Raw genomic sequence first — 57671 nt, forward strand, 5'->3', positions numbered from 1 at the left:
GAGCAAAAGCAAAAAACACCATGGAATAATCTAACCAATTTAACTCACGTATTTTATTATATCTAGAAGACAATCTAAAAATTGCAATAAAAAATAAAAAAGCTCCAATAAAACCTAGTTCTGCAATTAATTGTACAACATGAGAGTCAATGAGAAAAGATCGCCCTAGTTCCTTTGCATTTGGTTCCAACCCATAAACATGATTAACTTTATATGAAAAATAATAGGGACTATAAGCGTTCTCAGCTCCTGGACTACCCCAAGAAGAAATGCCAGTCCCTAATGGAAAGGAATCTCGAGCAATTTTAAATGCACCTAAAGCCAACGCTCCTCTTCCTACAGAGTCCAAATTGCTGCTAGAATAATCAACAGCAATAGCTTGGAAACGAGTAACAAGTTGACTATTACTTACACTGATAGAAAACCCTAGAGTTACCAACAAAATAATTGCTATAGATTTATTTTTCTTGTGAATATAAATAAACCACACAAATATCGAAAGTAGAATAGCCAGCCTTGCATAAGATGTAAGCAATCCCAAAAACAATATTATCGCATAGAGTTTATATACAAATCTTCCACTTACTGTCATCTTATAGATTGAAAGAATAAAACAGAAAAGTGTAAAAGATATTTGAGGAACGATACTACCAATAATGCCAGTTTGAACTCTCAAAAAAGCGATATCTGAATTAACGTCAGGCGCTACTGCCCCAAACAGCAATCCAAAAACAAAGCTAAACATGACATTTAAAACGCCAATAATAATTACTAAATTAATATAAGACTCATAGAAAATGATGCCTTTCAATTTAGACAATTTAAGCCCAACCATATAAAAAAGGAAGGGACAGATATATAAATAATAGTTAAAGAAATAGTTTAAAATAGAAGCGTTTGTAACAGAGGTTATAGTATTTACCGTTAAAACCAACGATAGAAATACAACTACTAAGAAAGTTTCTTTATTAACAACTAAACCATTTTTTATTAAAAATACTAAAAGTACACAAACCACAATCACATGGTCTATTGAAGATGGTAAAAAACTTATCCCGGAGATAATAACCGATACAATTAATAGTAGGTTAATTTTATAAACTGTCATAAATACTAGATAGCTTCAATGCAACTTCATCTATACTCAAGTTGCCATTAGAAATTAACTGCCGACCATCACGATTCAACTTCTTGTCTAATGTTAAAACACTATATACAACATCACATATATCATCCACATTAGATGAATCAACTACTCTATAATAACCGCTCTTTAAACTGGAAAACATATGGGACACATTCCCTACGTTTCTTGAAACTACAGGTACATTTAATGCCATCGCCTCTTTGACCGAATTGGGCGAACCTTCATAATCAGAGCAAAGAAGATGAACATCTGATAATTTTAAATTTTCTAAGTATTCCCTTCTGCTTAACCCGCTTGCTACAAACCTTTCAACTTTAATAGAATACTTATCTTCTAACCTATTGCAAACTTGTAAAAATAAATCATATCTTTTCTGACTTCTTAGAATATTTTTTGATGATACAAAAAATATTCTATATTCAGAACTTTCTCTAACATCATTTTCAGAAATGTTATAAAACAAATCTGTGTTAACCCCATTAGGTAAATATACCTCCTTTGGATCTTTTCCTATTGGATTTGATTTAAATATATATCTATTAGAAAAAGCAACGCCGATTTTACAAAGTAAAAGTCTAACCCAAGGATAAGCATTAAACTTTACTTCATTTTCAAACTCATTTAGAAAAGACAATATAACCTTTTTCCTAAATAAAACGAGCCAAGGTATGGAAACAAGTAGGCTAAACAAATGATGGCAGTGAACGATATCCGCCTTTTTTATAGAATCAACACTAGGGTACTTAAAATATTCCAGCCGTCCTTTCTCTCTCGCATTAATAAAATGAACCTTGTTTACACAATAAGGATGCAAGCTATCGATTTGTTCTTTTACAAAAATTCCGTAGTCTGGTTGTTTGTCGGTAGGATAACAATTAGTTACGTGTAAAATATTTTTCATATACTTCTTTCAATAAGTTATTATGGTAGCTAGGGGTCTGTTTAAGAAAATACATGCTGGAACAGGATAGTTTTTCGCTAATAGGCAAAATTTCAACTTGCAGCCCTAAAATGTGAGCTATAATAGCAACATGCATACGAGTACAGTATGCTTTGTCTGCAGTTTTTATTTGATGAACAACTTTTTGCAATGTAACTTGCTCTCGGCTTTTCACTCCGTCATCGTACGTAGAAAAAACTAATTTATAATTAGGATTAGTTTCTTTAATCAAATTTAGTGCTTCTTGGTACTGTTCGAGTGAAAGGTAGCTACTTTCACCCTTTTTTATGTAGTATTCAACCACGTTCTTATCAATTGGGTTAATTACTGCACCTTCAACAATTACATTTTTCGGCACCTCATCACTAGAATGCACTCTTAACAAATTTGATTTTTTAAATGCAAATGCCATGTCAGTACCAAGATCAACTGTATGAGAACTAAAATTAGCATCGAAATTTTTCTTACTAATTGGGTCCCTTAGCACCACCAAACTAGATTTTAACATTAAAGAGTATACTACCCTCTCTAATAGACTATAACTACCACTACAACCAACAGAAAAAAAAGAAACATTAACTTTATAATATTTTGCGACAATCCACCATAAAAAAATGTTTTTATAAAAATAATTATTCCCATGAATAAGCTGTCCGCCGCAAAACACTAAATCAGTGCTCTTCTTCAAACATTGACTTGCATAGTAAATTCTTCGATATAATTTTACAAAAAAATTACTACTAGTTTCTTTTAAATCCCTAAACGATAAGTCACATAAACTATGCCGGTGATTTGAAAATAAAAATTTTGCGCCTTCACCTATTAATTGATCTCCAATATTATCAGAGCTACTTTCGCATACTAAAGTTACGTTCATATAAATACTCATTAAATATTTTGTGATTATTACTATCTCGATTGTATCTAAGGAAATCATCCTTCAATAAACTGGGGGATACAAACTCAATATAACGAACCCCACATTCTTTGAAAAACTCACATATGGCTGAACTAGGGTATGTGATTGGGATTAAACCAACAAAAGCCGCTTCCGCATACACAATTCCAAAAGACTCAACTTCATCAGGAAGTAAAATAAAAAAATCCTTCCCGCACATTATATCTATGACTTCATCATTGGGAAGACGTCCGTAAAAAACAACATCTAGAAAATTAGATTTATGCCGATGTACATACTCGGATAACTCATGAAGAAATTCACCATCTCCAATAACATGCCATCTTATGGAGCAACTGGATGAGCATTCATTCAATACCTCAAAGACATTCAAGAGCCCCTTTGTCTTCTCAATTCTTGCAACAGTAACAATATCAATGGTCCCATCTTCCCCAGACTCAATTGAATTATAGGCATTTAACTTTACATTTAAAAGTTGCGACACAGGATATTCGACAATATAATTTTTTATCGTTTTACTTACTGCTTTCTCAACCCTATTTAAAAAATGTCTAGAAGGTACAGATACAATTTTCGTTTCAAAAAGCAACTTCACAAATAAAGTTTTAAAACCAATCACTCTTCTTAACAAGGACTGATTATTCAAAACATATTCAATTTCGGAACCATGTAAATTCAACCTATCGAGAGTAACTTCCCGCAAAGATAACTTAGCTGAAACAGATAAGAGATACGCCATAACCTCATCGTTAACTTCGATATAATTAGCAAATTTTAAAACCTTAATTATCTTAATTATAACAAACAGATACTCAAGATAGCTAATTACACGATGTTTTCCTCTATAACTAAAAGTAATCACCTTATCAAACTTACATTGAGATTGACGGTTAGAAGCAACGATACCAGCTCCTCCACATTTATCCCCAAACTCCGAACTCAACAATACCTTCACGAAAATCTCACTTTCTAAAAACCAAAACCAGTAATCTATAGTAGCAATTTAACAATAATCGTTTGACGATATATCCAATAGATATTGAATAAAGAGTTAACTTTCTCAACGAACTCGTCTCAACAAGCTTTATATCTTTATTCATTTGAGAAAATATGGGGTAGAGTTTAATCTTGGAGATATTACCAATTGCGCTCAAAGCACTTGGATGTCTTCGATAGAATAATACCCTGCTACTAGAAATATAGACTTCACCGGAGTTTAGCATTCGCCAAAGAGTAGTGGTATCTTCCGTACCAAGTCCCGAAGATAACTCTCCAAACTGTCTATATTTGCGCAAGTCGAAAACTCGTGAAGCAGCACTAGGACGAACATTTCCAACAATGAAATCCTTTAATCCCCATTTAAAGTAAATTGGACTTTCTGTTTCATCATAGGTTTTTCCGTCAAATTTTTCACCACATACGTCATTATAACCAAGACATGATGGTTGCCCGAGTTTTTGTATATCTCGCTTTACTGTCTCGACTCTCTCAGGAAGACTTATATCATCACCAGCTTGAACAATAACATAATCAGTATTTAAACTAGAAAGCACTAAGTTCCAGTGCCCGACTAAACCCAAATTCACTTTATTCTTACGGATATCAACTTTCTTAAATACAGACTTCAACCTAGACTCATACTTGAGTAATTCTTGGAAAGTTCCATCAGTCGAGCAATCGTCGGACAAAACTAATTCACAATCACTATCAGTTTGTGAAAGCAATCCTAACACCAACTCTTCCACAAATTTTTTTTGATTGTACAAAAACACACAAATCGAAAACCTCACTCCAAAACCCTCAAAGAAATTATTATAATAGCGACAACGATATATATATAGTCAGGCTTACTCAAACTTATATCTCTAGAGGTAACAAACCTCAAGAACATTGCATTCAATAACGCAGAAACTATAAAAGCAACCTCTATTGACATGCCACCTTGAAACATAAAAACAAAAAACAACAAAGGAAGAGTAAATGACAATTCTGAAACTATGTAAACAGAACCTTTTCCTTGAGCGGTAACTCTCAAACCAAATGCAAAAGAGTAACCTTTAATTGCTGCATAAACCCCAGCAAAAAGCAGCGACGAACCATATTTGATGAAGGAGTCATCATAAAGAGTTTTTAATATTAAATCCGAAAAGAAAAAAAGGGTTAATAGGTAAAAAAGTATAAATACCGAGCACAAGTTAACTATTGATAGAACAGGTTTAGCATCGCCGACCTTTCTTATTATTTCACCCAAATATTGCTGACTTAACCCCAGGAAAATAACTGAAGTATAAGTTGCACCAAATGTCCAAAAGATATTAAAACTAGCTAACTGAGCAGGGATATTATCATCAAAACTAGCTCTCACAAAATACAGTGCTGATGACACCATAAACCCCATCAAAGATACTACAAGTCCAAACTTTAAAACTTCAGCATAGCTAGTTTCAGTAGTGCATTTATAGTTCACATCGCCTCGACCGCTAATGACAGTTGTATAAGACAGAAAAATAAGCGCGATAAGATTTAATGTAAGTATTGAATACAAAAAACCATTAATACCATAATATGGAATTGTATTGTAAGCAACGATCAAACTAACCACACCAGAAACAATGTTGGATAATGAAATAAATTCCACTTTGTTTCTGGCCTGTAAAACTGCCTTCAAATAATAAGAAGTGGCATTCATACCCAAAATAATCATGAGCAGCACAATTATTTCTTCATTTAGATATCTTGTATCCTGTAACAAAGAAAAAATTAAACAAGCCGCCATCCCCAAGGAGACCTGAATTAAGAAAGGTCTCCAGAAATATATTTCTTTAGTATTCTTATGTGCTCGAACAAGGCCACTATTAGCACCTAATGTAGCAAAGACCAAATATAAATCAAGAAGCCCGTTGATATACCCTTGAGAGGCAATGCCGAAATCACCAACATTTATGGCTAAAAGCTTAATCCTTACAATGGATGCAAAAAATAAAAATAGATTACTACCTATTGATAAAATAGCATGTTTCATCTGACAACTGAACCAGCAGGAACAACGGTTCCGGGCAAAATATTAGAACCTTTCAAGATAATAACATTATTGCCAATAAAACTACCCTCCCCAATAATTACAGCTCCCGAGTTTATTTTAGCATTACTTTTCCCACGCCTTTCAACATTTAAGTCGTGAAAATTTGAGTCAACTATTTGCACATTCAAACCAATTAAAACATTGTCCTCTATCAATACATCAACAACTGATATACAAGAAAAGTTATTATTTATCTTAACGTTATTACCTATTTTTATTTTAGAGTCAATCTCGCGAGCCTCTAAATAGCAGTAAGAACTATAAAAATAAGGAGAGTCAATACATCCAATTTCAACACCTCGCCCAATAGATATCTGTCCTTTACCTCTTGTTAGCAACCCTTGAACTAAATAAAATTTACCAGCCTTGCTGTACTTTAAATTACTAAGAAATTTACAAAGAACAACATTAATTTTTTTCAACATCTTATTAAAAATGTAGTTAATCATCATGAAAAACATTCCATTAGACTATAACATTACAGTTTTACAATCATCATTAGAACCTGATTATCTTACTATAGCACTAAATCATTGATACGCTCCCGGAAATGATTCCACAAAGCAAACAGGCTCTTAATAACAATGTAATTATTTGGGAAGCAATAGCTATAACGCATATAAATTCAAAATATCATATACACTCTAGCTCGTCGCCTGAAAAGTTAGTTTACTCTCCCGTTTATAATGAAAACCCATTAATTGCAGCTATAATATAGTCAACATCTGAGCCGGACATTATTGGTGAAATAGGTAAAGACAATACTTCATCATGAATCCTTTCCGTTAAAGGAAGTGATTTCATATTAAAATCTTGATACGCTCTTTGCTTATGAGGCGCGGTTGGATAATGAACTAATGTCTGAATGTTATTCTTTGAAAAATGCTCTGTTAATTCCTTTCTATACTTAGTTCGTACTACATACAGATGCCATACATGACCTTCATCATAATCACATCGTGGCAATTCGACTAAGCTGGAATTTATTTCAGAGGTAAATCTTTGAGCAACAATTCTTCTTTTTTTAATCTCATCGTTAAGATATTTAAGCTTAACCTTTAAGCAAGCAGCTTGCATTTCATCTAAGCGACTATTAACGCCTTTATACTTATTTTTATATTTTTCATGCGATCCATAATTACGTAAAGCCCTTAAAACTTCATAGAGTTGTTGATCATCTGTCGTTACAGCACCAGCATCCCCTAAAGCTCCTAAGTTCTTGCCAGGATAGAAGCTAAATGCACCTGCACTTCCCCATGAACCAGCCATTTTCCCTTCTAAACTTGCACCATGTGCTTGGGCACAGTCTTCTAATACCAGTAAATTATACTCTTCGGCTAGCCCCATTATCTCCTTCATTGGTGAAATTTGACCATAAAGATGAACAGGCAATATTACTTTAGTCTTTGGAGTAATATTGCTTCTAATACTTTCTACACTTAAATTGAAAGTTTGAGGGTCAGGCTCAACAAGAACTGGTTTCAAATTGTTTTCAGTAATGGCAAGAATTGAAGCAATATATGTATTAGCTTGAACTATCACCTCATCACCATCTTTTAATTTCCCTATCTCTTTCCATGCCCTTAATGTAAGGGTTAAGGCATCTAATCCATTAGCAACTCCAATGGCCCATTTGCTGCCACAATAATTTGCGAAATCTTTTTCGAAACTACTTAACTCATGGCCCAATATGTACCAACCTGAGTCTATTACACGAGCACATGCTTCTTTGAGCTCATTTTGATATTGTTTATTAATCGCTTTTAAATCTAAAAATGGGATCATAAAAATTTTCTCATAAAACTAATTGACGCTGCATCTGATGTTTTTTCTACATAGTCAAATACGTTTAAACCACTAAGGTCCGTTAATTCTGGATTAGCGCCCATCCCAACCAATTTCTCAAGAAAATTGGAATCATTATTTTTCAGCGCAAAATCTTTAGCATACATAAAAACAGTAGTTCCTTTATAATTAGAATCATTAATATCAGCCCCCATGGAAACCAAGTACTCAACAATATCTAATTGACCATTGTAAGCGGCAACAATAATTGGACTCCAACCATTCTCATCTTTTTCATTAACATTAAACTGATTAACCAAACTCTTTGTTCGTATTAAGTCACCTTCCCGGCAAGACAACAACAAATCATCAAACACATCTTTATAGACTTTTAAATCATAATCCACTGTCGAAATAATAAAATAAAGCTCTCCATCTACGACAGTGCCAGCTGAATTCAAACTTTTACTACCTAATATTTCACATCCAAACACTTTGCAGCCACCAATTTCCGGCAATTGATAATCTCTAAATGTAAATGCATTTATTTTATTTGATATTTCAAAAGCTGTTTGCTTTAAGTCTATGTCAATGTCACTATAGTCTATAGATTTCCTTGAATAGTAACTAGAATCATACGCATCTTGTTTCTTGCCTGTTAACTTACCAGCTACGATTTCATCTATATGCTCAACAATTAACTTAGTACCACTAACAATATATTTCTCATACAAACTTTTAGCTGTTTCACCTTTTTGTATGGCAATACATTCTTGGTATATAATATCGCCAGTATCGATTCCTTTATCGATATAGTGGAATGTAACTCCAGATTGAGATTCACCATTAATAATCGGCCATGCCGAAGTGTACATCCCTTTATAAGATGGTAGTTTTGAAAAGTGAATATTATAAACACGATTATGGCTAAAGCTTTTAGGGTTGACGATTTTATCATATTCCAAAGAAATAAAAATAGCATTACTCAAGCAGTATGCTTCAGTTAATGTTAATTCTTTAATGGAACTTTCTGAACAATATTTTTTAAAAGAACGTTGAAACCCATCTACTCCATAATCATTCGCATTAAAAACCGCATAGTATTGAAAACTAGGATACTTAAACTTCATAGCTTCCAATACGTCAATAGCTATGTTATTTTTTCCTGCAATGACAATATTCACTTACTTACCTTTTACTAATTCAACAAAATCTTCATATCTACGAACATAGTCGCTTTCGTCATAAAAATCATCTGCTAAAACCATCAAAACACAATCAGTAGAGAAGTCGTACATTTCATGCCATTGCATTGGATTTATAAGTAAACCTCGACTCGGTGAAGATAAAGTAACATGTTTAACACTTACTCCATCATCCATTTTAATGGTACAACTTCCTTTAACACATATGGCCATCTGTCTTAATTTTTTATGCGCGTGAAAACCACGCACAACACCTACCTTGGTATCAAATATGTAATAAACTCTCTTTATAATGAACGGTATATTTTTTTCTTGTTCTAGGGATATTAGCCCACCTCTCAAATCGCCCAACACATCAAACTCTATCGTTTCAACTAGTGACATCACTTATCCTCTATAATTTCTTCATGGCATCATGAAACGAACTTGCTTCTTTATCTTTACTCGAAAGTATCGGGGGCATTGAAATTGGCCATACAATACCTAAATCACTATCATTCCATATAATATTTAGTTCAGCTTCAGCATTGTAATAATCAGTACATTTATATACGAAATCTGCTTCATCACTTATGACATAAAAACCATGAGCGAAGCCTTCTGGCATCCATAGTTGACGCCTATTAGTACTAGACAAATACACTCCTACCCAATGGCCAAATGACGGTGAATTTTTTCTAATATCAACCGCAACATCAAATACTTCACCTTGTGCTACACGTACCAATTTACCTTGAGTATTACCGGTTTGATAATGCAAACCTCGCAAAATACCCTTTTTAGATTTAGAGTGGTTATCTTGTACAAATCGTGTCGGCTTACCTGTAACTTTTTCTTCAAACTCCTTCTGATTCCATGTTTCCATAAAGAAACCGCGTTCATCACCAAATACTGTAGGTTCAATAATTTTAACATCAGGGATACTTGTATCGATAACATTCATATTTGATACTCTTTAATTTTTGTTAACGCATATTGCCAATCACTTGGTTTAATACCAAAAACTTTTTCAATCTTATGACAATCTAATTGCGAATTAGTTGGTCTTTTAGCTGGTGTAGGATATTGATGTGTGTCAATTGACTTTAACTTGGGTACTTTTTCCAACACCTTTTGCTTAAAAGCCTGAGTAAAAATCGTATCAGCAAATTGATACCAATTAACATGAGGCATACCTGAAAAATGATAAATGCCCCATGCTTCTTTCCCTACATGGCATTGTAAAGCAATATTGGTCAAAGCTGCAGCAATATCACCTGCATACGTGGGGCCACCAAACTGATCGCCAACTATACTTAATGCATCACTTTCTTGACCGAGACGAAGCATTGTTTTGACGAAGTTATTACCATGTTCGCAAAATACCCATGCAGTTCGAAGAATGATATGCTTGGCACAAGCTTTTATAACGGCTTGCTCACCAGCTAATTTACTTGCGCCATATACACCTTGAGGGTTTGTAATATCATCTTCATTGTACAAGCCATCTTTATTGCCTTCAAATACATAATCTGTCGATATATGTATAATTGATGCACCAATAGACTGAGCTGCATGAGCCAAATACCTTGGTCCATCACAATTTACTTTATATGATAAATCTTGCTCCAATTCGGCTCGGTCCACAGACGTATATGCTGCAGCATTGATAATAACATCCGGCTTAAAGGTATTAACCGTATCAAATACATCCTGCTCTTTAGTAATATCTAATTCTTGGGCACCTAAAGCTAAAACTTCAGCATTACCTTGTAACTGTTCAACTAAACAATGACCTACCTGTCCATTGCTTCCTGTGACTAATACTTTCATGATAACTCGTTATTTACCAGACCTTGTAGCTAGCATATGTAAATACTGACCATAGTCGTTTTTCATCATGGGCTCAGCAATGCGCAATAAATCTTCTTCGTTTAACCAGTCCTGTTGATATGCAATTTCTTCTAAACAAGCAACCTTTAAACCTTGCACATGCTCCAAAGTTTGAACAAATGAGGCTGCTTCATGTAAGCTTTCATGAGTGCCAGTGTCTAACCATGCAAAACCACGACCTAATAGTTCTACATTTAAAGAGCCATCATTAAGATACATTTCATTGAGCGTGGTAATTTCTAACTCTCCACGTTCAGAAGGTTTAACCTGTTTTGCCAATTCGACAACACGGTTATCGTAGAAATACAAACCTGTTACTGCATAGTTGGACTTAGGATTTTGTGGTTTTTCCTCTATAGAGACAGCGCGCATATCGTCATCAAACTCTACCACACCAAAACGCTCTGGGTCTTTCACCTGATATCCAAATATCGTCGCCCCCTGCTCACGATTAGCCGCTTTTAATAGCATTCTAGTGAAAGATTGACCATAAAAAATATTGTCTCCTAACACTAAACAGCAACTATTATCACCTATAAAATCTTCGCCAATAATAAAGGCTTGTGCTAAACCATCAGGACTTTCTTGAATGGCATAATCAAGATTAATCCCGTAATCACTACCATCACCTAATAGCCGTTTAAAGCTTTCGTTATCTTCAGGAGTAGTAATGATTAAAATGTCACGAATACCGGCCAGCATCAGCGTTGACAAAGGATAATAAATCATTGGTTTATCGTAAATGGGTAATAATTGTTTTGAAACACCACGTGTTAATGGGTATAAACGTGTTCCGGAGCCTCCAGCCAATACAATCCCTTTCATTACTTACTACCTACCTGTGAGCTACTAATTACGCCTAAACGTTCTCTTTGATAAGAGCCATCTTGCACTCGTTGACTCCAAATCTGATTATCAAGATACCATCGCACGGTCTTACGCAGACCAGTTTCAAAGGTCTCTTCAGGTTCCCAATTTAACTCTTTGCTCATTTTAGTGGCGTCAATCGCATAGCGACGGTCATGACCTGGACGATCTGTTACATAGGTAATTTGTTCTGCGTAGGGAGCATCTTTAGGCATTAGCTCATCTAAAATGGCACAGATCGTTTGTACTACTTCTAGGTTTTGTTTTTCATTGTGACCGCCAATGTTATACGTTTCGCCAATCACACCTTCAGTAACCACCTTATATAGCGCACGAGCATGATCTTCTACATAAAGCCAATCACGGATCTGATCACCTTTGCCATAAATAGGCAAAGGCTTGCCTTCCAATGCGTTTAGAATCACTAGAGGAATAAGTTTTTCAGGGAAGTGGTAAGGCCCATAATTATTTGAGCAATTGGTCACGATTGTTGGCAAACCGTACGTGCGTAACCAAGCGCGAACAAGGTGATCGCTCGATGCTTTAGATGCTGAATAAGGACTGCTTGGCGCATAAGAAGTAGTTTCTGTAAATAGCGTCAACTCGTCTGAACTTTGCACTTCATCTGGATGAGGTAAGTCACCATAAACCTCATCAGTAGAAATATGATGAAAGCGAAAAGCGAACTTTTTATCTGCAGGTAATTCATTCCAATATGCACGAGTCGCTTCAAGAAGGGTGTATGTTCCAACAATGTTGGTTTGAATAAAATCAGTAGGACCTGTTATTGAACGGTCCACATGCGACTCTGCCGCCAGGTGCATTACAGCATCAGGCTTGTGCTCATTAAAGACTCGATCTAGTTCAGCTCGGTCACAGATATCAACTTGTTCAAAAGCATATCTATCATTTTTCTCTACGCTTATAAGTGACTCAAGATTACCAGCATAAGTTAACTTGTCGACATTAATTATACTATCTTGAGTGTTGTTGATTATATGACGAACAACCGCAGAGCCAATAAATCCGGCCCCACCTGTGACTAGAATTTTCATTTTTTACTACCAAATTTGATGAGTTTAGCCATACTCAATGGCTATTTAGGAATGATAAATTTTGAGAAATTTCGCTATCACATCTCAGCCTTTTAAACCCAGCTAAGACTTAACCCCAGCTAAGACACTTTTTATCCATTTTGGACAATCGAATCTCCGTTATCCCTTGAAGAGCCTAGGTTTTACGGGATTTTAAAATTTTTTCCCAGTAGGCCCTACAAAAAATTTTTGTTCTAACTTTCTTTTCTTACAAAATACCTTATCAAAACCAGCACTACAGCTAACATACCGCCTAGCATTGTGCCTAATATACATATTAGCGCTCTTTTTGGCTTAGCCTTTTCTTCGGGTACTAGTGCGGGATCGATAGTTTTAAATACGTACTCATCACGCACTTCTGCAAACATGATGGTTTTAGCTTGCTCTTCAATCAATTTGTATAAAATAGTGCGAATATCAGCAACATTAGTTTGTGCAATTTGCTTGTTTAAAAAGTCACTACTTCGATTAGCCTCTGCGACATCACGCTCTTTCATGACTTTGTTGATATCTTCAACTAGCCAATTAACCCATTGTTGAGCTATCGCTGGCGACAAATGCTCAACAGATATGGTTACCATACCTGTATCCTTTGCAGAATTGATGCTAACTATCTTACTAAACTCTTTGTAGGCTTCCTGCATCGATGGCTCAGGCTTAAAAGGCGCTTCAACTTCTCTCACCCATTTTTGTGATGCTGCATCATATAGCTTAGCGTCATATACAATGCTGTTATCGCCCATGTTCCAATTTTCAGCGGCCATCAAATCAGGTAAAAGATTGTGTTTTTTAATGAAATCACTCGCAAACTGGCGTGATTTCATCACCTCAATGGCCATCTGAGTCTTATCAACGCCACCGCCGCTACCTAAGTTAATACCAGCCATACTCGCTAAGCCGCCAAACTGAGAAGCTAAAGCACTCAAACCGCCGCCTTGCTCCTCACTTGCAGGAGCTAAAAGCGCTTCAGATTTATAGATATTGGGCTGCACAATGGCAAAAATAACCGAGCCAATAGCAAATACGGCTGTAATAGCAATAATTAGCCACTTGCCTTGCCAGATGACTGAAAACAATTCTCTAAGGTCTATTTCATCATTAGCTTGTTGTACTTGAGCGCGCATATCGGAAAATTGGGCATCGCCGTAGTTTTTTATCTCGGTGGACATAGAATTTGTGTCTCTGAGTCTCATTATCCTAAGAAGAAACAAAGCACTTCGATAACTAAGCTCATCAAAGTGCTCATATTAAAGTCTATAACTTGGCTATAGTGGCCAATGCAACGGCGCTGTTATAAATAATGCCGGTAACCTGGGTCCAGAGTGTGAGGTTATCTTTATACTCTGTATCCAGCGGTACAATAATAGTGTCACCAGGATTGAGCTCAGTATTACTGCTAAACCACATTGAACGATTTGGCAGGAGCACTGAACCATTTGCCTTAATAATGTAGGTTCTATCTTCATCGGCGCGCTCTCTGGCGCCACCAGACATCTCAAGATACTGATCTAACGTTAAGCCTTCTTTAAACCTATGAGTTGCGGCATGCTGCACCTCACCCATTACCGCAATCGTCTGCTTAACTGATGGCACATAGAGAATATCTTGATCTTCAAGCTGAATATCAGCTTGTTCGATACCAATTGATATAGCAGACAAATCAACAACCAAACGGCCTACCGCCTTGATGTTTTCAAGGTCAGTGAGCATCATTTTAGCATCGCTATAATTCACCACATTGCCATCTTTGGAAACGCCGCGAGTAGCAATATCACGGCGCAATTGATCGGCAAGCTTCTTAATTTCAAGCTGCTCTTGTTGACGTACTGACTCACGAACAAACACCGAGGATGGTAAATAGGCATACTGAGTAAAACCACCCGCACGGTCGATCACATCGGCAAGTGTTTCGCCACGGCGAATGTTATACATGCCTGGGAATTTTACCTCACCGCGAATCTCGACTGCCTTATTTTCCTGCCAATCTGGCGTTGTCATTACCGTCAAGATGTCTCTGGAACTTAACGCCACATTGGCACTATCAATACCTGCCAATGCGTCATCTAAATTAACACTTGAATGGTTAACGCTAGACTCTTCGCTTCCAATTACCGTGGTGGTCAATTCTGCTCGAGCTGTATACGCGCCTTCAACTAATCCACCAGCTGCAATAACTAAGTCTTTAACCTTAGCCCCTTGAGAAAGAGGATACACACCAGGATGACGTACCTTACCGCTTATGGCGACGACTTGCGTGCCTTTATCTGAGTTACCTTGAGCAGCTAGCTGTGCAACGACTGGATAGAGCAGCTCGCTGCGATTCATAGCACCACTGAGCTTAATCAGTTCCTTATCCTCAAATAAGTTAGCCAACATCTTGTTGACTTCACCCTTAACGAGCTGCTCTTTATCATCAGGCGCTTCTTTAGCTACAACGACACCACCGATTTGAGTACGCTCAGAAAGTTGCATCTTATCTAGCTGAGAGAAGCCAGCCTTAAACAGATCATTACCCACAAGGCTATCACCGGTAAGTGAGGTCACCTTTTTAACTCTCTGTTTAACCAACTTATTTAATTCATAACGATTTTGAGTATCATCGCTATAGTTAAATAGCATGACCTTATCGCGTGGTGCTAATAACAAATCTTGCGTGACATCTTTCTCGGCGATAGCGCGGCTAGGAGAGAATTGCAGTACCTTAACCTTTCCGTAGCGATTCACCTCTCTCACAATGATCGCATAATTGAGATCGGCTGAAATTGAAAGGTCGCCCCAAAGTGATGGCAGAAGATCACTAACTTTTTGGCCATCAAACCATTGATATTTTCCTGGTCTAACAACCGCGCCAACTACGGTAATGGCATCTTCAAACTGACCAGAGGCATTTTTAACACGTATGAAATCACCCGCTTGCGCCTTTGTTAATTTACCTTTCGCAGACGTTAAATCTACATTCACGATACTGCGAAGGCCATTACTGTTATATCGCTCTATACTGCTACTCTTAGGATAAGCGCCAGGCTTTACCCCTGCGGCCATAGCTACAATATCGGCAACTGTCTCATTACGTTTCAACTCATAGATTGCAGGGCGACGCACTTCGCCAGTAATACTTACGAGTCCACCTACTGGGGGAATAAACACTACATCGCCAGAGCGCAAACGAATGTCACCTGACGCATCACCTCGCATCAAGAGATCGTACAGATCCATGCTACCGACTAGCTTGCCATTACGCTTAACTTGAATGTTACGAAGTGAACCAATCTCATTCACCCCGCCGGCGACAAACAACGCCTGGGTGATAGTAGACAGACTCGAGACGGTATAAGAACCTGGCTTATAGGCATCACCGGCGATAAAGATACGAATAGAGCGTAGCTCACCCATGGTGATGTTCGACTCAATCCCTATCATCTGCTGAGAAATACGGTGACTCAGAGACTCTCTAAGCTCGGCAAAACTTAAACCCGCTACCGAGATAGGACCGAGTTCGGGGAATTGAATGCTCCCCTCTCGATTAATCACCAGGTCATATTCTTTATTCTCTTTGCCAAAGAGCTGTACCTTAATTCTGTCGCCAGGGCCAACCAAATACTCACTTGGAACAGGAACATCGGAGACAGGGGCAAAAGTGGTAGGTTCACCTTGAAAAAGCTCGTAGCCAAAACGTGCTAGCTGCTTCTTCTGTTCATCCTGTGAGAAATTAAGCTCATTAGCCGCATCGCGGGAATGATCGACCACTTCATTAGTTGCACGAGGCTGGACAACCTGCGGACTATTGAGGTTTTGCTGTGAGGCACTCGCACCGCCAAGCATCGCAGGATCGATTCCATACTGGCGGGCAAGTCTTTGCTGCTCGGAAGCTGGCAGATTTTTAAACTGCTCTATCATTTGCGGCGAAGGCGTGATCGCCTGCACCTGGGTCCCCACCAAAAACAGTGCGGCAACCGCTGTTATAATGACTTTTTTGGTTCGTTGTAACACCGATAATCTCCATTGATAAAGGCAAGGTCTAAATAAAACTTTCCGGCTTAAGCAGATAAAATCTAAGCCAATTACTGACATTCGGACACGGTACCGCCCAACGTGGCGGCGATCTGACTCAGTACATCCTGTACTTCGCTCTTCGAGCCAGCTAAAGCTGTTAATGCTTGTTCCTGACAATCATTTTCGGCAATCACTTAACAAAGACTATCTCAAAATGCTTAGTGTTCATTCGATGCCCTGCGGGCACGCTACCGATCCGCGTGGCGGCGACCTGACTCAGTACATCCTATACTTCACTCTTCGAGCCAGCTAAAGCTGTTAACGATTGTTCCTGACAATCATTTTCGGCTTCCACTAAAAGACTGAAACTGTTCTGTCTTTTGCCTTTCAGGCACGCTACCGATCCGCGTGGCGGCCAGAGGCCTTCAGCTATCGCTTAACGAATGAAACTTTTCATTCGATACCCTGCGGGCACGCTACCGCCCATAGGTTCCGGCTCCCAACATGCCCTTCGCCACGCGAAATCTAACTTTTAAATCACTCTTTACTAAAATACTTTGGTTAAGATGCCCTACAAAATGACACATTAAACAAAGTACTTTTGCGCTATCTTGAAGAAAAGCGTTTCATTGTACTGGAACAAAATGACAATTACTGCTCATATACTCGTCAATCGTTTAATACAATCGAATGCCGTGAGCACAATCAGCTTAAAATCACTCAATACAGGCCTTCAACGACCAAAATCTGTTACCGAATAACCAAAACACCAACAAAACGTGAAGATTAATCTAACAACGAATCGCGCGTTATAGCAGATCTCTTACAAAGATTAGCGCCAACGACCTACTTCTTATCCCTTATAAACGTCTACGTATTGCTTCAAAGTGCTATTTGAACAATCAGAGGTTACCCAATCGGCTACCTTTCTCAAATGCCCTTGATACTGGCCCTCGAGACCGACACCCTCTTTTGCTGGCCCATGATCTCAAAAAGAATGTGACAGCGCTTATCGCCACTCTGCTCTTCAAAGATCCCTTCAAGCTCCTTAAATGGCCCTTCAACAAACTTCACCTTATCGCCGACAGACAACCTAGGCTCAGCGTTGCCACTCAACAAATCATCACTCGGTAATTGCAGCGCATTAAGCAACTTGGCCTCACGCATCTTAATGGAATGCACTATGGCATCGTCGATCGCCGTCATCTCTTCTCGGCAACCTATGATTCGAGACACGCCTCGTGTCGAGTGAATCTTACTTACGCTGATCTCTAGCGGATCGAAATAGATAAACAGGTAACAGGGAAATAACGGCTGGCGCTTTACGCTAGTCTTACCGGACTTAGTGATCTGTTGAGGGAGAGTGGGCAGGTAGGTCTCTATCTGTTGCAATGCAAGATTTTGCTGCGCGCGTGTCTCGCTGCGAGGTTTGCAATACACAAGATACCAAGACTTCATAATTTCCTTAAGAACCTAGTTTTATCGTTAGCTAACACTTAATAACCGCTATGACAGAAACCACTGCGGACTTACTTTCACAATTGCTGTGTTTTGCAAGACGCTCAGAATAACGCGCAACGCAAAGATAACGAGATAATTCAGGTGACATCCAATTCACGGCCGAAATCATAGCAAATACTCTAGGTCAAAGAAAAGAGCGTTTTTCCTCTATTTTTCCCACCCACTTTGTTACCTCAGGTCAAATCTTTCTGCTAAGCGCAACAGACCATAAACAATCATGCCCTAGCCCCTCCAACCAGTGATGATTTGTTGGTCAGTTAACCCAGGTAAATTGACTTTTAGGCGATGAAAAGGGTATATAAGATGGGTTTGATAAAATTTAATACCCTAAATATTAAAATATAATAAATTCTCGCAACAAGCTTAGAACGCAACAAGACAGATTAGATAACATTTTCATTAAGTTAGACTAATCGAGCGTCTCTATCCAACAAGCGAGCTATATTAGCAACAACCATTTTTCTACATAGTTTTTGTTATGTAGGCAATCACAAGCTGAAGGTGGAAGACTTACATGAGTGCAGCAAAACCCCAAGGTACGATGCTCGGCCATCCTAAGGGACTGTTCCTGTTGTTTACAACTGAGTTATGGGAACGTTTCAGTTACTATGCGATGCGAGCCATCCTGGTACTTTATCTCGTCGATGCAGTACAATCCCAAGGTGGTCACGGTCTAGGTTGGACCCAAGCCGATGCCCTAAATCTTTACGGTACATTCACAGGTCTTGTTTACCTAACTCCCCTCATCGGTGGCTGGCTCGCCGATACATTCCTAGGTCAACGTAAAGCCATCATGATAGGTGGCGCCCTGATGGCCGCTGGTCAATTTATTCTTGGTACCCCGCATGCTTGGGTACAAGGCATGGAAACTGAAGTCTTCTATATTGGTCTGGGCGTCCTAATCTTAGGTAACGGCCTATTCAAGCCAAATATCTCTACTATGGTGGGTGACCTCTATGAAGAAGGCGATCACCGCCGTGACGGTGCATTCACCATCTTCTACATGGGTATTAACGTAGGTGCCTTCCTATCGGGCATCATAGTTGGTTCGGTCGTGGCTTACTTCGATGGTAACTTCCAAGCAGGCTTCATCTGTGCCGGTATTGGTATGATCCTCTCGCTGATCATCCAGTTCCTGTTCGCTCAAAAGCTGCTTGGCGATATCGGTCGTGTACCAGCCGCCCAACTTGAAAAGCAGAGAGCAGCAGAAAAAGGTGAAGTGCGCAAAGAGCCACTAACCAAAGTTGAGCGTGATCGCATCAAAGTGATCATGGTCATGGGTCTATTTACTATTATCTTCTGGGCTGGCTTCGAGCAAGCCGGTGGCCTAATGAACCTCTTCACCAACGACTTCACCGATCGTATGATTGGCAGCTGGGAAGTCCCAACTACTTGGTTCCAATCACTGAACGCTATGTTCATCGTTATCTTCGCCCCTGTAGTTGCCTCTATCTGGGTTCGCCTGGGTGACAGAGAACCAAACTCTCCGGTCAAATTTGCGCTAGGCTTGGTACTGCTTGCAACAGGCTTCCTGTTCATGATCGGTGCAGTACTTGAGATGGGCGGCGACGCTAATGCTAAATCAAGCATGTGGTGGTTGGTAGGTGCTTATTTCTTCCACACCATGGGTGAACTGTGCCTCTCTCCAATCGGCCTGTCTATGGTCACCAAGCTGGCTCCACTACGTATCGCATCACTCATGATGGGGGCATGGTTCCTGTTTGTTGCCGCGGCTAACAAGATTGGCGGTATTATCGGTTCATTCATCGGCCATGGTGGTGCAAAAGAGGAGCAGCTAGCCAACGCTATGTCTATCTTCGCCGGTATCGCTATCACGGCCGCACTGTCAGGCGTTATCCTCTACTTCATGGCGGACAAACTGGTTGACTGGATGCATGGCGCCGAAGACAGCCACCACACAGAAGAAGAAGCCTTAGAAGAAGAGATTGCTATCACTGCCGAGCATGAAGCAATTAAGCGCTAATGGCTTATCGCTAGATAACTAGACTTTAGTTCCATAAAAAACGCCACTCAATGTGGCGTTTTTTGTTTTTAGACTTGGTGAAAATAGAAGAATTTCGAGGAATAACTAGAAGCTCATCTGCACATAGCCACCAGGGGCAACCTCAGGGCTATAGCTCAAACCGACAAACTCATCATTGAGTAACATCTCCCTATGCTCGGTATTACTAGAAACCACACACAGGCTCTCTCCCGGCATTAAGTTTCGAAATTGAGTGCTGGGCTGGCCCCACTCTAAAATCCCCAACTGCAGGGCGTCAGGCATCGCAAGCGGCATCAAGCCTTCCTCATTGCGAATATAACACCTCAATCCCTTACCCGCTTGGGCGATTGAAGCGCGGTAATGGGTCAGTTCAACCACGGCGTAAACGATATCCACATAGATATCCAAGCCCGACTTACTCATCCGCTCATTGAGGTAACTCAACATATTAAAGGGCTCGATGATGGTTTCGGTATTGTCATTGCGAAACCGTTTCAACTTCTGGTTGACGAAACTCTTAAGCAGTACGCTGGCAAAAGCGCAGCGATTATCTTGAGGATGAAAATGCGCCATATACATGATGAGGTAACTTTCGCCCACATTGACGCTATCGATAAAGTACGCGCTCACCTCGTCATGCTTGAAAAGGCTATAGTCAATCTTAGCTTTGGGATAATCGATGACAGAAGGAGGAAACAGCTGCTGTTGCACGCTCTTAGCTGCCTCGGCGTTCTGCTCCAGCAAGTTAAGGTGCTCTTCCAACTCTTGATAGGATAATTCGTCAAGATCTTCCAGATGCACATCTTGCTGACTGCTGCCGCCCACACATTGGCGGATCGCATTTTCGATAAGACAGAGATCGTTAACCGGCTTAACCAAATAATCACTTGCGCCCACTCTGAGCGCCTCGACCACATCGGCCATCACCTGGTTGCCAGAAATGACAATTGAGAGGGTATCTGGCTTGCGCTTTATCATCTGTTTGAGCATATCCAGCCCACCCAGGATAGGCATGCTGAGATCCGCCAGCACGATATCGAAATCGTGCTGACTAAACCGCTCTAACCCCTGCTGACCATCATCGGCCTCGATAACGGTCGCACCACGATTGGTCAAGAAGGCGGCCACAATACTGCGAAATACCGGGTCGTCTTCCACTAACAGTATCACTAGATCTTCTAACGCCATTTAGCTTCCCCAGGCTTGCACTCTGGCTAAGCCGCAAAATCTAGTACATCCATATACGCCTAGATAAGCAACATCTTATCGCTAGTTCCTTCGCCTATTATGAAACAATGGGTTATGCGGGACACTGATGTTAATCAAGCTCTGTCATGTATTCGTCGAGCAATTCGTCATCATCAGTCGACACGGGTATGTCGCCATCATAAACTTTATAGTCAAGATGCTGAAAATACGCTTCCTTAACAAAAGTGTAGGGGTCAAGTGCATTATCGACAAGTCTTTCTTGGTCAATTGCCGATGCGCGCCTGTGTAGGTTTTTCAGCCCCCACTTGGCCAAGGATTGCCACATGGTCAGCTCAGACAGCGGAAAATAGAGACCATCCACCCAATCCGAGGCCAACTCGCGAGTCACATAGGGGCCTAAAAACGGCGCCATAAAGTAGGGGCCGTTAGGCACACCGTAGTAGCCTAACACCTCATTAAACTCGTCCTGTTTACGCTGTAAGCCCATCATGTCGGCAACATCGATGACCCCCAACAAACCTATAGTGGTGTTAATGGTAAACCGTCCGCCGGCATTGGCCGCCCAACCCCACTTGCCCTGCAGGGCGTTATTCACCATAGAGCTGGGTTCTTCGAAGTTGAGGACAAAGTTATTAACACCAGTTTTCACCGGCCTAGGCAAGATATCATTGTAGCCATGTGCCACGGGGCGATAGAAATATTTGTCGAGAAACTGATAGTTGAAATCCCACATGGCGCGGTTAAAGCCCTCCAGGGGATCGCGCTCATCGTTATAGATAATGGTGACTTCTGCTGTGGTGCTATCCGTTGCACGCTCATCGCTTGTGTCTGTCTGTGCCATCGCCTGGGCACCAACCAATAGCAGACTCAACGCAATCCATTTACACTTCATATAAATTAGTTTCCTAATTAGTATTCACACGGCTAAAGTCACCAGCTATTGTTGACGATAAAGTGTTAATACTAGACTACACAGTTTGGTTTTCCTTTTCAGATCGCTAAGGATACTCAGCTAAAGCGATAGGTCAAATTGAATTTTGTAATAAGACATTCATGGAGCATCAATTTGAGGTTAACAATTGAGTAATTCGCGTATCGACATGCCCTCCCCAGCGGTATCTGGCGGTGAGCTTCTCAATCAAGCTAACAAGAGCCTCCAGCCCAAAAATATTCCGGTTGAGGTAGCATCGACGCCTCAGGGCGATAAACTCAGGCTCAATCATCGCGAGCTAGCGATCACCTATCAAGACAGTAAAGATCAGCAAAGCCTAAAACAAGATGCCGTTCGTCTTACAGTATTGACCCAATTGAGCGCCGCCGCGAATTCAAGCTCCATGTTAAGTGCTACCGTGCAGGCCCATGGAGAAGCTATCGCCCTCCCCTTACCCAAAGGACTGGTTGCCTATATCAATGCCAACCAGATAAGCCTGGCCCAGCTTACTAACTTCGCCAATCGCCCACAGGGCTACCCCTTAGGTGAGGTGCAAATAACCGCAAACCAGCTGTTTTTTGACGATCAACAGCTGGTTAGATTACCTAGCCCACCCATCGCTGATGGCCAGTACCTAGCCAAGATCACCATGGATAATGGACAGTTAACCCTGACTCTCACACCCAAATTGGCTGAGGTTAATCTGCTGCTGACGCCAATGGGTAAAGAGGCGCTGTTGAGCAATACCAACTCCCCCGCACTCTATCTGTCACCCCAGACATCACAGGCTCTTATCAGCAAACCCGAGTTAGCCAGCGCTTACCATCAGCTCATCAATAGCTTAGCAAAGACCTCGTTAACGCCAGAATCGTTAAATGGGCTTATCAGAGAGTTAACCACACCAAAGGGCTTCGGAGAGCCCTTACCTGCTCTCATGCCAAGCAAGGCATCGGCAATGGCTAGACCGACAAATCTAGTAGCGACAAACTTAACATCAGCAAATCTAGCCCCAGCAAACCTAGTTGCAGCAAACAGAGCGGTATCTAATCAGCAGATTAGCCAGATACCGCTTCAAGCAGCCCAAAACAATGACTTGGCAGCCGCGGCTATCAATTCTCTGAATGGTAAATCACTAACTTCAGCGCTAGGTTCGGTGACTACAACTGGGTTAAAAAATGCCCAGGCTCAGTTGCTAAAAGATATTGCCCAAATGAATCAGAGCCAACTCTTTCAGAGGGTCAGCACCATGGTTACAGGACTTAGGCTCGATGCTAGCGCTCAGCTTATCCGCCATGCCATGCTCCAATCCATATCCCAAGCCACATCAGGTGAACAAGGAAACGCAAAGGCTAGCAGCCAGTTGCCATCTAGCCCTGCCGCGCTCGCTCAGCTTGCCGCCTTAGGGAAGCAGGAAGGACAAATATCGCCAAGGGGCATAGCACCGCAATCAGCAGATATGAGCCAAACAACACAATCGGCAGCATTAAACGCTAAAGGGCTCAATTCCAAGGAGCTAAATCATAGAGGGCTGAATCTCGCGCTCGGTCAACTCGCAGATAAAGCCATGCCGACAGGTAAAGGCGCGCAGGGTAAAAACTTGCTGCAGTTGATGCAACAGCTTCTGCCACTCGCCTTCCCCAAGCCACTTACCCAGTTAGCGAGTCCTAGCTCATTGAAACAGGAGCTTATCGATAGCTTTGCCGGCATCGCTGCGCCGGCAACGCCAGTATCTAGTCTTGCCAGCATCACCAGCCATGCCGGCACCATAGGGGTACTGTTTCAGCTGCTCCTTGGCAGACAGGTGAAATCCCAGGCCGGCGGTAAGGCCTCAAGCCCCTTACAAGCCCTGCAACAGTTTGCGTCCGGTAGTCAGCTACTCGGCCTGATCGAAAAAAGCGGCGGTCTCGAATCACTTGGCAAGCTAGTATCCAACCTCTCCCTCTATCAGCAGGCAAGCAGCGATACGGCTCAGTCAACGAACTGGTACTTTACCCTACCCTATATGATAGAGCACAGGCACGAGGAGCTTGAGGGACACTTTAGCCAGGAAGAGCAGGAGAAAAACGCATCGCCCCACTGGCGGCTGCAGCTTAAGTTTAATCTGAGTCAAGCGGGACTATTGATCAACGCAGATGTCAAAGATGGGCGGCTGAATCTGGGCTTCACATCAGAAGATCAAAATCTGCTCAATAATATCGAACAAAGACTCATGGGTCTGGAACAGAAGATCCAGGCAATCGGCTTAACCCCAAACAAGATCCGCACCCAAGTCTCTAAGGTACCCGCCTCCTTACTATCGGGCGAGCACTATTTGGTAAAAATTAAGGCCTAATGATGAGCACATACGACGATAAACCAGATGACTTACAAGGTGGTTCAGACAACAAACCACACAGACCCACCCAGGCCGCGGCACTGCGCTATGACGGAAAGTCGGCCCCGCAAATCACCGCCAAGGGGGAAGATTTAGTCGCCGAGGAGATCATCGCCCTCGCCAAGGAGGCTGGCATCTATATTCATCAAGATGCCAACTTGAGTAACTTTCTGCAAAAACTCGAGATAGGTGAAGAGATCCCCAAGGAGCTATATTTGCTCATCGCCGAACTGATCGCCTTCGTCTATATGCTGGACGGTAAGTTTCCTGAGCGCTGGGACAATATGCACAATAGGATCATGCAAGAGGTGTGATGTTCAAATGTATTAGTTCAAAGCATTAGTTTTAAATAGAGTGCTATCGCCCCTTACCGTGAAGGCGCAGTAACAGTTCGGCCTCGGCCTTAGGCAGCTCACACTCCTTAACCAGCTCATCGATATCGGCGCCGAGTTCGACCATCTTCATCGCTCGGGTATAGAGCCTTGCCTGAGGTTCATCTGCTACTGTCTCATCGATGCGTGCCTCCTGCTTGGTCACCCGCTTTTCCAGCTCGAGCATGCGACGCCCAACACCTATGGTGCCCGATCTCAGCTCCTGTAGCTCCTGCTTAACCGCCTCGCGTTGCCTATCGTTCTCTTTAACCAGCAGCGTCAGGGCATCAATCTTAGCTCTGAGCTTATTGGTTTGTTTTTGCTGATACAGCACCAGTGCGAGACAGGCAACCACATATAGTAACGCCGCGATTAAGATCTCATCGCCTATCATAAATGCCAACTCCATTAACCTTCATATCTACGCTCGACCTTTTACAACACGAAAAAAGCCATCGAACGAGGCGACGGCTTTTTATCGTCAATGGCTATATCGTCAATGCACTATCGTCGACGGCTAAGCCCTTAAAGCTGAGCCAACTCCATCCACTCTTCATCAGAGAGTAACTTATCGAGATCCACCAGAATGAGTAACTCATTATCACGATTGCTCACGCCTTGAATGAACTTGGCACTCTCTTCCGTGCCCACATTCGGCGCGTTATCTATCTCTGAACCACGCAGATAGACCACTTCGGCGACACTGTCGACAAGAATACCAATCACTTGCTTCTCGGCTTCGATGATCACAATACGGGTAGAGTCATCCACCTCGGCAGAAGGTAAACCAAAACGAGAGCGGGTATCGATAACGGTGACCACGTTACCGCGCAGGTTAATGATCCCCAGCACATAATGAGGCGCCCCTGGTACAGGCGCGATCTCGGTGTAACGCAACACCTCTTGCACCTGCATCACATTGATACCATAGGTTTCATTATCTAAACGGAAGGTTACCCACTGCAACACTTCATCATCTTTACCTGCGGCAACTGCCGCGACGTTTTTTGCATCTGCCATATCAACCTCAGCCAATAGAGTCCTGACTACCTAAACCCAAATTTAATAACTCAATCAGTGCCTGCACATGTAAAATGCCGCACATCTGTTCTTTTACGACGCCAGCCAGCCAAGGACGTTTACCCGCTTTGGTACGCCAATTAACTTCTGACTTTAAAATTCTGACGGAATTCACCAAAGACTCACAGGCCAGCCCCCAATTACTGTCCTCTAAGAGTACAATATATTGGTAATCAACGGATTGCGCCAGTTTATCGTCATATTTTTCCGGCATCACCCAGGCACCCGAATCGACAACATTGAGTTGCGAATCCCTGTGGGTTTGAACCCCAAGATACCAGGCCGGTCGCCCCATAATGTGATTGATCCGCTCCACCTTAACGATACCGCCAAGGCTTACCAAGGGCACGGCCAATGTGAGTCCCGCAACCTTGAAAAACAGCACCTGAAATTCATCGTCGAGCTGCTCGACTAGCGCCTCTGTCACCCCTGGTGGTGTCGCGCCAGTTTGCGTCTGCAGCGCCGCGGCCAGATCGACCTTTTCGGTTACAATTTCCTCTTGCTTAATACTAGCCGAAGTTTCTAATTTTTCTTCGATTTTTTGCTTAACTTGCGACTCAGATTTGGTTTGAACCGATACAGCTTGCGTCATCGTTTCGACGCTTGCAGGTTTGGTATCGAGCGTTTTGAGCTCAATCTTGCTTGCTATTTGAGTATCTGTATTAGTTTCTGTCTGAGTAGCAATCTCACTCACTGGCGCCAGCAATTGCTCGAGCGCGAGCTTATTGAGCGGTGTCGGCGTAGCCTGAGTGACCACAGGGCGCGGTTTAGACTGTTCGCTAAGAGGCTGACGTTTTACTGCAGGTGTATGGCCACTCATTTGACCATTTTGTGCTATCGCCTGCTCGCGCTTCGCTTCAGGCTTGTCGGCCGTGACGCTCTCTTCTCCGGGCTCGGAGAGCAGCAAGGAAAAATAATTAAAGACAGCTTCGTCAACCGAGTTTGACATGCGCAAACTCCTTGGTCAGCAGGTGGTCGAGCAATCTCTCATAGGCCTTAACACCGCGTGAATGGCTGGCGTAGTGCGAGGCTGGCAGGTGCGCCAGGCTGGCATCACGAAACTTGGTATCCACCGGGATAACATCTGGCCAGAGCACATCGCCATACTCTTCCCCCAGCTGTTGCAGGGCGGCAGGTGAGGCCTTGGTGCGTCTGTCGTACATGGTCGGAACGATTGTATAGCTGTAGGTGGTGCTCTTAGAGCGACCCATGAGCGTCATGGTCTTGACCATGCGATCTAGCCCCTTGATCGCCAGGAACTCTGTCTGCACAGGAATAATGATATGTTCACTGGCCGCGAGGGCGTTAACCATCAACACCCCCAATACCGGCGGGCAATCGATAAGGGCGACGTCGTATTGGTCGGCAACTAAGGCAAGCAGGCGTTTAAGGATCAAGCCCATCCCTTCCTGATGGCCGAGCGAGCGATCCAGCGTTGCCAGCGCCATGGTGGCCGGCAAGAGATCTATCCCTTCCACCTTAGTGGGGACAATATGGGCAAGCACCTGATCTTTACTCAAGTTCTTGTGTTTCAGAAACAGATCATAGAGCGAGGCGGGCACCTCTTCAGAATCTATGCCCAGGTAGTAGCCCAAAGACGCGTGGGGGTCTGTGTCTATCATCAAGACTCGTTTGCCCCGCTTTGCCATGGCGCCAGCCAGGCTCGCCACTGTGGTCGTCTTACCCACGCCCCCTTTTTGATTTGCTATGGTCCAGATCTTCAAGTAAAACCCCTTAAATCCTCGAGCGTATCGCCATCAGGTTATCGTTTTAATTATCTTCGCGAGTCGTGACTCGAATGCCGCCATGGGGCAGGCTTATTACTTTAACACCATCTTTATCTTCTGACAGCTTAACCGGCTGCGATGGCGTTTGACCATCCTGTGTCGCCTTATCTGTGGCGCTGGCCACCTTTTGCTCGCGCTGGTTCTCGCTTTGATGCTCACTCGGGCTCAGCGCTTCAGCTTCCATCGCAGGCAACAAGGGCGTTAGCTTAGTCTGCTCCTGCTGTTCATCACGATTAGCTGTCTGTTCATTGAGGCTATCGGTTCGTTGACTAAGACTGTCTGTAAGGCTAACTGCCTCTTGCCTTGCGATCGCCTCAGGCACCTCTGGGCCAATCTCGACTCTTACTTGGCTGCCAGGCTCAGCCTGCTTGATGATAGACTGAGTAAACTCTGGATTATTCTCCATCCAATCGGCCAAGGCCTTCGCCTGCTCGTCTGGCACCATCAGCAGCACCTGACTCTTCTCAAGCTGAACAATTTTTTCCTCAAGCAAGCCATTCTTATGCCTCTGGTCGAGATAGAGTGATCCGGTCACCAGACAGCAAACTAACAAGAGAAAAAACAGCAACAGCACAGTGGTGCTGAGGCCTTGTCGCTGCCTAGCCACGTCCGCTCTCGCGAATGATGGCCTCGGCCATATCATCGAGCGCTATCGACTGACTGGAGATCCCGGCGGCGGTTACCGCCTGTGGCATGCCGTAAACGACGCAGCTGGCCTCATCTTGAGCCCAGATAGTCGCCCCGACATTCTTAAGCATCCTGGCCCCTTCGCGACCATCGGCGCCCATGCCTGTCAATATCACGGCCAGGGTCTCGCCGCCACTGAGCTTTGAGGCCGAGGCAAAGGTAATGTCGACACAGGGCTTGTAGTTCATGTCGGCGCTACCGGCCACTATCTTGATTCGACCATAGGTGCCGCCGCGCTCTAACATCATCTGCATGCCACCGGGTGCCAGGTAGGCGCAGCCTGCCCTGAGCTGATCGCCATTTTGCGCCTCCTTCACCTCGATGGCGCACAGACCATTTAAGCGTGCGGCGAAAGCGGGCGTAAAGGCCGCCGGCATATGCTGGATAAGCAGAATAGGATGAGGATAGTTCGCTGGCAACTTGGTCAATATCCGCTGCAGCGCAACAGGCCCACCGGTTGAGGTGCCGATCAGCAAAAGCTTATATTTCTTACCACTGGCGCGGGTAACAGGCGCGCTCGGACGCGTCGCTGGACGCTGCGCCATCTCTCTTGTCGGCGCTGTCGTAGAAGCAGAGGTTGTCGCTGGCTTTGGCGGCACACTTCGAGGCAGTATGGGACGGAATACGCGGCGACGGCCCAGCGCCTTGATGCGCTGCTGCAACAGAGCGATCGCCTCATCCTTGTTGGTGGCAATATCTTCAAATCGTTTAGGAAGAAAATCTAACGCACCCGCTTCCAGGGCATCCAGGGTTGCCTTGGCGCCATCGTGGGTAAGAGATGAGAACATCAAGATGGGGGTCGGACACTTCGCCATGATCTCACGCACGGCGCTGATGCCGTCCATCACTGGCATCTCGATATCCATGGTGATCACTTGTGGCTTTAACTGCTGCGCCAACTTGACCGCCTCGGCGCCATTAGACGCCGTGCCTATGACCTCTAACTCCGCATCCTTGGTGACAATCTCACTGACTCGGCGACGAAAAAAGCTTGAATCATCGACAACTAATACTTTTATGGCCATTCAAATTCCTATCTACAACAGGATCCTTGCCGAAACAAAGCGTGACGCCTCTGGGCATCACGCTGATCCTATAGCTCACTGTGCCGCTAACTGTTATTTCTTGTTCTTGGCGTAATGTTTCAATAAGCCGGGCACATCTAATATCAATGCGATGCCACCGTCAGAGGTAATAGTCGCGCCAGCCATTCCTGGGGTGCCGTGTAACAAGGTGCCCAGAGGCTTGATCACTACCTCTTCTTGACCGATCAAGGAGTCAACCACGAAGCCTATCTGCATGGTACCCAGCTGCACTATCACCACGTGGCCGTGCTGCTTGTCGCCATGCTTAAAGCTCACCGCCTTACGACTCAGCCAATGCTCGAGATAGAAGAGTGGCACCGCCTTTTCCCTCACTATGACGGTCAGCTGGCCATCGACAACATTTGTCTTTGTCAGATCCAGGTGGAAGATCTCGCTAACGCTCGACAGCGGCAGGGCAAATACCTGCTGAGCCACTTCCACCATCAGGGTCGGCATAATCGCCAGGGTGAGTGGCACCTTAATCTCCAGGCAAGTCCCCTTACCTTTCAAGGAATCGATATGCACGGTACCGTTTAACTGAGTGATACGCGTCTTCACCACATCCATGCCGACGCCGCGGCCTGAGATATCGGAGATCTCCACCTTGGTAGAGAAGCCTGGGGCGAAGATAAGGTTATAGGCCTCTTCATCAGACATGCGCGCTGCGGCATCCTCATCGAGCACGCCGCGCTTGATGGCGATCTGCTTGAGCTTATCTGGGTCCATCCCCGCGCCATCATCTTCAATCTTGAGCAAGATATGGTCACCTTCCTGACTGGCAGAAAGGGTAATAGTCCCGGTACGCGACTTGCCATTAGCTTCACGCTCGTCGGGCATCTCGATACCATGGTCAACCGAGTTACGCACCAAGTGAACCAAAGGATCTGCAAGGGCTTCAACCAGGTTCTTATCCAGATCTGTATCTTCACCTATCATGCGAAGATCGATCTCTTTATTCAGGCTGCGCGCTAAATCACGTACTACACGAGGGAAGCGGCCAAACACCTTCTTGATCGGCTGCATGCGCGTCTTCATCACCGCGCCCTGCAGATCGGCGGTCACCAGATCCAGGTTCGCCAGCGCCTTAGACATATCCTCATCATCACGGGAGATCCCTAAGCTAAGCAGGCGGTTACGCACCAATACCAGCTCACCGACCATGTTCATGATCTGATCCAGGCGCGCGGTATCGACGCGCACTGTGGTTTCCGCCTGAGGCATATTGGTCGCTGGCGCCTTGGCCGCGGCCTTCTCTTTCACCACAGGCTTAGGAGCTGGCGCCTCCACGGGTTGCGACTTAACGCTGCTTGGCGCCGGGGTGGCGACTTTATTCGGCGCAGGAACTGCTGGCGCCTTAGCGGCAGGGGCTACTGGTGTGCTTGTCTCACTGCCAGGGCCGGCACCGGCGCCATGCAGTTCATCGAGCAGCTTTTCAAATTCATCGTCGGTGATCTCATCGGCATCCACCGGCGGCGAGGTCGGCTCAGGCACCTTGGCAATAGGGGCCGAAGGGGCCTGGAATTTACCCGAGCCATGCAGTTCATCGAGCAGCGACTCGAACTCATCGTCTGTGATGTCGTCGCTATCGCTCGCCTGAATCGGCGCCGCACCGGCAGGCGCTGTACTTGATGGGCCCTTACCACTGCCGTGAAGGGCATCGAGGAGGGCTTCGAATTCAGATTCATCGATCTCATCGATATCGCCTTCTCCGGCGATAGAGGTCACGGGCGTATCGCTTACCGGCTCGTCGAACAGTTCGACACCGTCATCAAGCGGCATATCAAACAGCTCGATACCGTTGTCTGCTGGTGTTTCAACAGCCTGTTCAACCGGCGTTTCGGCAACGGCTTCGTCTGACGCCCCGCCCTGTTCTGATGGCAATAAGCCACCAGAGCTCAATAATTTAAGGTTAGCTAACAGGCCTTCATCGGCAGGGCTTTGCTCGACACCCGCCTGGGTCTCGGCAAACATAGAGTTGATGGTGTCGACGGCTTGGAGAATGATATCCATCAGCTCGGCAGAAACGCTGCGCTTACCCGTACGTAACAGGTCAAAGGTGTTTTCCGCTTCGTGACAAACATCCACCATGGGGGTCAGGCTCAGGAAGCCGGCGCCGCCTTTAACGGTATGGAATCCACGGAAGATGGCATTGAGTAGTTCGGTGTCGTCGGGGTTATTCTCTAACGCCACCAGCTGTTCAGAGAGAAGCTCAAGGATCTCGCCCGCTTCAATCAAAAAGTCCTGCAGTATCTCTTCATCAACATCAAAGGACATTCATATGACTCCTACTTAGAAACCTAGACTCGACAGCAAGTCATCGACTTCATCTTGCCCTGTCACGACATCATCACGCTGATCAGCGTTCATAATAGGACCTTCAGCTTCGACACACTTCTCAGATGCACGGGGCTTATCCGTGACGGGCTGCTCGCCAAATACGGTCAACATAGAGACCAGATTACTCTCAACTTCTCGCACCAGCTCGATCACCCGGCGGATCATCTGTCCGGTCAGATCTTGGAAGTCCTGGGCCAGTAGTATGTTGTTGAGTAACTCTTTCAAACGATTGGAATCGGATTCGCTGCGTTCGATAAACTGCTGAACATCATGGCAAAGCGCCTTAAATTCGTGCAGCTGAATATCTCGACGCATCAGGCGATCCCAGGAAGGCTTAACGGCCTGTACGTTCATGGTAAGGGCATCTGCAAGAGGCAGAGACTCTTCGACGGCGTCCATGGTTTTGTTGGCGGCCTGTTCCGTCATGTCGATGACGTAATTGAGGCGCTCTTTGGCATCGGGAATTTCGCTATTAGCCAGCTCCACGAGGCGACCGTCCACCTGAAAGTCCACTATGGCACTGTGAAGCTGACGGGTTAGGCGACCCACCTCGTCAAACAGCTCTTTCTGAATCGGGCTGGCGATATCGCGAATTAGCTCATCGGCCATCTCTTGTTGACCTGCCTCTAGCAGATCAACGAGTTGCTTGGCCTGTGCTAGATTGATCAGCCCTGAAGTTTCTGCCTGCATAGCTCAACCTTGATTAACCGAGTCGTTCGAAAATTTTGTCTAACTTCTCTTTCAATGTCGCCGCAGTAAAAGGTTTCACCACATAGCCATTCACACCGGCCTGCGCCGCTGCAATGATCTGTTCCCTTTTCGCTTCCGCAGTCACCATCAACACAGGAATGTGCTTCAGGTTGTCATCAGCACGAATAGCCTTTAACAGGTCGATCCCCTGCATGCCAGGCATATTCCAATCGGTCACGACAAAGTCAAAATCGCCTTTTTGCAACATAGGCAAGGCTGTCGAACCGTCATCTGCTTCCTGAGTGTTATTAAAACCCAAGTCTCTCAACAAGTTCTTGATGATGCGTCTCATTGTTGAGAAGTCGTCAACAACGAGAATCTTCATATTCTTGTCCAAGGTTTCCTCCGCGGAGCTGTTTTTATATTGCTCATGTAATCGTTATATTTTGGTCCAATGCTTGAGTTTAGCTTTGAGTCTGAGCATCGCCTGGCTGTGTATCTGGCTTACCCGGGATTCGCTGACATCAAGTACGGCACCGATCTCTTTTAAATTTAATGCTTCGTCATAATATAACGACAAAACTAATCCATCTCTTTCTGGCAGTAATTTAATCGCCTCGACGAGGGCCTCGTGGAACTGTGTCTCTGCCAGTGACTCAAATGCGTCGTCCTGATGATCGTCTTCCTGTCTTACTACATCGACCGATACACCAAGATCTTCAATTCCAACTACTTTCCCGACAGAAACATCATTAAGAATATGATGGTACTCATCGAGCGTCATATCAAGTCGATCCGCAATTTCATTGTCTTTTGCGTCACGTCCAAGTTCTTGTTCTAGCTCGTCAATCACCTGGGCTATGCGTCGCTGATTACGGTGAACCGACCTGGGCACCCAGTCTCCTCGCCTAATTTCGTCGAGCATAGAGCCGCGAATTCGGATACCGGCGAAGGTTTCAAACTTGGCGCCCTTGCTGCCATCGAACTTGGCCGAGGCTTCAAGCAGGCCCATCATACCTGCTTGTAACAGATCATCCAATTGCACCGAGGCGGGTAGACGAGCGAGTAAATGGTGAGCAATCCTTTTTACCAACGGTGCATACTGTTCGACAATAGAAGCTTTGTTATCTAAACAAGTATACGCAGCGGCTTTACTCACTCGTACGATCCTCTTGATATTCGGGACGTTGAACCAATCGCTCTACAAAGAACTCCAGGTGTCCGCCCGGTTGTTGTGGCACTGGCCAGCTAATAATCTTATTCGCCAGGCCATGGTAAGCAATTGACGCCGGCGACTTAGGAAATGCCTCGACGATCAACTTTTGTTTACGAACTGATTTGCGAAGGTTTTCATCGAAGGGGATAGTCGCAACCAGCTCCAGGGCCACGTCGAGAAAACGGTCGGTTACCTTGCTAAGTTTAGCAAACAACTCCATCCCTTCTCGTAAACTTCTGACCATATTTGCCACAATCTTAAATCTGAATACGCCATGCTCACGACTTAGAATCTTAATCAAAGCATAGGCATCGGTAATAGAGGTCGGCTCATCACACACAACAACCAACACATCTTGAGAAGCGCGAGAGAAGCTGAGCACCATGTCTGAGATGCCTGCCGCGGTATCGACCACCAGAATATCAAACTGGGTCTTCATCTCGCTGAAGGCACGGATCAGGCCCGCATGCTGGGCCGGTGTCAGCTCGACCATGGCCTGGGTGCCTGAGGTGGCAGGAATAATACCAATTCCCTTAGGACCGCGTACGATAATATCGTCAAGGTCGGCGTCACCCGATAAAACGTGGGAGAGATTGCGCTCGGCTCTGAGGCCCAACATGACATCGACGTTGGCCAGGCCCAAGTCGGCATCGAGCACAAGCACACGCTTGCCCTTCTCGGCTAGGGAGACGGCGGTATTGATCGACACGCTGGTTTTACCTACGCCACCCTTACCACCGGTTACGGCAATTACTTTTACTTTTTCGTTATATGGTTGATTCATCATACGTAAACCGCTTGCTTGATCCCGACTCATTATATTACTCAAATGCGTAGGCCTGTTCATATGACCTTTCGTTATTCTGTATTGGTTGCACTTTCTTTTCGAGTACCGACAGGGCCTTGTTGGCTAAGGCTAAGGTGTCGGCCACTTGCATATCTTCTGGCACTCTCTGTCCATCGGTGACATAACTCAAAGGTAATCCACTTTGAATCAACACACTCAACGCCGGTGCCAAGGCCACTGACTCATCTAATTTGGTCAAAATTGCGCCGGATAATGGAATCCGGGTAAACTGTGCGACGGCATCTTCAAGCACTCTTCTTTGACTTGTAGATGACAGTACCAGATAACTGCGAATAGGTAATCTGCTATTTGCAGTTAAATTATCAAGTTGCTGGAACAATCTCACATCTCTCTGTCCCATGCCCGCCGTATCTATCAATACTAGCTTGCGATTGCGGAACTGATAAAGAATTTGTTCCAACTCATTGAGATCATGAGCTTGCTTGACCGGGCACCCCATTATTTTGCCATAGGTTGCCAGCTGCTCATAGGCTCCAATGCGATAATGATCGGTTGTAATGAGTGCAACTTGATCTGAACCATGCTGTGCGGCGAATCGAGCGGCTAATTTTGCGACACTCGTCGTCTTACCCACACCGGTTGGGCCGACAAAGGCGACCACACCGCCCTGACGAACGATGTCGTCCCCTTGGTTGTCGAGCATATTTGCCAAGCTGCGTGGTAAGGCCTTCACCAGATCCGCCGGCACATAATGCTCACTAAGAGCCGATAACTTGGCGGCAACCTCAGGACTAAACTCGGCGTCCAGCAAGCGACTCTCTAGCATGGCGCCGACTGGGTCCAGACGACTCTTCTGCTCGGTCAGCAGTGAGGTCACTTGATGTGTCAGTAGGTTGCGAAGTGATGCCAGCTCCTCGCGCATAGACTCGAGTTCGCTGCCGGTCGGCGCGCTCTTATCGCGCTTTGCACGGTTAAAATTCTGGCTCTCATGTGTATTGGCATGGGAGTTAGCCTGCATGCTGCCATGCATATTAGGCGCTGCCATCTCATCGCTTGGCGCCTTCAATCCCTGGGCCCAGGCAGGCATCTCGAGTGCTTCATTCGATTGGCTTAGCTGCTGACTGACGCGATTTTGTTGACGCTCGAGCAGAGCCTGCAGCGAATCGGCCACGGGTGATGGCTGTTTTTTTGACTCTGTCTTGATGGGCTGGCGACCGATAGAGACCTTCTCCTCGGCCAGATCGAGAAAGCTGGGTGACAAAGGCGCGGCATCATTTTTCGCCACGCTCGGCTTAGGCTCATCGTAGTCTACCGCGGCGACGATCTCGATACCGCCGGTAACTTTCTTGTTCGACATGATCACCGCATCCGAACCTAATGTCTCTTTCACCTGGGCCAATGCAGAGCGCATATCTTTTGCCAAAAAACGTTTTATTTTCACTTAAATACCCTCTACTGGCCGACCGCTGATACGATGCGAATTTGTTTCTCATCAGGCACCTCTTGGTAAGAGATCACCCGCAGATTTGGAATCGTATGTTTAACAAAACGCGACAGCGTCGAACGTAACATACCCGATGTCAGTAGGATGGCTGGTTGGCCCACCATTTCCTGACGCTGGGATGCGTCGAGTAACGACTTTTGCATCCTCTCGGCAAGGCTAGGTTCGATATTCGGCCCCTCGCCTCCCGTTGCCTGCATAGACTGATGCAACATCTGTTCCAATTCAGGCGCCAAAGTTATGACAGGAATTTCCGGTTCTGGACCGCTTATTTCTTGAACAATCATGCGTTTAAGTGCAATACGTACGGCGGCGGTAAGTACCTCGGTATCGTTACTCTTAGGCCCGTACTCGAGTAGGGTCTGAACTATGGTCTTCAGGTCGCGGATCGACACGCCTTCGTTAAGCAGGTTCTGCATTACCTTGACCACAGTGCCTAACGGCAAGACATCAGGAATGAAGCCACTGACCAGCTTAGGCGAATGCTTGGCCAGCATATCCATCAGCTGCTGCACCTCTTCGTAGCCCAGCAACTTGGAGGCGTTATTGGTTAACAGCTGACTCAGGTGAGTCGCCACTACGGTGGCGGCATCCACCACTGTATAACCTAGCGTCTGAGCATGTTCTCTGAGCTCAGGGGCGATCCACACAGCTTCTAAACCAAAGGCGGGATCTGTGGTCTCGACACCGTCAAGCTTGCCATAGACCTGACCTGGGTTGATGGCCAGTTCACAATCGTGACGAATATCTGCCTCTCCTGAGGCCACCCCCATTAGGGAGATCCGATAGGTGTTTGGCGCGAGATCCAGGTTATCGCGAATATGCACGGCGGGAACCAGGAAGCCCAGCTCTTGGGAGAGCTTCTTACGCACGCCCTTGATGCGGCCCAACAGCTCACCACCCTGTCCCTTATCCACCAGCGGGATCAGACGGTAGCCCACCTCCAGGCCAATGGTGTCCACCTGCTGCACATCGTCCCAGCTAAGCTCTTTAGGCTTGGCATCGCCGGGAGTCGCAGGTGAGGTCTTAGCAATCTCCAGGGCACGTTGTCTGTCGAGATCTTTCTTACGATGCAGAAAATAGGCGCCAGCCGCAGTGATCAAGCCAAAGCTGAGAAAAGCGAAATGCGGCATGCCAGGCACTATGCCCATGGTCAGCAGGACGCCGGCGGCGATGGCCAGCGACTTAGGGTTGTCGAACATCTGGCTCATCACCATCTGTCCCATGTCGCCAGATTCATTCTGACGGGTCACCATCAAGGCCGCCGCAATAGAGAGCAAGAGGCCAGGGATCTGCGCCACCAGGCCGTCACCGATAGTCAACAGGGTGTAGATCTCGACCGCAGAGGAGAAGTCCAGCCCGTGCTGCGCCATACCTATGACGAAACCGCCCAGTATGTTGATCACCAGAATCATGATACCGGCGATGGCATCCCCTTTTACAAACTTAGAGGCACCATCCATTGCACCATAGAAGTCGGCTTCCTTGGTCACTTCGGCGCGGCGAATGCGGGCCTGATCCTGATTGAGGATCCCGGCGTTAAGGTCGGCGTCAATTGCCATCTGCTTACCTGGCATGGCATCCAGGGTAAAGCGAGCACTCACCTCAGAGATACGTCCGGCACCCTTGGTTACCACGGCGAAGTTGATGATGATCAGGATAAGAAACACCACCAGACCCACAGCATAATTACCGCCAATCACCACAGAGCCGAAAGCCTCAATCACCTTACCCGCGGCGTCGCCACCGTTGTGCCCCTCAAGCAAGACGATACGGGTCGAGGCGACGTTAAGCGCCAAACGCAGCAAGGTAGCAACCAGCAGCACAGTGGGAAAGGCAGCAAAATCTAGGGGGCGGTCGGTATAGATGGCCACTAGCAAGACCACCAGGGCCAAGGCGATATTAAAGGAGAACAGGATATCCAGCAGGAAGGCCGGCATGGGCAAGACGATCATCGCCAGCGCCGCAAGCACCAATATGGGCGTACCTATCCCTTTAAAATTGGCGGGTTTTACCTGTTTTATCTGACCGAGCGTTGCTTTCAAATCCATCAATCTAGCGCCTGAACTTTGACATCTAGCAAGGATTCAGCAAAAAGTACGCCAACTTAAGGCCGGCTTAGTTCGCAGCGACTCAAGCGGATAACAAACGAACAAATATCAAACAGTACAGACGCAAAATAAGAGTTAACCAGCTTAAAACGTTAGTATTTTAGCTCATCTGGGATCGGCTGATTAATAGGGATAGGTGTCGGCCGCTTACCACCTTTTTGCTGATACTGACGCAGTTGGAACACATAGGCCAATACCTGGGCCACGGCAGTAAACAGCCCCTCGGGGATCTCCTGATCTATTTTGGTGGTGTGATAGATAGCCCTGGCCAATGGCGGCGCCGAGACGATAGCGACATCATGCTCGCGGGCGATCTCACGGATCTTAAAGGCGACATCATCCACCCCTTTGGCAAGAACATAGGGCGCCGCGGCCTTGGTCACATCATACTTCACCGCCACGGCGTAGTGCTCTGGATTAACGACGATGACATCGGCATTGGGCACCTCGGCCATCATGCGCCGCTGGGCCATCTCACGCTGCATCTGACGCACCCGGCCTTTCACCTCAGGCTGACCCTCGGTGTCCTTGTACTCGTCCTTGATCTCCTGCTTGGTCATTCTCAGCTGTTTATTGTGGTTCCAGATCTGAAACGGCACGTCGATCACCACGATAATCACGGTAGAGGAGCAAAGCACAATAAACATCCACACCAGCAGATCCAGGGCATTATAGACATTGCCCGGCAGATGCCCCTGGGACAGGGTAAGAATATCGGTGAAATAGTAGCTCAGCAGCAGATAGGCCATCAGGGCCACCACGGAGAATTTAGCGATCCCCTTGGTCAGCTCCACCAAGGCCTGCACCCCGAACATACGCTTAAAGCCGCTGATGGGGTTCATCTTATTGCCCTTAGGCATGAAAGCCTTGGCCGAGAAGGTGATGCCTCCGAGCACGACATTCCCCAGGAAGGCGATAAAGGCGAGAAACAGCACGAAGCTGGCCATAGGTATCGCCAGCTCCTTAAAAACCATCATCCAGATATTGAACAGACTATTGGTGTCGTAGATCTCCTGCCTGCTCATGGTAAACAGGTTCGTCATCACGCTCATCAATGACTGGCCCAAGCTCGGCCCTATGACGGCAAATCCAACCGCCGCCGACATCAACACAGCAGAGGTGCCCAGCTCCTTAGATCGGGCTACCTGCCCTTTCTCTCGCGCCTGTTCGCGTCGCCTGGGGGTCGCCTCTTCGGTCTTCTCCTGACTGGTATCGTTATCGGCCATCAGAAGCTCCCTGCAGTGCTACATTGCAGCTGCACCAGATCGCACAGCAACAACTGGGCCGAACGCCAGACCTCGTCGAAATGCGCCATGATAGGCGTCAAGGTCAACCAGAGAATAATCAAACCACTCACCATGGTCACGGGGAAACCGATGGCGAAGATGTTAAGTTGCGGCGAGGCGCGGGTCATCACCCCAAAAGAGAGGTTGATCAGCAAGAGCGCCACAATCGCCGAAATAGACATGGTCAGCGCCGCGCCGAACATATAGGCGCCCCAGTCCGCCAGACGCCGATAGCTGGCGATGCTTATTCCTTGCATAGACACGGGAATGGTATCGAAGCTGGCCACCAACATGCGGATCATCACCAGATGACCATCCACCGCCAGGAAGATCATGGTCGTCAGTAGTAAGAAGAAGTTACCGATAACCGGGGTCTGCTGGCCTGATCCGGGGTCCACCATGGAGGCGAAACCTAGGCTGGTCTGCATGCCAATGATCTGCCCGGTCAACACGAAGGTCTGCATGATAAGCAAGGTGACAAACCCCATGGCGACGCCAATCAAGATCTGCTGCACGGTCACGAACACGGCGCCTAATGAAAATAGCTCGACCTCGGTATTGACCGGCAACATGGGAGCGATGGCGAAGGTGATCGCCACCGAGAGCAGCAGGCGCACCCGAGTCGGTGTGGTATTGGCGCCAAATACCGCCATCACCATCAACATGCTCGACACTCGAAACAGCGGCCACATATAGGCCGACAGCGTCTGCATGATAGTCGATAGCAAGATCTCCATCTCAGCGACGCTCGATAGCCGGACGGGCGCGGCGCTTCATGGCTAGCCCACCACCTGGGGGATAAGATTCACCATCTGCAAGAAAAACTCCATCATGGTCTGAACCAGCAGATGGCCTAAGATCATCAGGGCGAAGAGTGTGGTTAACAGACGCGGCAGGAAGCTCAGGGTCTGCTCGTTAATCGAGGTCGCCGCCTGAAACACAGCCACCACCAGACCGACCACCAGCCCGGGCACGATGATCATCGACACTATGGTCACGATAACCGATAGGGCTTCACGAAAGATGTCGATGAGGGCTTCGGGTGTCATAACGGCTCCTAGATCCCAAAACTATTGGCCAGGGTGCCCATCACCAGGCTCCAGCCATCCACCAACACAAACAACATGATCTTAAAGGGCAAGGAGACGATCATCGGCGACAGCATCATCATACCCATGGCCATCAGGATACTGGCCACCACGAGATCAAGCACCAGGAAGGGCACAAACAACATGAAGCCTATCTGGAAGGCAGTCTTGAGTTCACTGGTGATAAAGGCCGGGATCAGCACGCTCATGGGCGCATCTTCCGGAGATTGAATATTCTGATAGCCAGAGATCTCGACAAAGGTCTCCAAATCCGTGAGCCGGGTCTGGGCCAACATAAAGGCCCGCAGCGGCTCCTTGCCCTTGTCATAGGCCTGCTCTATGGTCATGGTCTCGTCGATATAGGGCTTCACCGCCTGGTCGTAGATCTTGTCGAACACGGGCGCCATGATGAAGAAGGTCATAAACAGACTCATGCCGATCAGCACCTGATTCGACGGCGTCTGCTGCAGGCCGATCGCCTGGCGCAGAATCGACAGCACCACTATGATGCGGGTAAACGAGGTCAGCATGATGACCATGGCGGGCAGAAAACTCAGCGCCGTCATCAGCAGCAATATCTGCATGGTCACCGAATATTGGGTCGAGCCATCGGCGCCTGTGGTGACAGTTACCGCGGGGAGAATCCCATCCTGGGCCAGTGCCAGTTGCGGCGCCATCACGGCCAGGAGTAAAAAGAGTGGGGTCAAGATCCGTTTCATGATTTTTATTGGGTTCATGACTGTGATGACTTTGCCTGACGCAGACGGCTGGCAAAGGAGTCCTGTTCTATGGTGATAGGGGTATCGAGTTTATCGATAAGCGAAACCTGCTGCGGCGTGACCCCCAGCAGGTATTGTTGGCCATCGACCTCGACCAACACCATCTTCTCTCTCTGCCCCAGCGGCGTGACCGCCAGAGTCTTAAGCACGCCATGGGAACTGGGCACAAGCTTGAGGCGCTTGACCAGGTAGGCGAGCAGGAAGATCAAGGCGATCACCACCAGTAAGCCACCCAGCATATTGGTCATGGTGGCCAATGCCGACTCTCGCTCACCGGTTACCTGAGTAGTCGTCGCGGCGGCCGCAACGGCCATCAAGGATGAGATCCCCATAGGCCTTCCTTATTTGAGTTTCTTAATACGCTCGGTTTGGCTGATAACGTCGGTGAGACGAATACCAAACTTGTCGTTGACCACCACCACTTCACCGTGGGCGATCAGGGTACCGTTTACCATCACATCCAGCGGCTCACCGGCCACCCGGTCAAGCTCCACCACAGATCCCTGGTTGAGCTGCAGCAGGTTACGAATATTGATGAAGCTGCGGCCCACCTCCATGGAGATGGTCACAGGAATATCCATGATGGTATCGAGTTTGGCCGCTTCCTCTTCGGTCAGCGGCTTTGAGCTATCGGCCAGCTCGTCGAGTTCGACCGCCTGAGCCTCCTCCAGCGCCTGTTCGGCCATGGCTGCGGCCCAATCGTCACCTGTATCTTCTGTGCTCATTGATTTCTACCTTAAACGCATTCCATTAAATATTGTTGAGATCCCGAGACTTACTCTTCTTAGTCACAAGTTGTAGCTCAGTCTTTACCGTCTCGGGCCTTGGGATCTTCTCCCGGATATTCAGGGCCAAATTCTCACGCGAACGCCCCAGCTTACAGCGATATGTGGGCAGGTCCTCGACCCGCAGCACGATATATTCGGGCATCTCCACCGGAATAATGTCGCCGGCCTTAAAGCCCATCACATCCTTCAGCGAGATCTCCTTCTCGACTATGGTGGCATCCAGGCCCACCTCGACGTCCATGATCTCATCCTTCAGGGCCTGAGACCAACGCATGTCGGTATCTTGGGTATCGCTCTGTACCCCGGCATCAAGCAGTTCACGAATCGGCTCGATCATCGAATATGGCATGGTGATATGGAAATCACCGCCGCCACCGTCCACCTCGATGTGGAAAGAGCTCACCACCACCACCTCGGTCGGGCTGACGATATTGGCCATCGCCGGGTTCACCTCGGAGTCGAGATAATCGAACTCGACATCCATCACAGGCGCCCAGGCTTCCTTATAATCTTCGAAGATGATCTTCAAAAGCAGCTGCACGATACGCCGCTCGGTGGGAGTAAATTCCCGCCCTTCGATCTTGGCGTGAAAACGACCGTCGCCGCCGAAGAAGTTATCCACCAGGATAAACACCAGGCGGGCCTCCATGGTGATCAGCGCAGTCCCCTTCAAGGGACTGAAACGCACCATATTCAGGCTGGTCGGTACAAACAGGGTGTGGACATATTCGCCAAATTTGAGCATCTGCACGCCGTTGATCGACACCTCGGCCGCGCGGCGCATCATGTTAAACATGCTGATCCTCAGATGGCGGGCAAAACGCTCGTTGACGATCTCCAGGGTCGGCATACGACCACGGACTATACGATCTTGTGATGAAAAGTCATAGGCGCGCGCATCGAGCGCGTCACTCACCTCTTCCTCTTCGACGTCGTCGACACCATGAAGTAGCGCATCAATTTCGTCTTGGCTTAATAGATCACTCACAATATCGTCCTATCATACTTGTTAGCTTATAAGTCACCGGCATTACTGCATCACGAAGCCGGTAAACAGCACCTTTTCAACCACTTTACGTCCGGTCACAGGTTGCAGGGTATTTTGCACATTCAGCAGGGCCAACTGGCGCAGCTCATCCTTACCGGCAAGGGAGCTGAGCTTCTGCACATCGGCGCTACTAAAGGTGGTCAGCAGCGCATCCTCGATAAGCGGAATATGCTTCTTGATCAAGACGTCATCGTCAGAGCCACGCACCATGAGCTGCACCTTGATCTCCACCAGACGGGAGCGATTCTGCCCAGGCAGGTTAAACAGGAAGGGTCTCGGCATCCCCACATAGAAGGCTTCACGGCTGTTTGCCGGCTCGCTCTGCTCGGTTTGCTCCCCTTCGGCCATGGTCTCATCACTCGGCTCATCGCCCGACAGCAACAACCAGGCACCCACGCCCAGCAAGACCACCAAGAGTGCACCAATGGCCGCAAAGATAATGAGCTTCTTCTTGCTCTTAGGCTCTACATTCTCTTCAAGTTCTAACGATTCTTCTTCCGCCATCTCTTATCCCTATCACACTCGGCTCACACTCAGCATCGTCATGATTTTTAGCGCATATCAAACGATTGGGCAATCATACCAACCTATAGGTTACCTGCTTACGCGTAATAATCTATACCCGAACGATAACTTGTTGCGTTATTCGACACTAACAGGCTCTCTTCTGCCGAAATTTCATCCATCTCAGACAGACCATGGCCCACTCCCTCGCCTTGCTCGCCGTTACCGCCCTGCTCTTTACCGCCTTGGGAGACGTTGCTGTCGGTCAGCTGCATCCCCTGCTCGGCCAGTAGCTCCCGCAGACGTGGAATGGCTTGCTCGACCAGATCCCGCGTCTGAGTCTGGGTCACATGAAATTGCACCTGGGTCTGGTCACCCTGCACCTGAACCCGAACCATCATGTGGCCAAGCTCGGGTGGATCCAATCGAATCTCCGCCTGCTGTACGCCTTGGCTCACCATGGCCACCAGCTGCTGACGCATCACGGGCGAGAACTTATGGATCATCTCCTGCATCTGCGTCACAGGTTCGCCCTGTGGCTTGATAGAGACTTGATATTGCGGCAGGGCCTCATTTCTTGCACCTTGCAAGCCCTGCAGCGATAAGCCGTTAAGCTTGCTATCTGCCGCAGCATCTGGCATTTCGCCAGCCTTTGGCGACATGGTCACCGCTAGGCTAGCCCCCTTCAGCAGCTCCTGCGCAGCTTTGCCGTCGCGGCCCTCCGCGGCCGAGGTCATCTTCAACTCGCCATTTTGTGCCTGCTCGGCGGCAAGCTTGCCGTCTGCTAGCTTAGGCTCACTAAACTTTGCTTCACCAACCTTGGCTTCACCCAATATGACTTTCGCGCCCTTCTCATTAACGGCACCATTCTCGCCGCTCGCGTTATTGGCCGAGGTTAGGCCTGCTTGACTAATCTCAATCTGATTTAGCCCAAGCTGATTTAGTCCCGCCTGACTGGTCCCGCCTGCGCCTTGTGAAGGCTCAGTTTGAGTTGCAGCAAGGTTAATCTGCGACTGACTCGCCATGGCCGAGAGATATTGCTTGGCGTCATTAATAAGTGCCGCCAGCTTGGCAGCATCACTCTCTAGCGCCTTGGCTTGACCAGGCTCACCATTTCCAGACTTATTCTTACCCGCTATGCCATGTATAAGCCCTTCTAGCATCTGCGGCGGTAAGGCCGTCAGCTCATCCTTGGACAAACCGGTTTGCGCCATCACCTCACTTAAAGCATCTTCGGGAAGCTGAGCCAATATCGCCTCGCTCCCTAAGCCATTTGGATTGATGACGGGTAAGATATGATCATCTCCGGCCCCGGGTTTAAGCAGCTCTCCTATGTCCTCTAGGGCCGCTTTTTCACTATCGACCTTATCTTTAGCCCCTTTTACAAAGGTAAGAAACAACTCGCTGTCGGCAGATGATTCACCATCAGCGTCACCCGGCGGCAAAATGACGCCGTCGGCGGCAATTTCCGCCTCATCCCCCAGCTTGTTCGCCAGATGGATCTGCGCCAGCACGTTGGAGACATCGTCACTCTCTTTATCCTGCGCGGGCGCCTTCTCCTGCTTAGCATCGGTCTTAGCAGTGTTATCGCCTTGAGCCGTGTTTTCGACCTGGGACTGCGAGCGCGGTTTCGCCTCTGAGTTCACCTCACCCTGACCGCTCGCCTTAGCCAAAGCCTCTGAAAACACTTTGTTTTCTGACTTTGACTCTGCGGTCGACTTCGCATCTGATGCACTGGGCAACACCCCGCCTTTCTCTTTGCCGGGCTCGACATTGGATAGGAGTATTTGGGTCATCTGTGGCATGCTTCCTCCAACACTCATCTTGGGCACGACAAAGTCACGTGCCACCCGAGCGTCAATTATTCGCTAAGCTTTGGACTCATTGGCCCTTACTAATCAATATCAAGCAATAAAAATGCCAAGTTAATCATACCAATCCTAGTAAATAACTGATCATGCTAGCTTGTTAAAATGCCCGATAACGACGTTATTATTTTTGATTGTAGAATAACTAGTTATCGAAAAATCATGCATTATTTCGAACGTTTTTCCTACGCTACTTCTGATCACTTACTTACCGTAATTGGTATTACAATTTGACTTGAAAAAAGTGGCGAGACGGAAGAATGGTTTTGAGGAAATTAAAGAGATGCCAGCCTCTACTCATGTACCTATTAGGGGATTAACGGGTGGACTGACGGAAAAACTGCTGAGAGGCAAACTCGTCGATCATCTTCTGTTCCTGTTTGGCCTCAAACTTTTGTTTTGCTTCGGCCTTGTGTGCGAGTAACAGCTCGACCGCCTTACGCTTTTGTTGCTTACCCTGCCAATACTGCTGAGCCTTCTGACGCTGCTTATCCGTCTCCGACACGGCAAAGACCTGCTTCTCGATCGCTTCGTCGATCTGACGGATAAACTGATGAAACTGATGGTAGCTGCTGGCGGCAATCACTTGCCCCTGTTGCGCCTCCATCTGTTTCATGTAATCGAGACGATACTGCTGCAGGGCATCGAGCTGCTGGCGGCACTTGTTGAGCGTCAGCTGCACGCCTCTTAGCTGAGTCGCCGCGGCCTCCTCGGCGTCGAGGGCTAACTTGAGTACTGTCTCTAAGGGATCATGCTTTGCCATGGCCGTTACGCTCTCCGATAAAATTCAGGCTAGACCTGACACTGGGCGCTCAATTGCCCCAGCATCAAGGCGCTGGAATCGAAGCTGATGGCTTCCTTCATGGTCTGGCGCAAGAAGGCATTCATGGCTGGCTGCAGCCTTATGGCGTTATCGATACGAGGGTCACTCCCCTGAGTATAGGCACCGATAGAGATAAGGTCGCGGTTCTGTTGGTAAAGAGAATACATCTGCTTCACCCGGCGTGTCGCCTCCAGATGAGCATCACTGATCACCATAGGTGCCACACGACTGATAGAGGCCTCGACATCGATGGCCGGGTAATGACCCGAATCGGCTAATGCCCGCGATAAGACGATATGACCATCGAGGATCGCCCGCGCCGCATCCGCGATCGGATCCTGCAGGTCATCCCCCTCGGTCAGCACGGTATAGAAGGCGGTAATTGAGCCCTGGCCAGCGCCGCCGTTGCCAGCGCGCTCCACCAGTTTAGGCAGCTTGGCAAACACAGAGGGCGGATAGCCCTTGGTGGCCGGCGGCTCACCGACGGCCAGGGCGATCTCACGCTGGGCCTGGGCGTAACGGGTCAGGCTATCCATCAGCAGCAATACGTTATAACCCAGATCGCGAAAATACTCGGCGATACGGGTCGAGGTCTCACAGGCTCGAAGACGCATCAGCGGCGAGGTATCGGCGGGCGCCGCCACCACCACGCTGCGGGCACGTCCCTCGGCGCCCAGGATCTCCTCGATAAACTCTTTCACTTCGCGGCCACGCTCACCGACCAGACCAACCACGATCACATCGGCCGTGGTGCCCCGGGTCATCATGCCCAGCAGCACACTCTTACCCACACCCGAACCGGCAAACAGGCCCATACGTTGTCCCTTACCTACAGTCAACATGGCGTTGATGGCGCGCACCCCCACATCCAAAGGTTCACTGATGGCGCGGCGCGCCAAGGGATTTAACATGGTGGCATGGCGAGTGGCTTTCTGATCGGTATGCAGCTGCCCCAAGCCGTCAATCGGCGCACCATTGCCATCGAGCACGCGGCCAAGCAGGCCCATGCCGACATTCAGCCCTGTCTGCTCACCCAGCGGCGTCACCTTGGCACCTGGCATTACGCCGCTTAGCTCCTCGATGGGCATCAAATAGAGTAGCTTGTCATCGAAGCCTATCACCTCGGCGATCAGATCTCCTGCCATGGTGGCTATGCTACACAGACTGCCCACGGGCGCCTTGCAGCCGGTAGCCTCCAGCGTGAGGCCCACCACGCGCACCAGCTGGCCCGAGGCCTCCGGCATAAAAGGGGCGACCGCCTGGGTATGCTGCCTTAACTTATCAAGAAGCCGGTTTTGACGTGTCTTCATCTGGGCTCGTCTCTTGCGGTGCTTCCGGTGCAATCTGGTCGCTCGGCGCGACTTGCGATGCGTCAACTGCTTGCGTTTGTTGCGGATCGCTTGCCTGGCTATCTGTTTCGAGGCCCGCTTGCGCAGCGTCGCCGTCTAGGTCTTGGTTTTGGTCTTGGTTTTGGTCTTGATGCTCGGGAAGCTTCTCCATGGCAGCTATCTGTTGTAGCCTTTGCTGCTCGAGGCGCTGCTCACTGGCGATAAGCTTATCGAACACCGCCTTGATGCGATGCTCCAGCCCCATATCCACCCGGCTACGGCTGTTGCTTACGATACACTCGCCGCGGCTCAAGGTTGGGTCTGCCTCTAACTCCCAATGATTTTTTGTTAGCTGCGCGCTTTCATAGAGTCGCTCGACGATAGCGAGATCCTCTGGATGTAGACGCAGATGCGCCCCCTGCTCCTTGAGCGGTAGGGCGTCGACCCCTTGACGCAGGGCGGCGAGAATATGTTCGGGATGTGTCTTAAGCTCATGGCCGATCACCGCCTTGGCCAGGGTCATGCTGAGTTGAACCAGGGCTTGTTCTATTTCGGTGTCGAGCAGGGAAAGCGGCATTGATAGCTGCTGCATCAGGGCTTCAAATTTCGCAATCGTCTGTTTGGCCTCGGCGAGGCCGGCCTCCATACCCTGAGCCTGGCCTTGACGGTAGCCCTCTTCGTGGCCCTGCTCCAGGCCTTTCAGTCTGCCCTCTTCCAAGCCTTTGGCCATGCCGGCTTCCTGGCCCTGAGCGAAGCCTTCGGCCTCGGCCTCAGCGCGGATCGACTCGATCTCTTCCAGGGTGGGAGGCATAACGGGCTCATCGATCGGCTTTGCTGCCTTTTGCGGCGCGATGCGGCCGAACATGTTCTCCTTGGGCTCATTCACCACAGGAGTTACATCGGGCAGCTGCCAATGGCTAAAATCGGCTTGTGTGGTGTGTACGCCTTGGCCCTCTTGGGGCTTCTTGTCGCCAGACATGGTCATTAGAGGAACTCTTCTCCGCCGCTACCACCTAGAATGATCTCACCGGCATCGCTTAAGCGACGAGCAATAGAGAGGATCTCCTTCTGAGCCACTTCCACTTCGCTGATCCGTATTGGGCCCATGGCTTCGAGATCGTCTTTAAGCAGCTCGGCGGCACGCTTGGACATGTTGCCGAGGATCTTCTCTTTGAGTTGATCGTCCGCGCCCTTGAGGGCTTTCATCAACACATCCTGCTGTACTTCACGCAGCAAGGTCTGAATCCCCATGTCGTCGACATCTGCCAGGTTTTCGAAGACAAACATCAGATCTTGGATCTGCTGCGCCATCTCTTCGTCGGTCTCGCGCAGCGTCTCCATTAGCTGGCTTTCGACGCCAGTATCCAGGTAGTTCATGATGTTGGCCGCCGCCTTCAGGCCGCCCATCTTCGCCGCCTGCGCGCCGCCCTGACCGGCAAACTGTTTCTCCATGATGTCGTTTAGCTCTTGCAGCGCCGCCGGTTGCACCTCTTCGAGGTTGGCGATACGCATCATCAAATCTAGACGGGTATTTTCCGGTGCCTGGGCAAAAATTTCGGCGGCCTGATCCGGCTCGAGATAGGAGAGCACAATCGTCTGGATCTGCGGGTGTTCGTTCTGAATGATGGTGGCCACCTGACGGGCGTCCATCCACTTGAGTGATTCTAGGCCCTTGGCACCGCCCCCCATGATGATCTGCTCGATAAGGTTACCCGCCTTATCTTCACCCAGGGCGGCGGTAAGGGCATTACGCACAAACTCTTCGCTGTTAAAGCCGATGGAGGAGTATTTCTGTACCTCCTCCAGAAACAGCTTGTGTACGCCGATCACCTTGTTTTGGCCGAAGTCTTTCATGGCCGCCATGGCCATACCCACCTTCTGCACCTGCTTAGGCTCGAGGTGTTTTAGGATTGAGGCGGCGTCGGCTTCGCTAAGGCTGAGCAGCAGGATGGCTGTCTTCTCGATACCGGTCAGATCTTTGGTATTGAACTCACCGTTAGCTGTGTCGATCTCTTTGTCTTTACTCATTTTCTTGTAACCATCCCTTGACGACTTGCGTAGACAACTCAGGCTCGTTGGCCACCAATGCACGTATGGCCTTTATCATATCATCGTCTTTATGCAGATCCGGTATCAAAATTGACCCATCGTCGGCATAGCTGTATTCCGCATCGGGACGATTGAGCATGCCAAGGGTATCGGCGGCGTATTGGTCTTCAATTTCCGCTAACTCATCACCCAAGGATGGCGCATCTGGCATCTTCTGACCATCTGGGTAGATAAGGCGCTTAAGCATAGGGCGCACCACGAACAGAATAAGCACCAGGATAATTAGACCGCCCATCACCAGCTTGATGGCTCGCCAGAACCAAGGCTCCTCATAGATGGCCAGCGCCGGCGCCTCTTCTACCAGTTGATCCATGAAGGGAACTGTGACCACCTCTATCATGTCGCCACGCTGAGTGTTGAAGCCTACGGCCCCTTCTAGCAAACGGCGTATGTTACTCAGCTCCTGCTCGGTGCGAGCAACGCGGGTCACCTGACCGTCTTCACCGGCCGGTCCCGTCTTGAAATCGACCGCCACCGACACGCTAACCCGTCTCACCACGCCCACCTGCTGGCGGGTATGGCTGATGGTGGTGTCTAGCTCATAGTTGCGGGTCGCCTCCTTGTGGCTGGAACCCGGCAGGGTCTGCTCCTGAGCGCTAGTGCCGGTGGCCTGCTGAGGAATATTGGCTTCCATCGGCGGCTGGTTGCTCAGCGCGCCGGCGATGCCGCCAGTGCTGGCACCGGTAGAGTTATTCTCAACCGTCATCTCGCTACGCACCGCGGGCAGATCCGGGTTATAACGCTTGGCGGTCTGCTCGACCGAGGTGAAGTCCATGTTCACGTCGACCTGGGCGGTAAAGTTCTCCGGTCCCAGAATCGGCATCAGAATCGATTCAATCTTGCTGCGGTATTCGGCTTCTTTCTGCTGCACCAGCTCGAGCTCGCGTCTGGCTCTGGCCGAGCCTGCGGTTTGGCTGCCTGAGTTTAGCAGGCGACCGTTAGCATCGGTGACGGTAACCCGAGTCGGCTCGAGACCGTGCACCGCCGAGGCAACGATATCTACGATGGAATCGACCTCCTCCTGACCCAGACCACCACGACGGGTATTAACCACCACGGTCGCGCTGGGCTTAGAGCGATTGCGGGCAAATACATTCTCTTTAGGAATGGCCAGGATCACCTTGGCTCGGCTGACGCTCTTTAACTCTTCGATGGTGCGCGCCAGATTTTGCTCCTGACTGTTCTTGAGTCTGGCGGCCTCCATGCGCTGGCTCACGCCAAAGCCGCTGTCTTTAGAGAGGTAGTCATCACGGTTAGGCGAGTTATCGATACCGGCGCGGCTCAGCATCATCTTGACGTCTTGGTACTGATCTTCCGGCACCTTGAGCACGTCGACATCGATCTGATAGTTGACCTTGTTCTTGTCCAGCACATCCAGAACCTGCACCATCTCCTGGGTATCCATCTTACCCAGAGGACGGTATTCGGGCTCCTGGGCCCACAACATGACGAAGACGGCCAACGCCAGACAGATAGCCAGCGCCAGGATCATGGTGATCTGTCTGAGCATGTCGACACCGCCAAACATTCCGCCGCTCGGCTTATGTTCTTCTTGTACGCCGCCTGCCAACATATCCTGTGTTGTGCCAGCGCCAGTTCCGACTACCATATCTGTGCTCACGATAAATACCTGCCGTTATCTTTCTTAATCTTTAGGGAGTCCATGCCTAGACAGGCATACTCATGATCTCTTTATAGGCTTCCACCAGCTTGTTGCGCACCTGAACGGTGGCCTCGAATGCCACGCTGGCCTTCTCTCTGGCGATCACGGTATCTGACAGTGTCACCCGGGTGTCGCCCATATCCAGACGTGTCTGCAGCGAGGATGAGGTGGCCTGCAGCGCATTTACATTGCCCACAGCTTCAGACAAGAGGCTGCCAAAGTCGCTACCACTGGTGTTCGCCACCTGCTGGGTGATATTAGGTGTGATCCCATTAGGCTTTATTTCGCCCGTGAGTGTCTGCATCTCTTGCAGTAATGAATTGGCACCTATCTGCATCTTGGCCTCCGCTATCGTCGTGAAATTGACGAAATCTATTCTTATTCAGACCAATGCAATATGTTTGCCAAAAATAGAAAAAGCCGACAAACCCAGATTGGGTGTCGGCTTCGAAATGTTCAAATGGGCGGTGGAGACGCTAAAGCGGCGGTTTGCTTCCTTCACTAACGCAGAACGACCAAAACGGCTACGCCTATCAGGCAGGGATCTGAATACCCATGTCGCGCATACGCGCCATCTTATATCTCAGGGTTCGGGCGCTGATACCCAGCTTTTCGGCCACCTGCTTGCGACTGCCGTTGCACTGATTAAGGGTCTCTAGGATGATCACATGTTCCTGTGCCTTGAGCTCATCCCCCAGCCCCTCAGGCTCGGCTACCTTTTCACTCTCAAAGATAGGTTCCAGCATCACATCCTGAGTATCGATAACGATATCCTTGGCGCAGATGGTGTCGCCTGTCTGTAAGATCAGGGCGCGCTGAACCACGTTATCCAGCTCTCGCACGTTACCCGGCCACCTGTGTCCCAATAGACGCCTGCTTGCCTGATCGTCCAGGCTTGGCGCCACGGCTAAACCGGCAGCCTTGGCATGACGCAACACTAGGTGCCTCGCCAGCGGCAAGATATCCGCCGGGCGTTGATGCAGCGCCGGCCAGGTCAGCGGGAACACATTGATGCGGTAATAGAGGTCTTCCCTAAAATCGCCTTTGGTCGCCATCGCCTTAAGATCTCGGTTAGAGGTGGCCAGCACTCGCACATCGAGTTTGATCGTCTTACGGCCGCCGAGTCGCTCGACTTCTCGCTCTTGCAACACCCTGAGCAGCTTGGCCTGCAGCCCCAAATCCATCTCGGAGATCTCATCGAGCAACAAGGTTCCGCCCTGGGCCTGTTCAAACTTACCGGGACAGGCCTGATAGGCCCCAGTAAAGGCCCCCTTCTCGTAGCCAAACAGTGTGGCTTCGAGCATATTTTCAGGAATTGCCGCGCAGTTGATTGCCACAAATGGCTCGCTGGCACGCTGGCTGTGTTGATGAATATAGCGGGCAAGCACCTCTTTACCCGAGCCACTCGGCCCCATGATCATCACAGAGGCATCGGATTGGGCCACCTTCTGAGCCAGCGCCAAGAGTGCCAGGCTACGCTCGTCGGCCACCACAGGTTGATCTTCGATAAGCTTAGGTTTGAGATAACGAGACACTTGGTTGAGCAAGACCTCAGGGGCGAAGGGTTTCGCCAGATAGTCCACCGCGCCGAGTTTAATGGCACTTACCGCACTGTCTATGGTGGCAAAAGCCGTCATCAATAAGATGGGCATCTGGGCGTTATGCTGCTGAAGATAGTTCACCAGCCCTAGGCCGCCTATCCCCTCCATCTGCACGTCGCTGATCACCATGTCGAATTCCTGGCCCTTGAGCGCGACGATGGCCGCCTCGGCCGATTCCACATCGACACAGTCATACTGCGCCAGCAACAAGGTATCGACTAGGGCTTCGCGCAGCGACGCATCATCTTCAACGAGTAATATCTTGGCTTCAGCCATGGCTTACCTCCAGCCCAGAATCGGCCGAAACAGCCGGCAGGTTAAATGAGGCGCGACATCCCTTTCCCGCGATACAATTGAGTTGCAAGCGGCCCTGATGATTTGCCACAACCGTCTGCACGACCGCTAAGCCCAGACCTGTGCCTTGGGCCTTAGTGGTGAAGAAAGGCTCTAACACCTTCTCCTGCATGTTGGCATCTAGCCCCTTACCGTTGTCGACCACCTCGAAGGCGACAGTCCCCGCCTCATCTTGGGCATTAAGCCAGATCTGACTAGCCCCGGCCTCGATACTGTTCATCACCAGATTGTTGATCGCCGAACTGAGCGCCGCCGGATTAGCCTTAAAGCGCAAGTGAGTGTCTAGCTTAAGATGCAGCTGGCAGCCCTTACGCTCGGCGATAGGCTCGCAGTTGGCCATCACGCTAGTCATCACCTGCTGCATGTCGCAAACTTCGGTCAATTCCTGCTGACGCCCCTTGGCCATCAGCAACATGTCATCCACCTGTTGTGACAGTTCGTTGAGCCTGTCGATAAGCTTGCCCTGAAAACGCTCCCGAGAGGCTTGAGTCAGCTTAGGGCTCCCCAGATTTGCGGCGTAGAGTAAGGCTGCCGACAAAGGTGTACGCACTTGATGGGCCAGGCTGGCCACCATCTTACCTAAGGCCGAGAGGCGTTGCAGATGCGAGAGATTCTTCTGTAGCAGACGGGTTTCGGTCAAGTCGGTCAAGACGATCAGCTGACCAGGCTCGGGCGTTAGCGGCGTGATCGCCAGCTTTACCCGACGACCGTTTTTCAACGAGACCTCGTGACCGTCGTCATCTTGGGGCGAAAAGGCACGGTTGATCACCTGTAACCAGCGCATCCCAGCCAGAGGTTGCCCCAACAACTGCACGGCAACGGGGTTGGCATCTGTCACCACACCATCGCCATTGAGGATCACCACGCCCGATGGCATAGCCTGGAGTATATGTTCCATGCGGCTGGAGATGGCATCGTTTGCCACCTCCCCCCCCATGACTTGGGAAGGAGCCAGTGTTACCTGCGCCTGCGCTGTATATGCCACCTTTGGATTCGCGGCCATAACCACTCCGTCAATAATTTGCTGCTAAACAGGCCGATGCAGGTAACATGCCAATTAAAAAGCTAACAAAAAGTCAGAATTAACAGAGAATTATGAGTCAGATACGACAAAGGCCCAGAAATGGGCCCTTGTTTATGGAGTGCGGCGAGCAGGAGTTAATCTTTGCTCATGCCATACTTGCGCATCTTCTCAACCAGTGTGGTACGGCGGATGCCAAGCATTTCTGCAGCGCGGGCCACCACATTGTCTTGTTGATCCAGCGCCTGGCGAATCATATCGATCTCAAGCTCGGCCAACAGGTCCTTGAGATTCACCCCTTCAGGTGGCAACTCGCTGGGGAAACGGCTCTCGGGAATATCGACCGCTACCTCATCGCTGAAGATGGAGGCCAATGCATCGCGTTCCAGCTCCTCTTCGCTGACCTGTACCTGATATTCAGGCACATCGATATGGCGGTATTTAAGCGGCAGGTCATTAACATCAACCAAGCCACCCGGATAGAGGATAGTCAGACGCTCGACCAGGTTAGAGAGTTCACGCACGTTACCCGACCAGCTATGTTCCTTGAGTGACTCAATCGCACGCTGGGTAAAACGCACCTTGCCACGTCCCTCGTTATAGACGCGGCTCACTAATTCTTGCAGCAAGAGTGGGATATCATCTTTGCGCTCGCAAAGGGCCGGCATCTCTACGGGAAACACATTGAGGCGATAGAAGAGATCTTCCCTAAACTCGCCATTGGCGATCATGGTTTCAAGCTCTCTGTGAGTCGCCGCGATGACACGCACATTGGTATGAATAGGCTTGCTGCCACCGACACGCTCGAAGACGCGCTCTTGCAACACACGCAGCAGTTTCACCTGCATCTGCAAGGGCATATCGCCTATCTCATCGAGGAACAGGGTTCCGCCTTCGGCAAGCTCAAAGCGTCCCTTACGGGCACTGATCGCACCGGTAAATGAGCCCTTCTCGTGACCGAACAGCTCACTCTCGAGTAGCTCTGGCGGGATGGCGCCACAGTTCACTGGGATGAAAGGTCCATCACGGCGATCGGAAATATAATGGATATTGCGCGCGACCACCTCTTTGCCGGTACCGGACTGGCCTAAGACTAAGACAGTAGCATCTGAACCCGCGACCTGATTGATCAGGTGACGCACCTGGGCGATACCTTCACTGCGGCCCACTAGGCTGCGAAACAGTTTTGTCTGGTTACCACTGGTAGGAATATCTGGACGCTTAGCCTGCACAAACACTTGGCAAAAATGCAGCAGCTCGGTCAATTGAGGATAATTTAACGGCTCTTCGATACACCCCAACACATTGCCTGCCGACACATCACCATTGGAACCCAACAACAAGATTGGCTGCCAAGGCATAGAGGTGGCGATAGATTGCAACAGGGTCTTGTTTTGCGCCTCTTGTGCAATCACAAGTGCTCTATAGCGGGTATTCGACATTCGAGATTCGAGTTTGTCGACGGCAAGCAACTCGACCTGCTCACCAAGAAACTCAAAAACACAAGATAAGCGATTAATTCGCTCTGACTGATTACCGACAAGTAGAATTCGTTGATCTGTATGCATCATTTAAGAAGGCCGTAAAGCACTCAGTGTTATTCGCATTAATTATTAGTGTTAGTTGCTTCGAAAGCGAGATAATCGTTTTAATCCAGTTTTCCAAAAAATGACTATCACACGGAATAGTGTATTATCAGCAGCACATTAGCAAGTATCAGATTCATTTTCTGACAAACTCATCTGATTTTAGAGCAAATTCTCAACGTATCAAGCATCGGGCGCCAATCATTTGACGCCTGACAAAAAGTTGTTGTTCAGAAAGATAGTCGAGGCGATTAAATTGCCTCTGTGTGTGATGCTAAATGGTGTTCATTTTGTGGAATCGCGTCCCACCCTTCCTTGATGGTTCGGATGATCTCGCTCACATCATCGATGGCCTTTACATCGTTATTCATGTTGGCCTCGGAGATCTTACGCAACATGAAATCATAGAGGTCGCTAAGGTTACTGGCGATCTCGCCACCTGCTTCCATATTCAAACTGTTGTTAAGCCCAGTGATAATGCCTATGGCCTTGCCGATATAGATACCTTTATTTTCTATATCATTGTTTTCTATTGCATAACGACTCTGGGCCAATCGTTGCAGCGCACCTTCAAACATCATCTGGATAATTCTGTGTGGTGAAGCGACTGAAATCTCGCTCTCTAATGACACCTTGCGATATGACTGCAGTGACTTTCTCATAAAAACCTACCTTTCTGCATCTATAGACTTATAAACATTAAGTTGGCGTTGACTCTTACGTCCGACATGCAGTAACTCTTGACGATGCTTTAACAGGCTTACCGCCTGTGTTGTAAAGCTGCTGGTTAATTCCAGCTGAGTCTGCAATAGGGCTCTGTCTTCCTCTTTAGGTGAGGCGAGCACCTCGTCGAGTAAAAGTTGACGCTTGCCAACCAAGTCTAGCAAGTTCGATACCAACTCATCCGCGTCTTCCTGTTCGGCAGGTAGCTGTTCCAGACGCCGCATGACCTGGGTAATTTGTTCGTTTAGCTTATCTAAAGGCTCCAATACACTTCCTTCTTACAACACTCTCGATTAGCCCTTCTGAGAAACAACACCTGGCAGCGAGTTCAGTCCGTTAACTATACCTGCTGACTGTTGATTCAATTTACCCACAACCAGATCCATCGCATTAAACTGCTTGAACAGACGGGCTTGTAATTGTTCCATCTTCAAAGAAAAAGCTTCTCTCTGATCATCCAAGCGTTTCTTATCGGCGGTATAGGC

56 protein-coding genes (2 of these 56 only partly in view) are annotated in these 57671 nt (G+C 47.9%); 3 read left to right on the forward strand and 53 right to left on the reverse strand.

The window, feature by feature from the left end; all coding sequences use genetic code 11:
• From K0H81_RS12985 to rfaH, 17 genes are all read right to left on the reverse strand, one after another.
• Positions 1-1108, reverse strand: partial view of an O-antigen ligase family protein gene (locus K0H81_RS12985; RefSeq protein ID WP_220058588.1) — the 5' portion only. 95 nt of this gene lie to the left of the window's left edge; only the first 1108 of its 1203 coding nucleotides appear in the window; it begins with the start codon at positions 1106-1108; its stop codon lies beyond the left edge, outside the window.
• Positions 1095-2048: a glycosyltransferase gene (locus K0H81_RS12990; RefSeq protein WP_220058589.1), complete on the reverse strand. Its 954-nt coding sequence runs from the start codon at positions 2046-2048 to the stop codon at positions 1095-1097. Before K0H81_RS12990 ends, K0H81_RS12985 begins: the two co-directional genes overlap by 14 nt.
• Complete coding sequence (locus K0H81_RS12995; RefSeq protein ID WP_220058590.1) at positions 2023-2964, reverse strand: polysaccharide pyruvyl transferase family protein; 942 nt, start codon at positions 2962-2964, stop codon at positions 2023-2025. Before K0H81_RS12995 ends, K0H81_RS12990 begins: the two co-directional genes overlap by 26 nt.
• Positions 2936-3961, reverse strand: a complete 1026-nt coding sequence (locus tag K0H81_RS13000; RefSeq protein WP_220058591.1) for a glycosyltransferase — start codon at positions 3959-3961, stop codon at positions 2936-2938. The genes K0H81_RS12995 and K0H81_RS13000 overlap by 29 nt, the downstream gene beginning before the upstream one ends.
• A gap of 7 nt (positions 3962-3968) precedes the next feature.
• Positions 3969-4796 carry a glycosyltransferase family 2 protein gene (locus tag K0H81_RS13005; RefSeq protein ID WP_350354820.1) on the reverse strand — a complete coding sequence of 276 codons (828 nt, stop codon included), beginning with the start codon at positions 4794-4796 and terminating at the stop codon, positions 3969-3971.
• Complete coding sequence (locus tag K0H81_RS13010) at positions 4793-6028, reverse strand: MATE family efflux transporter (RefSeq protein ID WP_220058593.1); 1236 nt, start codon at positions 6026-6028, stop codon at positions 4793-4795. The genes K0H81_RS13005 and K0H81_RS13010 overlap by 4 nt, the downstream gene beginning before the upstream one ends.
• A complete protein-coding gene (locus K0H81_RS13015; RefSeq protein ID WP_220058594.1) occupies positions 6025-6540 on the reverse strand; it encodes an LbetaH domain-containing protein in 516 nt (171 codons plus the stop codon). The genes K0H81_RS13010 and K0H81_RS13015 overlap by 4 nt, the downstream gene beginning before the upstream one ends.
• A gap of 229 nt (positions 6541-6769) precedes the next feature.
• Positions 6770-7873 (reverse strand): DegT/DnrJ/EryC1/StrS family aminotransferase, encoded by a 1104-nt coding sequence (locus K0H81_RS13020; RefSeq protein ID WP_220058595.1) that lies wholly within the window; start codon positions 7871-7873, stop codon positions 6770-6772.
• A complete protein-coding gene (locus K0H81_RS13025) occupies positions 7870-9057 on the reverse strand; it encodes a formyltransferase family protein (protein WP_220058596.1) in 1188 nt (395 codons plus the stop codon). The genes K0H81_RS13020 and K0H81_RS13025 overlap by 4 nt, the downstream gene beginning before the upstream one ends.
• Positions 9058-9462 carry a sugar 3,4-ketoisomerase gene (locus K0H81_RS13030; protein WP_220058597.1) on the reverse strand — a complete coding sequence of 135 codons (405 nt, stop codon included), beginning with the start codon at positions 9460-9462 and terminating at the stop codon, positions 9058-9060.
• Positions 9463-9472: 10 nt separating this feature from the next.
• A complete protein-coding gene (gene rfbC, locus K0H81_RS13035) occupies positions 9473-10021 on the reverse strand; it encodes a dTDP-4-dehydrorhamnose 3,5-epimerase (RefSeq protein WP_220058598.1) in 549 nt (182 codons plus the stop codon).
• Positions 10018-10890: a dTDP-4-dehydrorhamnose reductase gene (gene rfbD, locus K0H81_RS13040; protein WP_220058599.1), complete on the reverse strand. Its 873-nt coding sequence runs from the start codon at positions 10888-10890 to the stop codon at positions 10018-10020. The genes rfbC and rfbD overlap by 4 nt, the downstream gene beginning before the upstream one ends.
• Positions 10891-10899: 9 nt before the next feature.
• Complete coding sequence (gene rfbA, locus K0H81_RS13045; RefSeq protein WP_220058600.1) at positions 10900-11775, reverse strand: glucose-1-phosphate thymidylyltransferase RfbA; 876 nt, start codon at positions 11773-11775, stop codon at positions 10900-10902.
• Complete coding sequence (rfbB, locus tag K0H81_RS13050; protein WP_220058601.1) at positions 11775-12872, reverse strand: dTDP-glucose 4,6-dehydratase; 1098 nt, start codon at positions 12870-12872, stop codon at positions 11775-11777. The genes rfbA and rfbB overlap by 1 nt, the downstream gene beginning before the upstream one ends.
• A gap of 233 nt (positions 12873-13105) precedes the next feature.
• The gene (locus tag K0H81_RS13055; protein WP_220058602.1) at positions 13106-14080 is read right to left on the reverse strand and encodes a Wzz/FepE/Etk N-terminal domain-containing protein; all 975 of its coding nucleotides are present in this window, start codon (positions 14078-14080) and stop codon (positions 13106-13108) included.
• An 85-nt stretch (positions 14081-14165) separates the two neighbouring features.
• Complete coding sequence (locus K0H81_RS13060; RefSeq protein WP_220058603.1) at positions 14166-16901, reverse strand: SLBB domain-containing protein; 2736 nt, start codon at positions 16899-16901, stop codon at positions 14166-14168.
• Positions 16902-17834: 933 nt separating this feature from the next.
• Positions 17835-18362 carry a transcription/translation regulatory transformer protein RfaH gene (gene rfaH / locus K0H81_RS13065; RefSeq protein WP_220058604.1) on the reverse strand — a complete coding sequence of 176 codons (528 nt, stop codon included), beginning with the start codon at positions 18360-18362 and terminating at the stop codon, positions 17835-17837.
• Positions 18363-18939: 577 nt separating this feature from the next.
• Between rfaH and K0H81_RS13070 the strand changes: the two genes are divergently transcribed.
• Positions 18940-20409, forward strand: a complete 1470-nt coding sequence (locus tag K0H81_RS13070) for a peptide MFS transporter (RefSeq protein ID WP_220058605.1) — start codon at positions 18940-18942, stop codon at positions 20407-20409.
• A gap of 105 nt (positions 20410-20514) precedes the next feature.
• On the opposite strand, the gene K0H81_RS13075 is transcribed toward K0H81_RS13070, so the two are convergent.
• On the reverse strand, positions 20515-21618 hold the full coding sequence (locus K0H81_RS13075) for a response regulator (protein WP_220058606.1): 1104 nt from the start codon (positions 21616-21618) through the stop codon (positions 20515-20517).
• A 130-nt stretch (positions 21619-21748) separates the two neighbouring features.
• Positions 21749-22480 carry an MlaA family lipoprotein gene (locus K0H81_RS13080; RefSeq protein ID WP_223294805.1) on the reverse strand — a complete coding sequence of 244 codons (732 nt, stop codon included), beginning with the start codon at positions 22478-22480 and terminating at the stop codon, positions 21749-21751.
• 238 nt (positions 22481-22718) lie between these two features.
• On the opposite strand from K0H81_RS13080, the gene K0H81_RS13085 reads away from it, so the two are divergent.
• Positions 22719-24902: a hypothetical protein gene (locus K0H81_RS13085; RefSeq protein ID WP_220058607.1), complete on the forward strand. Its 2184-nt coding sequence runs from the start codon at positions 22719-22721 to the stop codon at positions 24900-24902.
• Positions 24902-25258, forward strand: a complete 357-nt coding sequence (locus K0H81_RS13090) for an EscU/YscU/HrcU family type III secretion system export apparatus switch protein (protein WP_220058608.1) — start codon at positions 24902-24904, stop codon at positions 25256-25258. Before K0H81_RS13085 ends, K0H81_RS13090 begins: the two co-directional genes overlap by 1 nt.
• Positions 25259-25301: 43 nt before the next feature.
• Here K0H81_RS13090 and K0H81_RS13095 read toward each other — a convergent pair whose 3' ends face one another.
• The 34 genes from K0H81_RS13095 to fliD form a co-directional block, all read right to left on the reverse strand.
• The gene (locus K0H81_RS13095) at positions 25302-25706 is read right to left on the reverse strand and encodes a DUF2802 domain-containing protein (RefSeq protein ID WP_186300667.1); all 405 of its coding nucleotides are present in this window, start codon (positions 25704-25706) and stop codon (positions 25302-25304) included.
• A 134-nt stretch (positions 25707-25840) separates the two neighbouring features.
• Positions 25841-26335, reverse strand: coding sequence for a chemotaxis protein CheW (locus K0H81_RS13100; RefSeq protein ID WP_011865192.1), 495 nt, complete (start codon positions 26333-26335; stop codon positions 25841-25843).
• A gap of 7 nt (positions 26336-26342) precedes the next feature.
• Positions 26343-27344, reverse strand: a complete 1002-nt coding sequence (locus tag K0H81_RS13105) for a chemotaxis protein CheW (RefSeq protein ID WP_220058609.1) — start codon at positions 27342-27344, stop codon at positions 26343-26345.
• Positions 27328-28119 (reverse strand): ParA family protein, encoded by a 792-nt coding sequence (locus K0H81_RS13110; protein WP_144204014.1) that lies wholly within the window; start codon positions 28117-28119, stop codon positions 27328-27330. Before K0H81_RS13110 ends, K0H81_RS13105 begins: the two co-directional genes overlap by 17 nt.
• A 46-nt stretch (positions 28120-28165) precedes the next feature.
• Positions 28166-28789: a hypothetical protein gene (locus tag K0H81_RS13115; protein WP_220058610.1), complete on the reverse strand. Its 624-nt coding sequence runs from the start codon at positions 28787-28789 to the stop codon at positions 28166-28168.
• The gene (locus tag K0H81_RS13120) at positions 28782-29894 is read right to left on the reverse strand and encodes a protein-glutamate methylesterase/protein-glutamine glutaminase (protein ID WP_220058611.1); all 1113 of its coding nucleotides are present in this window, start codon (positions 29892-29894) and stop codon (positions 28782-28784) included. The genes K0H81_RS13115 and K0H81_RS13120 overlap by 8 nt, the downstream gene beginning before the upstream one ends.
• Positions 29895-29987: 93 nt before the next feature.
• Complete coding sequence (locus tag K0H81_RS13125; protein WP_220058612.1) at positions 29988-32228, reverse strand: chemotaxis protein CheA; 2241 nt, start codon at positions 32226-32228, stop codon at positions 29988-29990.
• Positions 32229-32243: 15 nt separating this feature from the next.
• Entirely contained in the window at positions 32244-32981 is a 738-nt protein-coding gene (locus K0H81_RS13130) for a protein phosphatase CheZ (protein ID WP_220058613.1), read from the reverse strand.
• A 13-nt stretch (positions 32982-32994) separates the two neighbouring features.
• A complete protein-coding gene (gene cheY / locus K0H81_RS13135) occupies positions 32995-33378 on the reverse strand; it encodes a chemotaxis response regulator CheY (protein ID WP_011865185.1) in 384 nt (127 codons plus the stop codon).
• 42 nt (positions 33379-33420) lie between these two features.
• Positions 33421-34140: an RNA polymerase sigma factor FliA gene (locus K0H81_RS13140; RefSeq protein ID WP_011865184.1), complete on the reverse strand. Its 720-nt coding sequence runs from the start codon at positions 34138-34140 to the stop codon at positions 33421-33423.
• A complete protein-coding gene (locus tag K0H81_RS13145) occupies positions 34133-35014 on the reverse strand; it encodes a MinD/ParA family protein (RefSeq protein WP_041406542.1) in 882 nt (293 codons plus the stop codon). The genes K0H81_RS13140 and K0H81_RS13145 overlap by 8 nt, the downstream gene beginning before the upstream one ends.
• Positions 35015-35018: 4 nt before the next feature.
• Positions 35019-36446 (reverse strand): flagellar biosynthesis GTPase FlhF, encoded by a 1428-nt coding sequence (gene flhF / locus K0H81_RS13150; protein WP_220058614.1) that lies wholly within the window; start codon positions 36444-36446, stop codon positions 35019-35021.
• Positions 36447-36457: 11 nt separating this feature from the next.
• A complete protein-coding gene (gene flhA, locus K0H81_RS13155) occupies positions 36458-38557 on the reverse strand; it encodes a flagellar biosynthesis protein FlhA (protein WP_220058615.1) in 2100 nt (699 codons plus the stop codon).
• A gap of 152 nt (positions 38558-38709) precedes the next feature.
• Positions 38710-39843, reverse strand: coding sequence for a flagellar biosynthesis protein FlhB (gene flhB / locus K0H81_RS13160; protein ID WP_220058616.1), 1134 nt, complete (start codon positions 39841-39843; stop codon positions 38710-38712).
• Positions 39843-40640, reverse strand: a complete 798-nt coding sequence (fliR, locus tag K0H81_RS13165; RefSeq protein ID WP_144204210.1) for a flagellar biosynthetic protein FliR — start codon at positions 40638-40640, stop codon at positions 39843-39845. Before fliR ends, flhB begins: the two co-directional genes overlap by 1 nt.
• Before the next feature lie 42 nt (positions 40641-40682).
• Entirely contained in the window at positions 40683-40952 is a 270-nt protein-coding gene (gene fliQ / locus K0H81_RS13170; RefSeq protein WP_011865178.1) for a flagellar biosynthesis protein FliQ, read from the reverse strand.
• Between the two features lie 8 nt (positions 40953-40960).
• The gene (fliP, locus tag K0H81_RS13175) at positions 40961-41713 is read right to left on the reverse strand and encodes a flagellar type III secretion system pore protein FliP (protein ID WP_286670558.1); all 753 of its coding nucleotides are present in this window, start codon (positions 41711-41713) and stop codon (positions 40961-40963) included.
• Between the two features lie 11 nt (positions 41714-41724).
• A complete protein-coding gene (gene fliO / locus K0H81_RS13180) occupies positions 41725-42084 on the reverse strand; it encodes a flagellar biosynthetic protein FliO (protein WP_398351595.1) in 360 nt (119 codons plus the stop codon).
• Between the two features lie 27 nt (positions 42085-42111).
• Positions 42112-42495, reverse strand: a complete 384-nt coding sequence (gene fliN / locus K0H81_RS13185) for a flagellar motor switch protein FliN (RefSeq protein ID WP_011865175.1) — start codon at positions 42493-42495, stop codon at positions 42112-42114.
• A 25-nt stretch (positions 42496-42520) separates the two neighbouring features.
• Entirely contained in the window at positions 42521-43546 is a 1026-nt protein-coding gene (gene fliM / locus K0H81_RS13190) for a flagellar motor switch protein FliM (protein ID WP_011865174.1), read from the reverse strand.
• A gap of 42 nt (positions 43547-43588) precedes the next feature.
• Entirely contained in the window at positions 43589-44110 is a 522-nt protein-coding gene (gene fliL, locus K0H81_RS13195; protein ID WP_144204209.1) for a flagellar basal body-associated protein FliL, read from the reverse strand.
• Positions 44111-44208: 98 nt separating this feature from the next.
• On the reverse strand, positions 44209-45906 hold the full coding sequence (locus tag K0H81_RS13200; RefSeq protein ID WP_258406292.1) for a flagellar hook-length control protein FliK: 1698 nt from the start codon (positions 45904-45906) through the stop codon (positions 44209-44211).
• Positions 45907-46294: 388 nt separating this feature from the next.
• Positions 46295-46741, reverse strand: a complete 447-nt coding sequence (gene fliJ / locus K0H81_RS13205) for a flagellar export protein FliJ (RefSeq protein WP_011865171.1) — start codon at positions 46739-46741, stop codon at positions 46295-46297.
• A gap of 29 nt (positions 46742-46770) precedes the next feature.
• Positions 46771-48111, reverse strand: a complete 1341-nt coding sequence (gene fliI / locus K0H81_RS13210) for a flagellar protein export ATPase FliI (RefSeq protein ID WP_144204208.1) — start codon at positions 48109-48111, stop codon at positions 46771-46773.
• Positions 48083-49114: a flagellar assembly protein FliH gene (gene fliH / locus K0H81_RS13215; protein WP_220058618.1), complete on the reverse strand. Its 1032-nt coding sequence runs from the start codon at positions 49112-49114 to the stop codon at positions 48083-48085. Before fliH ends, fliI begins: the two co-directional genes overlap by 29 nt.
• Complete coding sequence (gene fliG / locus K0H81_RS13220) at positions 49114-50157, reverse strand: flagellar motor switch protein FliG (RefSeq protein ID WP_011865168.1); 1044 nt, start codon at positions 50155-50157, stop codon at positions 49114-49116. Before fliG ends, fliH begins: the two co-directional genes overlap by 1 nt.
• Positions 50150-51847, reverse strand: coding sequence for a flagellar basal-body MS-ring/collar protein FliF (gene fliF / locus K0H81_RS13225; RefSeq protein ID WP_220044738.1), 1698 nt, complete (start codon positions 51845-51847; stop codon positions 50150-50152). Before fliF ends, fliG begins: the two co-directional genes overlap by 8 nt.
• A gap of 58 nt (positions 51848-51905) precedes the next feature.
• Positions 51906-52238 (reverse strand): flagellar hook-basal body complex protein FliE, encoded by a 333-nt coding sequence (gene fliE / locus K0H81_RS13230; RefSeq protein ID WP_011865166.1) that lies wholly within the window; start codon positions 52236-52238, stop codon positions 51906-51908.
• Between the two features lie 196 nt (positions 52239-52434).
• Entirely contained in the window at positions 52435-53778 is a 1344-nt protein-coding gene (locus K0H81_RS13235; protein ID WP_220058619.1) for a sigma-54-dependent transcriptional regulator, read from the reverse strand.
• Entirely contained in the window at positions 53771-54793 is a 1023-nt protein-coding gene (locus K0H81_RS13240; protein WP_434086888.1) for a sensor histidine kinase, read from the reverse strand. The genes K0H81_RS13235 and K0H81_RS13240 overlap by 8 nt, the downstream gene beginning before the upstream one ends.
• 221 nt (positions 54794-55014) lie before the next feature.
• Complete coding sequence (locus K0H81_RS13245; protein ID WP_220044735.1) at positions 55015-56448, reverse strand: sigma-54 dependent transcriptional regulator; 1434 nt, start codon at positions 56446-56448, stop codon at positions 55015-55017.
• A gap of 266 nt (positions 56449-56714) precedes the next feature.
• Positions 56715-57125: a flagellar export chaperone FliS gene (gene fliS / locus K0H81_RS13250; protein WP_144204202.1), complete on the reverse strand. Its 411-nt coding sequence runs from the start codon at positions 57123-57125 to the stop codon at positions 56715-56717.
• A 6-nt stretch (positions 57126-57131) separates the two neighbouring features.
• Positions 57132-57452: a hypothetical protein gene (locus K0H81_RS13255; RefSeq protein ID WP_144204201.1), complete on the reverse strand. Its 321-nt coding sequence runs from the start codon at positions 57450-57452 to the stop codon at positions 57132-57134.
• A gap of 27 nt (positions 57453-57479) precedes the next feature.
• Positions 57480-57671: the final stretch of a flagellar filament capping protein FliD gene (gene fliD, locus K0H81_RS13260; RefSeq protein WP_144204200.1), read on the reverse strand. The gene runs 1182 nt beyond the window's last position; the window shows 192 of its 1374 coding nt (coding positions 1183-1374); its start codon lies off the right edge, out of view — the gene reads right to left on this strand; its stop codon occupies positions 57480-57482.

This window comes from Shewanella halotolerans (assembly GCF_019457535.1).
GTDB lineage: Bacteria > Pseudomonadota > Gammaproteobacteria > Enterobacterales > Shewanellaceae > Shewanella > Shewanella halotolerans.

Coding starts and splice junctions, on each gene's coding strand:
- flhB (WP_220058616.1), bottom strand. CDS start 39,843: ATGGCCGATAACGATACCAGTCAGGAGAAGACCGAAGAGGCGACCCCC.
- fliN (WP_011865175.1), bottom strand. CDS start 42,495: ATGAGCACAGAAGATACAGGTGACGATTGGGCCGCAGCCATGGCCGAA.
- rfbA (WP_220058600.1), bottom strand. CDS start 11,775: ATGAAAGGGATTGTATTGGCTGGAGGCTCCGGAACACGTTTATACCCA.
- fliE (WP_011865166.1), bottom strand. CDS start 52,238: ATGCAGATAGGTGCCAATTCATTACTGCAAGAGATGCAGACACTCACG.
- K0H81_RS12995 (WP_220058590.1), bottom strand. CDS start 2,964: ATGAACGTAACTTTAGTATGCGAAAGTAGCTCTGATAATATTGGAGAT.
- fliS (WP_144204202.1), bottom strand. CDS start 57,125: ATGAGAAAGTCACTGCAGTCATATCGCAAGGTGTCATTAGAGAGCGAG.
- K0H81_RS13235 (WP_220058619.1), bottom strand. CDS start 53,778: ATGGCTGAAGCCAAGATATTACTCGTTGAAGATGATGCGTCGCTGCGC.
- K0H81_RS13030 (WP_220058597.1), bottom strand. CDS start 9,462: ATGTCACTAGTTGAAACGATAGAGTTTGATGTGTTGGGCGATTTGAGA.
- K0H81_RS13100 (WP_011865192.1), bottom strand. CDS start 26,335: ATGGCAGATGCAAAAAACGTCGCGGCAGTTGCCGCAGGTAAAGATGAT.
- fliQ (WP_011865178.1), bottom strand. CDS start 40,952: ATGACACCCGAAGCCCTCATCGACATCTTTCGTGAAGCCCTATCGGTT.
- K0H81_RS13080 (WP_223294805.1), bottom strand. CDS start 22,480: ATGGCACAGACAGACACAAGCGATGAGCGTGCAACGGATAGCACCACA.
- K0H81_RS13075 (WP_220058606.1), bottom strand. CDS start 21,618: ATGGCGTTAGAAGATCTAGTGATACTGTTAGTGGAAGACGACCCGGTA.
- K0H81_RS13010 (WP_220058593.1), bottom strand. CDS start 6,028: ATGAAACATGCTATTTTATCAATAGGTAGTAATCTATTTTTATTTTTT.
- K0H81_RS13240 (WP_434086888.1), bottom strand. CDS start 54,793: ATGGGGGGGGAGGTGGCAAACGATGCCATCTCCAGCCGCATGGAACAT.
- K0H81_RS13020 (WP_220058595.1), bottom strand. CDS start 7,873: ATGATCCCATTTTTAGATTTAAAAGCGATTAATAAACAATATCAAAAT.
- fliJ (WP_011865171.1), bottom strand. CDS start 46,741: ATGGCAAAGCATGATCCCTTAGAGACAGTACTCAAGTTAGCCCTCGAC.
- K0H81_RS12990 (WP_220058589.1), bottom strand. CDS start 2,048: ATGAAAAATATTTTACACGTAACTAATTGTTATCCTACCGACAAACAA.
- fliG (WP_011865168.1), bottom strand. CDS start 50,157: ATGAGTAAAGACAAAGAGATCGACACAGCTAACGGTGAGTTCAATACC.
- K0H81_RS13200 (WP_258406292.1), bottom strand. CDS start 45,906: ATGACCCAAATACTCCTATCCAATGTCGAGCCCGGCAAAGAGAAAGGC.
- K0H81_RS13070 (WP_220058605.1), top strand. CDS start 18,940: ATGAGTGCAGCAAAACCCCAAGGTACGATGCTCGGCCATCCTAAGGGA.
- K0H81_RS13125 (WP_220058612.1), bottom strand. CDS start 32,228: ATGTCCTTTGATGTTGATGAAGAGATACTGCAGGACTTTTTGATTGAA.
- K0H81_RS13090 (WP_220058608.1), top strand. CDS start 24,902: ATGATGAGCACATACGACGATAAACCAGATGACTTACAAGGTGGTTCA.
- K0H81_RS13245 (WP_220044735.1), bottom strand. CDS start 56,448: ATGATGCATACAGATCAACGAATTCTACTTGTCGGTAATCAGTCAGAG.
- fliR (WP_144204210.1), bottom strand. CDS start 40,640: ATGGAGATCTTGCTATCGACTATCATGCAGACGCTGTCGGCCTATATG.
- K0H81_RS13105 (WP_220058609.1), bottom strand. CDS start 27,344: ATGTCAAACTCGGTTGACGAAGCTGTCTTTAATTATTTTTCCTTGCTG.
- rfbB (WP_220058601.1), bottom strand. CDS start 12,872: ATGAAAATTCTAGTCACAGGTGGGGCCGGATTTATTGGCTCTGCGGTT.
- fliH (WP_220058618.1), bottom strand. CDS start 49,114: ATGACCATGTCTGGCGACAAGAAGCCCCAAGAGGGCCAAGGCGTACAC.
- rfbC (WP_220058598.1), bottom strand. CDS start 10,021: ATGAATGTTATCGATACAAGTATCCCTGATGTTAAAATTATTGAACCT.
- K0H81_RS13145 (WP_041406542.1), bottom strand. CDS start 35,014: ATGAGTCGGGATCAAGCAAGCGGTTTACGTATGATGAATCAACCATAT.
- fliF (WP_220044738.1), bottom strand. CDS start 51,847: ATGGTAGTCGGAACTGGCGCTGGCACAACACAGGATATGTTGGCAGGC.
- fliL (WP_144204209.1), bottom strand. CDS start 44,110: ATGGCGGAAGAAGAATCGTTAGAACTTGAAGAGAATGTAGAGCCTAAG.
- K0H81_RS13130 (WP_220058613.1), bottom strand. CDS start 32,981: ATGCAGGCAGAAACTTCAGGGCTGATCAATCTAGCACAGGCCAAGCAA.
- fliO (WP_398351595.1), bottom strand. CDS start 42,084: ATGGCCGTTGCGGCCGCCGCGACGACTACTCAGGTAACCGGTGAGCGA.
- flhA (WP_220058615.1), bottom strand. CDS start 38,557: ATGGATTTGAAAGCAACGCTCGGTCAGATAAAACAGGTAAAACCCGCC.
- rfaH (WP_220058604.1), bottom strand. CDS start 18,362: ATGAAGTCTTGGTATCTTGTGTATTGCAAACCTCGCAGCGAGACACGC.
- K0H81_RS13120 (WP_220058611.1), bottom strand. CDS start 29,894: ATGGCCATAAAAGTATTAGTTGTCGATGATTCAAGCTTTTTTCGTCGC.
- K0H81_RS13055 (WP_220058602.1), bottom strand. CDS start 14,080: ATGTCCACCGAGATAAAAAACTACGGCGATGCCCAATTTTCCGATATG.
- rfbD (WP_220058599.1), bottom strand. CDS start 10,890: ATGAAAGTATTAGTCACAGGAAGCAATGGACAGGTAGGTCATTGTTTA.
- fliI (WP_144204208.1), bottom strand. CDS start 48,111: ATGAAGACACGTCAAAACCGGCTTCTTGATAAGTTAAGGCAGCATACC.
- K0H81_RS13015 (WP_220058594.1), bottom strand. CDS start 6,540: ATGATGATTAACTACATTTTTAATAAGATGTTGAAAAAAATTAATGTT.